Source organism: Actinoallomurus sp. NPDC052308, from assembly GCF_040679195.1.
Classification (GTDB): Bacteria; Actinomycetota; Actinomycetes; order Streptosporangiales; family Streptosporangiaceae; genus Actinoallomurus; species Actinoallomurus liliacearum.
Genome location: NZ_JBFAUM010000044.1, coordinates 1 through 44,649, shown reverse-complemented (window position 1 = coordinate 44,649; position 44,649 = coordinate 1). Strand labels below are relative to the sequence as shown.

Annotated in this window: 37 protein-coding genes and 1 riboswitch; of the genes, 19 read left to right on the top strand and 18 right to left on the bottom strand. The window is 71.4% G+C overall.

The window, feature by feature from the left end:
* Window positions 1–98: 98 nt before the first annotated feature.
* The 5 genes from AB0L00_RS43565 to AB0L00_RS43545 form a co-directional block, all read right to left on the bottom strand.
* Complete coding sequence (locus AB0L00_RS43565; protein WP_364443715.1) at window positions 99–980, bottom strand: carbohydrate ABC transporter permease; 882 nt, start codon at window positions 978–980, stop codon at window positions 99–101.
* A gap of 1 nt (window position 981) precedes the next feature.
* Window positions 982–1,941, bottom strand: a complete 960-nt coding sequence (locus AB0L00_RS43560) for a sugar ABC transporter permease (RefSeq protein WP_345362729.1) — start codon at window positions 1,939–1,941, stop codon at window positions 982–984.
* Window positions 1,941–3,245: an ABC transporter substrate-binding protein gene (locus tag AB0L00_RS43555; protein WP_364443713.1), complete on the bottom strand. Its 1,305-nt coding sequence runs from the start codon at window positions 3,243–3,245 to the stop codon at window positions 1,941–1,943. The genes AB0L00_RS43560 and AB0L00_RS43555 overlap by 1 nt, the downstream gene beginning before the upstream one ends.
* Before the next feature lie 246 nt (window positions 3,246–3,491).
* Window positions 3,492–7,130: a cobaltochelatase subunit CobN gene (gene cobN / locus AB0L00_RS43550; RefSeq protein WP_364443711.1), complete on the bottom strand. Its 3,639-nt coding sequence runs from the start codon at window positions 7,128–7,130 to the stop codon at window positions 3,492–3,494.
* Between the two features lie 62 nt (window positions 7,131–7,192).
* Window positions 7,193–7,315: riboswitch (cobalamin riboswitch) on the bottom strand.
* Between the two features lie 163 nt (window positions 7,316–7,478).
* Complete coding sequence (locus AB0L00_RS43545; RefSeq protein WP_364443710.1) at window positions 7,479–8,681, bottom strand: MFS transporter; 1,203 nt, start codon at window positions 8,679–8,681, stop codon at window positions 7,479–7,481.
* 135 nt (window positions 8,682–8,816) lie between these two features.
* Here AB0L00_RS43545 and AB0L00_RS43540 point away from each other — a divergent pair, with 135 nt between their 5' ends.
* From AB0L00_RS43540 to AB0L00_RS43530, 3 genes are all read left to right on the top strand, one after another.
* Window positions 8,817–9,275, top strand: a complete 459-nt coding sequence (locus AB0L00_RS43540) for a MarR family transcriptional regulator (RefSeq protein ID WP_364443709.1) — start codon at window positions 8,817–8,819, stop codon at window positions 9,273–9,275.
* A gap of 200 nt (window positions 9,276–9,475) precedes the next feature.
* The gene (locus tag AB0L00_RS43535; protein WP_364443707.1) at window positions 9,476–10,321 is read left to right on the top strand and encodes a helix-turn-helix domain-containing protein; all 846 of its coding nucleotides are present in this window, start codon (window positions 9,476–9,478) and stop codon (window positions 10,319–10,321) included.
* 4 nt (window positions 10,322–10,325) lie between these two features.
* Window positions 10,326–10,718, top strand: a complete 393-nt coding sequence (locus AB0L00_RS43530; protein ID WP_364443706.1) for a VOC family protein — start codon at window positions 10,326–10,328, stop codon at window positions 10,716–10,718.
* On the opposite strand, the gene AB0L00_RS43525 is transcribed toward AB0L00_RS43530, so the two are convergent.
* Entirely contained in the window at window positions 10,697–11,524 is an 828-nt protein-coding gene (locus tag AB0L00_RS43525; protein ID WP_364443705.1) for an AMP-binding protein, read from the bottom strand. The two genes, AB0L00_RS43530 and AB0L00_RS43525, sit on opposite strands and share 22 nt — an antisense overlap.
* 103 nt (window positions 11,525–11,627) lie before the next feature.
* Here AB0L00_RS43525 and AB0L00_RS43520 point away from each other — a divergent pair, with 103 nt between their 5' ends.
* Window positions 11,628–12,635 carry a Gfo/Idh/MocA family oxidoreductase gene (locus AB0L00_RS43520; RefSeq protein ID WP_364443704.1) on the top strand — a complete coding sequence of 336 codons (1,008 nt, stop codon included), beginning with the start codon at window positions 11,628–11,630 and terminating at the stop codon, window positions 12,633–12,635.
* 158 nt (window positions 12,636–12,793) lie between these two features.
* Window positions 12,794–13,156: a hypothetical protein gene (locus AB0L00_RS43515; RefSeq protein WP_364443702.1), complete on the top strand. Its 363-nt coding sequence runs from the start codon at window positions 12,794–12,796 to the stop codon at window positions 13,154–13,156.
* Between the two features lie 187 nt (window positions 13,157–13,343).
* Here AB0L00_RS43515 and AB0L00_RS43510 read toward each other — a convergent pair whose 3' ends face one another.
* The 4 genes from AB0L00_RS43510 to AB0L00_RS43495 all read right to left on the bottom strand — a co-directional run bounded on the left by AB0L00_RS43510 (window position 13,344) and on the right by AB0L00_RS43495 (window position 16,807).
* A complete protein-coding gene (locus AB0L00_RS43510) occupies window positions 13,344–13,529 on the bottom strand; it encodes a hypothetical protein (protein WP_364443701.1) in 186 nt (61 codons plus the stop codon).
* 72 nt (window positions 13,530–13,601) lie between these two features.
* Window positions 13,602–14,195 (bottom strand): class I SAM-dependent methyltransferase, encoded by a 594-nt coding sequence (locus AB0L00_RS43505; protein WP_364443699.1) that lies wholly within the window; start codon window positions 14,193–14,195, stop codon window positions 13,602–13,604.
* On the bottom strand, window positions 14,192–15,694 hold the full coding sequence (locus AB0L00_RS43500) for a cobyric acid synthase (RefSeq protein WP_364443718.1): 1,503 nt from the start codon (window positions 15,692–15,694) through the stop codon (window positions 14,192–14,194). The genes AB0L00_RS43505 and AB0L00_RS43500 overlap by 4 nt, the downstream gene beginning before the upstream one ends.
* 105 nt (window positions 15,695–15,799) lie before the next feature.
* A complete protein-coding gene (locus AB0L00_RS43495) occupies window positions 15,800–16,807 on the bottom strand; it encodes a cobalamin biosynthesis protein (RefSeq protein WP_364443698.1) in 1,008 nt (335 codons plus the stop codon).
* A gap of 92 nt (window positions 16,808–16,899) precedes the next feature.
* Here AB0L00_RS43495 and AB0L00_RS43490 point away from each other — a divergent pair, with 92 nt between their 5' ends.
* Window positions 16,900–17,769 carry an SMP-30/gluconolactonase/LRE family protein gene (locus AB0L00_RS43490; RefSeq protein WP_364443697.1) on the top strand — a complete coding sequence of 290 codons (870 nt, stop codon included), beginning with the start codon at window positions 16,900–16,902 and terminating at the stop codon, window positions 17,767–17,769.
* Between the two features lie 195 nt (window positions 17,770–17,964).
* Window positions 17,965–18,471 (top strand): DinB family protein, encoded by a 507-nt coding sequence (locus AB0L00_RS43485; protein WP_364443696.1) that lies wholly within the window; start codon window positions 17,965–17,967, stop codon window positions 18,469–18,471.
* A 186-nt stretch (window positions 18,472–18,657) separates the two neighbouring features.
* Here the strand turns inward: AB0L00_RS43485 and htpG are convergent, their stop codons facing one another.
* From htpG to AB0L00_RS43470, 3 genes are all read right to left on the bottom strand, one after another.
* Complete coding sequence (gene htpG, locus AB0L00_RS43480) at window positions 18,658–20,568, bottom strand: molecular chaperone HtpG (protein WP_364443695.1); 1,911 nt, start codon at window positions 20,566–20,568, stop codon at window positions 18,658–18,660.
* A gap of 185 nt (window positions 20,569–20,753) precedes the next feature.
* Window positions 20,754–21,026 carry a hypothetical protein gene (locus tag AB0L00_RS43475; RefSeq protein ID WP_364443693.1) on the bottom strand — a complete coding sequence of 91 codons (273 nt, stop codon included), beginning with the start codon at window positions 21,024–21,026 and terminating at the stop codon, window positions 20,754–20,756.
* A gap of 129 nt (window positions 21,027–21,155) precedes the next feature.
* Window positions 21,156–22,223 carry an FAD-dependent oxidoreductase gene (locus AB0L00_RS43470; RefSeq protein WP_364443692.1) on the bottom strand — a complete coding sequence of 356 codons (1,068 nt, stop codon included), beginning with the start codon at window positions 22,221–22,223 and terminating at the stop codon, window positions 21,156–21,158.
* Window positions 22,224–22,356: 133 nt separating this feature from the next.
* On the opposite strand from AB0L00_RS43470, the gene AB0L00_RS43465 reads away from it, so the two are divergent.
* Window positions 22,357–22,890, top strand: coding sequence for a hypothetical protein (locus AB0L00_RS43465; protein WP_364443691.1), 534 nt, complete (start codon window positions 22,357–22,359; stop codon window positions 22,888–22,890).
* A 97-nt stretch (window positions 22,891–22,987) separates the two neighbouring features.
* Here the strand turns inward: AB0L00_RS43465 and AB0L00_RS43460 are convergent, their stop codons facing one another.
* Genes AB0L00_RS43460 through AB0L00_RS43450 form a run of 3 tightly spaced genes read right to left on the bottom strand, consistent with a single transcriptional unit; the run spans window position 22,988 to window position 24,855 of the window.
* Window positions 22,988–23,488 (bottom strand): GNAT family N-acetyltransferase, encoded by a 501-nt coding sequence (locus AB0L00_RS43460; protein ID WP_364443690.1) that lies wholly within the window; start codon window positions 23,486–23,488, stop codon window positions 22,988–22,990.
* Between the two features lie 9 nt (window positions 23,489–23,497).
* Window positions 23,498–24,067 (bottom strand): GyrI-like domain-containing protein, encoded by a 570-nt coding sequence (locus AB0L00_RS43455; protein ID WP_364443689.1) that lies wholly within the window; start codon window positions 24,065–24,067, stop codon window positions 23,498–23,500.
* Complete coding sequence (locus tag AB0L00_RS43450) at window positions 24,064–24,855, bottom strand: MerR family transcriptional regulator (RefSeq protein WP_364443688.1); 792 nt, start codon at window positions 24,853–24,855, stop codon at window positions 24,064–24,066. The genes AB0L00_RS43455 and AB0L00_RS43450 overlap by 4 nt, the downstream gene beginning before the upstream one ends.
* Before the next feature lie 67 nt (window positions 24,856–24,922).
* Here AB0L00_RS43450 and AB0L00_RS43445 point away from each other — a divergent pair, with 67 nt between their 5' ends.
* Both AB0L00_RS43445 and AB0L00_RS43440 read left to right on the top strand, forming a co-directional pair.
* Window positions 24,923–26,041, top strand: a complete 1,119-nt coding sequence (locus AB0L00_RS43445; protein WP_364443686.1) for a DUF5931 domain-containing protein — start codon at window positions 24,923–24,925, stop codon at window positions 26,039–26,041.
* Entirely contained in the window at window positions 26,031–26,681 is a 651-nt protein-coding gene (locus tag AB0L00_RS43440; protein WP_364443685.1) for a response regulator transcription factor, read from the top strand. Before AB0L00_RS43445 ends, AB0L00_RS43440 begins: the two co-directional genes overlap by 11 nt.
* 33 nt (window positions 26,682–26,714) lie before the next feature.
* Here the strand turns inward: AB0L00_RS43440 and AB0L00_RS43435 are convergent, their stop codons facing one another.
* Window positions 26,715–27,728, bottom strand: a complete 1,014-nt coding sequence (locus AB0L00_RS43435) for a LacI family DNA-binding transcriptional regulator (protein ID WP_364443717.1) — start codon at window positions 27,726–27,728, stop codon at window positions 26,715–26,717.
* A gap of 192 nt (window positions 27,729–27,920) precedes the next feature.
* Between AB0L00_RS43435 and AB0L00_RS43430 the strand changes: the two genes are divergently transcribed.
* Complete coding sequence (locus AB0L00_RS43430; protein WP_364443684.1) at window positions 27,921–29,663, top strand: carbohydrate-binding module family 20 domain-containing protein; 1,743 nt, start codon at window positions 27,921–27,923, stop codon at window positions 29,661–29,663.
* Window positions 29,664–29,708: 45 nt separating this feature from the next.
* Here the strand turns inward: AB0L00_RS43430 and AB0L00_RS43425 are convergent, their stop codons facing one another.
* Window positions 29,709–30,125, bottom strand: coding sequence for a DUF6010 family protein (locus AB0L00_RS43425; protein WP_364443683.1), 417 nt, complete (start codon window positions 30,123–30,125; stop codon window positions 29,709–29,711).
* Window positions 30,126–30,362: 237 nt separating this feature from the next.
* Between AB0L00_RS43425 and AB0L00_RS43420 the strand changes: the two genes are divergently transcribed.
* The 8 genes from AB0L00_RS43420 (at window position 30,363) to AB0L00_RS43385 (ending at window position 44,545) form a co-directional block, all read left to right on the top strand.
* Entirely contained in the window at window positions 30,363–31,352 is a 990-nt protein-coding gene (locus tag AB0L00_RS43420; RefSeq protein ID WP_364443682.1) for a LacI family DNA-binding transcriptional regulator, read from the top strand.
* 73 nt (window positions 31,353–31,425) lie between these two features.
* Entirely contained in the window at window positions 31,426–32,721 is a 1,296-nt protein-coding gene (locus AB0L00_RS43415; RefSeq protein ID WP_364443681.1) for an extracellular solute-binding protein, read from the top strand.
* 84 nt (window positions 32,722–32,805) lie between these two features.
* Window positions 32,806–33,753 (top strand): sugar ABC transporter permease, encoded by a 948-nt coding sequence (locus tag AB0L00_RS43410; protein WP_364443680.1) that lies wholly within the window; start codon window positions 32,806–32,808, stop codon window positions 33,751–33,753.
* Window positions 33,754–33,817: 64 nt separating this feature from the next.
* Complete coding sequence (locus AB0L00_RS43405) at window positions 33,818–34,690, top strand: carbohydrate ABC transporter permease (RefSeq protein WP_364443678.1); 873 nt, start codon at window positions 33,818–33,820, stop codon at window positions 34,688–34,690.
* Between the two features lie 14 nt (window positions 34,691–34,704).
* On the top strand, window positions 34,705–37,017 hold the full coding sequence (gene yicI, locus AB0L00_RS43400) for an alpha-xylosidase (protein ID WP_364443677.1): 2,313 nt from the start codon (window positions 34,705–34,707) through the stop codon (window positions 37,015–37,017).
* Window positions 37,014–38,384, top strand: a complete 1,371-nt coding sequence (locus AB0L00_RS43395) for a GH1 family beta-glucosidase (protein WP_364443676.1) — start codon at window positions 37,014–37,016, stop codon at window positions 38,382–38,384. Before yicI ends, AB0L00_RS43395 begins: the two co-directional genes overlap by 4 nt.
* A 13-nt stretch (window positions 38,385–38,397) precedes the next feature.
* Entirely contained in the window at window positions 38,398–41,394 is a 2,997-nt protein-coding gene (locus AB0L00_RS43390; protein WP_364443675.1) for a glycoside hydrolase family 3 C-terminal domain-containing protein, read from the top strand.
* Between the two features lie 172 nt (window positions 41,395–41,566).
* Window positions 41,567–44,545 (top strand): beta-galactosidase, encoded by a 2,979-nt coding sequence (locus AB0L00_RS43385; RefSeq protein WP_364443673.1) that lies wholly within the window; start codon window positions 41,567–41,569, stop codon window positions 44,543–44,545.
* Window positions 44,546–44,649 lie beyond the last annotated feature (104 nt).

The window sequence follows — 44,649 nt, the reverse complement described above, 5'->3', positions numbered from 1 at the left end:
GAGCGGACCGTCGTGCTCGTCGAACGCGGCGGCGCGTCGGCGGGCACGCCCGACCTGGCGGCGCCGGCGTCACTCCGGCCCGGACGAGGCGGTCCGGGTCACTTGAGCCCGGACGACGCGATGGAGCGGACGAAGAAGCGCTGCGCGAAGACGAAGAGGACGAGCACCGGAATCTGGCTGGTCACGGTACCGGCCATCAGCACGGGCCAGTTCGTGAAGTGCTGCCCCTGGAAGTTCTGCAAGCCGAGCTGGATCGTCATGTTCCCGGGGCTCTGCACGGCGATGAGCGGCCACAGGAAGTCGTTCCAGACGTTGAGGAAGGTCAGGACCGACAGTGTGGCGAGCGTCGGGCCCATGAGCGGCAGCAGGACGCTCGCGAGCGTCCGCAGCCGTCCGGCGCCGTCGATGCGGGCCGCCTCCTCCAGTTCCTTCGGCACGGTGGTGAAGAACTGCCGCATCAGGAAAACGCCGAAGGGCGTGGCGAGGTTCGGGGCGATCAGCGCCCCGAGCGTGTCGGTCAGGTGCAGGTGCTGCATCACGATGAGGGTGGGCAGCATGACGATCTGGAACGGCACCATCAGCGTGGCGAGGACCACGACGAACAGCACCCGGTTGCCGAGGAACGGGATCCGGGCGAAGGCGTAGCCGGCCAGCGAGCACAGCACCAGGTTGCCGATGACACAGCTGACCGACACGATCGCGCTGTTCAGCAGCCAGTGCCCGAACGGACCCTGGTGCCAGGCGTCGAGGTAGTTCTGCCAGTGGACGCCGCTCGGCAGCCCCGGGGGGAACCGCCGCGTCTCCGCCTCCGTGGAGATCGACAGCAGCACCATCCAGATGAGCGGGGCGAGCATCACCGCCGAGAGCGGGATGAGGATCAGGTGCAGGGGGCTGGGCCGGCGGGACCGCCGGCGAGGCGGACGCCCCTGCTCCGCCGCGCGGACGTGTCCCCGCGATCGGGCGAGCGCGGTGTCGGCCATCTCAGTTCACCTCGTAGTGGGAGGCCCGGCGGCTCAGCCAGAGCTGGACCATGGTCACGGCCAGGATCACCACGAACAGCGCGCTGCCGATCGCGGCGGCGTAGCCGCCGTCGAAGTCCACGAACGCCTGCTGGTACAGGTAGTAGACCAGGACCGTGCTGGCGTGCAGGGGGCCGCCCTTCGTGGTCACGTAGACCTCGTCGAACAGCTGCAGCGCGTTGATCGTCAGCCAGACCAGGAGGAAGGACGAGGCCGGCGCGAGCAGCGGCAGTTCGACCTTCCAGAACGCCTTCACCCGTCCGCAGCCGTCCAGGGCCGCGGCCTCCATGAGCTCACGCGGGACGTTCTGCAGGGCCGAGAGATAGATGATCACCGCGAAGCCGAGCCAGCCCCAGACGGTCATCCCCACGACCGCGGGCAGCGCCTCGCCCGTGCTCTGGAAGAACCCCTGTTGCGGCAGGCCCACCTTCCCGAGGGCGGCGTTCACCAGGCCGAACTGCGGGTTGAGGAGCCAGCTGAAGATCACGCCGGTGGCGACCGTCGAGGTGACCAGCGGGACGTAGACCGCCATCCGGTAGAACGTCATGCCGCGCACCTTCTGGTTGAGCAGCACGGCGATGGGGATGGCCAGCAGCATCGTGATCGGCACGAACAGCACGCAGTAGACCAGGGTCTGCCGGGCCGCCTGCCAGAAGACGGGGTCGTGCACCATCTTCTGGTAGTTGGCGGCTCCGGTCCACGTGCCCGGCGACGTCAGGTCCGTCTCCTGGAAGGACAGCAGCAGCGACCAGACGACCGGGACCAGGCCGAACAGCCCGATGAGGAGCACGGCCGGGGACACGAAGGCCCAGCCGGCGAAGTGGTCGGCCCGGCGCATCCGCGGGCCGGGCCCGCGAACCCGGCGGCCGCGCGGGGCTGACCGGCGTTCGCGCGCGGCCGGATCGGCCGCCGCGACCGCCATTACGCGCCCGCCATGACGCTGTTGACCTGGTCACGCGCCTGATCCAGCGCGGCCTGGGGCTGCGCCTTGCCGAGCAGCACCGCCTGGACCGCCAGGCCGAGGGCCTGGGAGATCTTGGAGTACTCGGGGATGTTCGGCCGCGACTTCGTGGCGTTCTTCTCCAGGTTGTCGACGAAGACCTTGTTGCCGGGGTACTTCTTCAGGAACTGCTGGTAGCCCGGCAGCTGCGTCTCCGACTGCCGCAGCGGCAGGTCGCCGGTCGCGGTGGAGAAGCGCAGGTGGACCTCAGGAGAGGTCAGCCACTGCAGGAAGGCCCACGCGGTCTTGCGGTCGGACTTGTTGAACAGCATGTAGTTGTCCGGCCCGGCGATCGTGGCGTGGGTGACCTTGCCGGGCAGGATCTGGACGCCGTACGACACGTCCTTGGTGATGGAGCCCAGGTCCCACGGCCCCGTCCACAGCATCCCGATCTTCCCGGAGTTGAACAGGTTGAGGTACTGCTGGTCACCGCCGTCGAGGTAGACCGAGTGGTCGGTCACGGACATGTCGTGCAGCAGCTGCATGGCGGACAGGCCGGCCGGCGAATCGAAGGCGGCCTTCTTGCCGTCCGGGGTGAGCAGGTCGCCGCCCGCCTGCCACAGCAGCGCGAGGAACCGCCAGACGGTGTCCTCGGTGCCGTCGTTGACGTAGGCCCAGCCGTACTGCTTCTTGCCCGCGTCGGTCAGCTTGCGCGCGGCGTTCTGGAAGTCGGTCCAGGTCCAAGCCGGCGTCGGATACGAGAGCCCGGCCGCGTCGAACAGCTTCTTGTTGTAGACCAGCCCCAGGTTGTCCACCAGCGCGGGAACGCCGTAGATCTTGCCGTCCGGGGTGGTGGCCGCCTGCCGGGCGGCCGGGAAGAAGTCGTCCCACTTGAAATCGGGGGAGCCCTTCACCAGCGAGGTGATGTCCTGCGTCTGGTGGCGCTTGGCCAGCGTGGTGATCGACGAGCCGAACTCGTAGGCCATCCCGGGCGTCTTGCCGGACACGAACGCGCCGAGCGTCTTCTTCAGGGCGTCGTCGTTGCTGCCGGCGAAGGTGACGTTCACCTTCTCGTCGGGATGGGCCTGGTTCCACTCCTGGCCGAGTGCGGCGATCTCCTTCGCCTCCGGCCCGGTGTAGCCGTGCCAGAAGATGGCCGCGCCGTGGGAGGATCCGGATCCTCCTCCGGAGCAGGCCGCCACGGCCCCGAGAGCGAGCGTGGTGGCCATCGCCATGAGCCGCGTACCGGCCGTACGGCCGAGCAGACGAGTTCTTGCGCGCGTCATTGATAACTCCCTGGGCAGGCCGCCCGCGCATGCGCTTCAGTCAGATTCGGTGCTCGTTTGCGAGCAATGCATGGGACTTTAGATCAGAATCAATCACGTGTACAAGGCGTTCTGCGAACAACACGGTCACATTGCCGCAACCGATCAGCGGTCGATCATCGACGTTCGCGCACGACGGAGCCCCGGGCCGCGCCTGCGAACCCGGGGCTCCGTCTCGTCGTCGGGCGGCCGTCGGCCGCCTCTCGGCTACTCGTCGGCCTCCAGGTCGCCTTCCAGGTCGAGGTAGGTCCGGCGCAGCCGGTCCAGCGTCTCCGGGTCGGGTTCGGCCCACAGGCGGCGGTCGGCGGCCTCCAGGAGGCGTTCGGTGATGCCGCGCAGCGCCCAGGGGTTCGACTGCTCCATGAACGCGCGGTTCTCGGCGTCGAAGACGTACTCCTGGGCGAGCTTCTCGTACATCCAGTCGTCCACCACCCCGGCCGTCGCGTCGTACCCGAACAGGTAGTCGACGGTGGCCGCGAGCTCGAACGCGCCCTTGTAGCCGTGCCGGCGCATCGCGGCGATCCAGCGCGGGTTCACGACGCGCGCCCGGAACACCCGGTGCGTCTCCTCCCCGAGCGTCCGCGTCCTCACCTGGTCCGGCAGCGCGGAGTCGCCGACGTACGCGGCCGGGTTCCGCCCGGTCAGCGCCCGGACCATGGCGACCATGCCGCCGTGGTACTGGAAGTAGTCGTCGGAGTCCATGATGTCGTGCTCGCGGGTGTCCTGGTTCTTGGCCGCGACCGAGATGCGGCGGAACGCCGCCTCCATGTCGCCGCGCGCCTCCCGCCCGTCCAGGCCGCGTCCGTACACGTAGCCGCCCCACACGGCGTACACCTCGGCGAGGTCCCGGTCGTCCCGCCAGTTGCGGGCGTCGATCAGCGGCAGCAGGCCCGCGCCGTACGCCCCCGGCTTGGAACCGAAGATGCGGCTGGTCGCGCGCCGCCAGTCGCCGTGCCCGGCCAGGTCCTCCAACGCGTGGGCGCGCACGTGGTTGTCCGGCTCGTCGAGCTGCGCGACCGCGCCGATCGCGTCGTCCATCAGCGCGATGACGTGCGGGAACGCGTCGCGGAAGAAGCCGGAGATGCGCAGCGTGACGTCGACACGGGGCCGGCCCAGCTCCTCGCGCGGGATGACCTCGAAGCCCGTGACGCGACGGGACGCCTCGTCCCAGACCGGGCGGACGCCGATCAGCGCGAGCACCTCGGCGATGTCGTCGCCCTGCGTCCGCATCGCGGACGTGCCCCACACCGTGAGCCCGACGCTGCGCGGGTACTCGCCGGTGTCGTCCAGGTGCCGCCGGATCAGCGACTCGGCGAGGGACACCCCCACGTCCCACGACGTGCGGGACGGGATGGCCTTCGGGTCGACGGAGTAGAAGTTGCGGCCGGTCGGCAGCACGTTGACCAGCCCGCGGGTCGGCGACCCGGACGGCCCGGCGGGGACGTACCCGCCGTCGAGCGCGTGCAGGACCGCGTCGAGCTCCCCGGACGTCGCGTCCAGCCGAGGCACGACCTCCCGTGCCCCGAACTCCAGCAGCGCCACGACCTCGGGCACCTCACGGCCGAGCACCTCGGCGCAGACCGCCGCCGCCCGGGAGGCGTCCCAGCCGAGCGTCTCCATCCCGACGACGAGCCGGCGCGCGGCCGCCTCCAGCAGGTCGACCACGTCCGACGCGGTACGGGCGGGGCCGTCCACCACCTCGGTCAGCGCCGTCGCCTCGACCCGCGCGCCGGGCACCGCGAGCAGTTCCCGCTCGTCCAGCCCGTACGCCGCCGCGATCGCCGCGCGCAGCCCGGGCAGCGCGCCGGCCCGCCCGGCCCACACCTGCGCGGCGCGCAGCACCGCGAGCACCAGGTTCACCCGCTGCTCCGCCTCCGGCGCCTGCCCGAGGATGTGCAGGCCGTCCCGGATCTGCACGTCCTTGACCTCGCAGAGGTACCCGTCGATGTGCAGGACGAAGTCGTCGAAGTCGGCCTCGCCCGGCTCGTCGGCGACGTGCAGGTCATCGTGCAGTTGGGCGGCCTGCACGAGCGTCCAGATCTGGGCGCGTACGGTCGGCAGCTTCGCCGGGTCGAGCGCCTGCACGGTGGCGTACTCGTCGAGGAGCTGCTCGAGCTTGGCCAGGTCGCCGTACGTCTCCGCGCGCGCCATCGGCGGCACGAGATGGTCGACGATGACGGCGTGACCGCGCCGCTTGGCCTGCGTGCCCTCGCCGGGGTCGTTGACGATGAACGGATAGACCAGCGGCAGGTCGCCGAGGACGGCGTCCGGAGCGCACTCGGCCGCGAGCCCGAGGCCCTTGCCGGGCAGCCACTCGAGCGTGCCGTGCTTGCCGAGGTGGACCACGGCGTCCGCGCCGAACACCTCGTCCAGCCAGCGGTAGGCCGCCAGGTAGTGGTGCGAGGGCGGCAGGTCGGGGTCGTGGTAGATCGCCACCGGGTTCTCCCCGAACCCGCGCGGCGGCTGGATCATCAGCACGACGTTCCCGAACCGCAGCGACGCGAGGACGACATCGTCTCCGTCGGTGTACAGCTCTCCCGGCGGCTCGCCCCAGTGCTCCCGCATCCGCTCGCGCAGCGGCTCCGGCAGCGCGGTGAACCACCGCTCGTAGTCCTTCAGCGTGACCCGGGCGGGCGCGGCACGGAGCTGCTCCTCGGTCAGCCACTCGACGTCGTGCCCACCCGCCGCGATCAGTGAGTGGATGAGCTCGTCCCCGTCCTCGGGGTACTCGCCGACGTCGTAGCCCGCCGCGCGCAGCGCCCCGAGCAGGCGGACCGCCGAGGCGGGGGTGTCCAGGCCGACGGCGTTGCCGACCCGGGAGTGCTTGGTCGGGTACGACGACAGCACGATCGCCAGCCGGCGCTCGGCGACCGGCGTGTGCCGGAGCCGGGCCTGGCGGACGGCGATGCCGGCGACCCGCGCGGCGCGCTCCGGGTCGGCGGCGTAGACCGGGATGCCGTCCGGCCCGTCCTCCTTGAAGGAGAACGGCACCGAGATCACCCGGCCGTCGAACTCGGGGATCGCGACCTGCATCGCGGCGTCCATCGGGGACAGCGCGGCGTCCGACGCCGCCCAGGTCGCGCGGGACGTCGTCAGGCACAGGCCCTGGACGACGGGCACGTCCAGCGCGGCCAGCGCCCCGGCGTCCCAGGCGTCCTCGTCGCCCCCGGCCGACGCGTCCGCCGCCACCGCTCCCCCGGCGGCCAGCACGGTCACGACCAGCGAGTCCGCCCGTCCGAGCAGCTCCAGCAGCCCTTCGTCGGCGGAGCGCAGCGAGCCGCAGAAGACGGGCAGCGCGTTCGCGCCCAGCTCCTCGATCCGCGCGCACAGCGTGTCCACGAACGCGGTGTTGCCGGAGAGTTCGTGCGCCCGGTAGAAGACGACGCCGACGGTCGGCCCGCCGTCCTTCGGCGCGCCGCCCGTACGGTGCAGGCCGTACGCGGGCATCTCCCGTGGCGCCTCGAACCCCTCACCGGTGAGCAGCAGCGTGTCGGAGAGGAAGCGGGCCAGCTCCCGCAGGTTGTCCACGCCGCCCTCGCGCAGGTACGCCAGCGCCTCCGCGGCGACTCCGGCGGGCACCGTCGACAGCGCCATCAGCTCCGCGTCGGGCGCGGCCTCGCCGCCGAGCGCGATGAGCGGCACGTCCCTGCGACGCAGGTCCTCGACGCCCTCCCGCCAGGTCTTCAGCCCGCCGAGCAGCCGGACGACGACGACGTCGACGCCCTCGCACAGGGCGTCCAGGTCGGCGACGCCCAGGCGGGACGGATTGCCCGTCACATACCCGGCGTCCGCGGAACGCGCGGACAGGAGTTCGGTGTCGGCGGTGGAGAGCAGCAGGACACGCACGTGTCGGTTCCTTCCCTCGGGGGTCCTCGCCCCGGCTCGGGTGAAAGGTCGTCGACGGCGGGAAGTCTCCTGACTTCCAGGTCACCGCTCCCCCGCGGCCTTCCAGCTCATCGCCGTGGCCGTACGTGCGGGCTCGCTACCTGGTCACAGTTGCGGGACAGCCCCGGACTCGCACCGGGTTCCTTCCCTCGCCGTCGCGCGCCCAGTCTACGAGCGCGCCCTCACCGGCGCACCGCCCCGGGACCCCACGATCCGGCGCGTTCCGCGCTCACGTCTTCGGGCGGGCACGACGGAGCCCGCCTCGCGAAGGTGCGAGGCGGGCTCCCTCGATGCCGGCGAAGGCGGTGTTCAGAGGCTGCGGGCTCCGGTCGGCAGCGCGGGCTCGGCCGGCCGGGGCGACACGGGGGCGCGGCGGTCGAGGGCGCCGGAGACGAGCGCCACCGCGAGGCCCGCCACGCCGAGGAGGGCGGCGATCCAGGTCGTCGAGGCGTAGCCGAGACCGGCGTCGATGGCGAGGCCGCCGAGGAACGGCCCGACCGTGTTGCCGAGGTTGAACGCCGCGATGTTGGCCGCGGACGCCATCGTCGGCGCGCCCGCCGCCTTGTCCAGCACGCGGGTCTGCAGCGGCGCGATCGTGGCGCTGCCGACCACGCCGAGCAGCAGCATCACGACGACCACCGCGACCTTGCTGTGGACGACGAGGAGCAGGAGGACCGACACGGCGATCACGGCGGCGAGGATCGCGTACAGGCTGGGCATGAGAGCGCGGTCGGCGAGCCTGCCGCCGAGCGCGTTGCCGGCCACCATGCCGAGGCCGAACAGCACCATGAGGATCGGCACCGCCCCCGAGGAGAACCCGGTGACGCGGGTCGCGATCGGCGCGACGTAGGTGATGACGGTGAAGACCGGGGCCCAGCCGAGGGCCGTCATGGCCAGCGCGAGCCAGACCTGGCCGTGCCGGAAGACCGACAGCTCACGGCGGAGGCCGGTGTCGGCGGACGGCCGTGGCTGTCCCGGGACCAGGGTGGCGATGCCCGCGAGCGCGACCAGTCCGATCGCGGTGACGACCCAGAACGTGGACCGCCAGCCGAGGGCCTGGCCGAGCGCGGTGCCGCCCGGTACGCCGAGAACGTTGGCCACGGTCAGGCCGGTGAACATCATCGCGATCGCGCCGGCCCGCTTCTCGGGGCGGACGAGGTCGGCGGCGACGACGGAGCCGATGCCGAAGTAGGCGCCGTGGGCGAAGGCGGTCACCAGGCGGGCGACCATGAGCACGCCGTACGTGGGGGCGAGCGCGCACAGGAGGTTGCCCGCGGTGAACAGCGCCATCAGCGCCACGAGCATGGTCTTACGGGAGATCCGCGATCCGAGCGCGGTCAGCAGCGGGGCTCCGACGACGACGCCGAAGGCGTATCCCGACACCAGGAGCCCGGCGGTGGGGATGGAGACGTGGAGGTCGGTGGACAGGTCGGGAAGCAGGCCACTGATGACGAACTCGGTGGTGCCGATGCCGAAGCCGCCGATCGCCAGGGCGAGCAGCGCGATGGGCATGGAGTCTCCTCCGGATAGACTGGGCGGCGTGAGCAATAACCAGCACACACAATAGTTGCACACGCCTGATACTTGCAGACGCCGACTATCTCACCACGCAATCGGTGAGATGCCAAACGAGAAGAGGGGTGACCCATGCCACTGCCCGATGACGCGGCCGAGGCTCGCGCCCAGGGCTGGCGTACCCTCGCCGCCCTGCACGCCCGGATCGAGGACAGGGTCGAGCGGGCCCTGCAGGCCGAGCACGACCTGAGCGTGAACGAGTACTGCACCCTCCACCTGCTGTCCCGCCAGGAGGACTGGCACATGCGGATGCAGCAGCTCGCGAACGCCCTGGTCCTGAGCCAGAGCGCCACGACCCGCCTCGTCACCCGCCTGGAGAAGCGCGGCCTGCTCCGCCGCTACCTGTGCGAGGACGATCGGCGGGGCATCTACACGGAGGTCACCGAGGCGGGCGGGGAGCTCCTCGCCAAGGCCACCCCGACCCACAACGCGGCCTTGGAGGCGGCACTCGCCGACGCCGCCGCACTCCCGGAACTGGCCCCACTGGTCGGAGCCCTGGAGACCCTCCCCGACCTCACCCCGAGCGGCTGAGGCCGCCGCGCTCCGCGGCTACCGCGGAACGCGACCTTCCGCCTCGGTCACCGGGGACCCCACTCAGCCGAGCCACGTCACCGCCGCCAGGACCAGGAGTCCGGGTCCCAGTCCGCACCCACGACCTCGCCGACCAGCACCGGATCGGCGAACGCGCACCCGACAGGTCGGTGCTGCGAGAGCGGGATACGGTTCGACGCATGGACGGGGCTGGGCGGGTCGGTCAGAGCGTTCGGGTTCGGCCGCCGGCGCGGCTGGCGGCGGTGGTGGCGCGGTGTGTCGGGTATCGATACGAGGGCTTCCCGCCGGGCACGCATCTGGGGCTGCCGTCCCGCCACCTGACCGTGGTCCTCAGCCTGGGCGCCCCGACCCGTACGAGCGGCCCGTCCGGCCGGGCGCCGACCGCCTTCACCGCCCTCGCCGGGGGGCTGCACACCCGGCCGGTGCGGATCTCGCACGACGGCGACCTCGCGGGCGTGCAGCTCGACCTCACGCCGGAGGGGGCCCGTTCGCTGTTCGGGCTGCCCGCGGCCGAGCTCGGCTCGGCGGTCCTGTCCCTCGACGACCTGATCGGCACCCGCGCCCGGGAGCTCGTCGAACGGCTGGCCGAGGCTCCGACCTGGCCGGCGCGCTTCGCCGCGGTCGACGACGTGCTGTCGCGGGGCGTCGGCCGGCTGCCGGCCCCGGCGCCCGAGGTCGGGTACGCCTGGCGGCGGCTCGCCGACACGGACGGCGCCGTGCGGATCGGCGACCTCGCGCGCGAGGTCGGGTGGAGCCGGCGGCACCTGGGCGAGCGGTTCGCGGCGGAGTACGGCCTGCGGCCGAAGGAGGCGGCCCGCGTCATGCGGTTCGAGCGGTCCAAGCGGCTCCTCAAGGAGCCCGGCCGGCCGTCACTGGCGGCCGCGGCGGCGGCGTGCGGCTATTACGACCAGGCGCATCTCGCCCGCGAGTGGAACGAGCTCGCCGGCTGTCCCCCGTCCGCGTGGCTGGCCGGCGAGGAGCTCCCATTCGTCCAAGACGGTGACGGCACCGGCGGGAAACGATGAGGCCATGAGCGAAACACGAGTCTGGCCCGCACTCCGCTACAAGGACGCCCGCGCCGCCATCCGGTTCCTCGTCGACGCCTTCGGGTTCGAGGAGATCGCGGTCTACGAGGACGACGGCCGGGTCGCCCACGCCGAGCTGCGCGCCCCCGGAGGAGGCGGCGTCATGCTGGGCGGCGCCGACCGGGCCGACAGCCCGATCGCCGGTCTGCCCCCGGGCATGGGGTCGGTGTACGTCGTCACCGACGCGCCCGACGCGCTGTACGAGCGGGCGGTGGCGGCGGGCGCGACCGTCGTCCAGGGCCTGACCGACCAGGACTACGGCTCCCGCGACTTCACCGTACGGGACCCCGAGGGCGTGTTCTGGAGCTTCGGCACCTACGCCGGCGCCGGGTCCTGAACCGGAGCCAGGATCGGGCAGCCGAGCCACTCCTCGGCGTGCACCGGCGGCGGGGCGCCCTGCGACACGGCGATGCGCAGGGGCCAGAACGGCTCGCGGGGCGCCTCGGCCGCCAGCCTCGTCAAGAACGCGGACGTCGAGAGCAGCACGCTCGCCCGGTGCCGGCGCACCCGCTCGGCGACCGCGGCGATCGACCGCCGGCCGGAGTCCAGCACCGCGCTGGCCCCGGAGTACAGCGGGAGGAAGACGGTGTTGCGCAGCCCCGCCGGGTCGTAGGTCTTGGGAACGGAGAACAGCACGTCGTTCTCCCGCAGCCCGAACGGCTCCATCGCCAGGAAGGACGCCTCCGGATCGCCGTGCGTGTACACCTCGCCGTACTGCGCGAACGCCGGCGTTCCCGAATGCACCGGGTACGCCGGCGGCGCGGTCGCCCGCGCCATGCCGGTGACGAGCTCACCGGGGGTGATGACCTTCTCGTGCCGTCCGGGCGTGCACACCGCGACCTCGCCCGGGGGGAGCATGGACGCCTCCGGGTCGGCGATCAGCGCGATCGCCCCGATCCGTACGGCGCCGAGGAACGCCCACACGAACTCGATCGACGCCGGCAGCCCGATCACCACCCGGTCGCCCGGCCGTACCCCGTGCGCCCACAGGAACCCGGCCGCACGCCCCGCCCCCCGGTGGACCTCGCCCTGCGTGAAGACGTCCTCACCGCACAGGAACGCCGCCCGGTCACGCCAGCCGAACGCCCGCGTCCACTCGCTCAGCGACTCGGCCAGGTTCGCATCTGGCGACGGGTCGGGCATGCGTGCTCCTTCACCGATCGATGGCCCCCATGGGAGATTAGGCCGATCCCTCGTGCCGGGACAGACCCACAGCGTGATCAAATGGCCATTAAGGAGGCCATCTGTGGACAACCTGCGCGTCGCTCTGATCGGGTATGGGACCGGAGGCGCGGTCTTTCACGCCCCGCTCATCTCCGCCGCTCCCGGTCTGGAGCTGGCCGCCGTCGTGACCCGGGACCCGGCGCGGCGGGCCGCCGTCCGTGACCGGTACGCCGGCGCGGAGCTGCTCGACACACCCGACGATGTCTGGTCCGGTGGGTACGACCTGGTCGTCGTGACGACGCCGAACCGCACGCACGCGCCGCTCGCCCGCGCGGCGCTAGACGCGGGCCTCCCCGTCGTCGTCGACAAGCCGATCGCGGTGACCGCCGCCGAGGCCCGGTCGCTGGCCGGCGGCCCGCTGGTCGTGCCGTTCCACAACCGCCGCTGGGACGGCGACTTCCGGACCGCCGCCCGGCTCATCGGCGAAGGAACGCTCGGGCGGGTGCTGCGGTTCGAGTCGCGGTTCACGCGCTGGCGCCCGCAGATCAAGCCGGGCTGGAAGGAGACGGCCGACCCGGCCGCCGCCGGCGGCGCCCTGTACGACCTCGGCGCGCACCTCATCGACCAGGCGATCACGCTGTTCGGCCCGCCGGTGGCCGTCCACGCCGAGCTGGACGTACGGCGGCCCGGCGCCGAGGCGGTCGACGACGCGTTCGTCGCCCTGACCCACGCGAACGGCGTCCGGTCCCACCTGTGGATGGGCGCGATCAGCGCGGACCTCGGCCCGCGCTTCCGGGTGCTGGGGGACCATGCCGCGTACGTCACCTACGGCCTGGACGTCCAGGAGGACCAGCTCCGCGCCGGCCGCACACCGGAGGACCCGCAGTACGGCGTGACGCCGCCCGAGGCGTACGGGCGGGTCGGCACCCCCGGCGACACCCACCCGGAACCGACCGACCCGGGCAGCTACCAGGACTTCTACCCGGCCGTCGCGGCGGCCGTCCGCGGCGACGGCCCGCCCCCGGTCACGCTCGAGGATGCCGTGGTCGGCCTGGAGATCATCGAGACCGCGACCCGCCAGACCGGCTGACGCCTCCGGGCGGCGCCGTGGCACGGCCCGCCCGGGAGCGCGTCCGGCGAGTCACGCGACGGTCGAGGAATTCACGAGCCGTGTGGCCGTTCTCCCGGCGCACGGACAGTACGAGGACGAAGGCTAAAGCGATCCTTCGCCATGGAGGTACAACGAAAATGCGAAGCGAAAAGATGCGGTGGGCCCTCCTGCCCGCCGCCGTGGCCGTGGCCGTGCTGGGCCTGTCCGGGTGCGCCGGCGGTAACGCCGACCACGTGGACTACTGCACGACGCCCACGCCGCGTCGCACTGCGCCCACGAGTACGCCGGCCACCAGCACGCCGTGCTACACCACTCCGGCTGCCCACAGGACGCCGTCGCTCCACAAGGCGCCGTCGGTCCACACCACGCCGCCGGTCCACAATGTGCCGGTCCGCAAGGTGCCGGTCCACAAGGCGCCGTCGCTCCACAAGGCGCCGCCCGTCCGCAAGGCGCCGTCGGTCCGCAAGGCGCCGTCGGTCCGGAGCGGGCGGCACCGCTGAGGCACCGGCGGGCACCGCGCTGAGTCGCGGAATCGCCACCGAGCGCCTGCGCGAGCAGCAGGCGCTCGTCAGGTGACACCTGACGCCATGTGATGTCCCGGCGGGTCGGGGTGGGGATCGGCTCAATGCCGCAGCCTCTCCCACCGCCGGGACATTCTTCTCTTCCGCGGCTATCCCGGCCGAGTGGTCATCGTTCCGGGTGCCGCCGAGCGATGACGTGGAGGAGGGCGGCCACGGCCCGGTACGGGTCGGTGCGGCCGGCGCGTTCCTCGCAGGACAGGAGCGCAGCCAGTCGCTCGGGCGCGGGAACGGGCGCGTCGTCGGCGGCGGTGTCGGTGAAGACCCGGACGCCGTACCAGGCGAGCCGGGTCATGCGGCGCTCGTCCAGCGCCGCTGTCAGGTCGGCGAGCCGGTCGGCTCGGGCGTCGACGCCGATCCGGTTGCGTTAGGCGGTGCCGTCGAAGGCGTCCGCGGTGGCCGCCCAGTCGCCCCGCAGTCCCGGCCGCATGGCGAGGGCGTCACCGTTCCGTACGAGGAGGGACACGAGCCCGCCCGGCGCGGTGACCTGGGCCACGGCGTCGAGGACCGGACCGGGGTCGGCGAAGTACATGAGGACGCCGTGGCACAGCACGAGGTCGAACCGGGACGGTGCCGTCAGCGCCGCCGCCTCCCGCGCGTCCCCCGCGACGAGGCGGACCCGCTTCCGTACCTCCGGCGGCTCGGCCGCCAGCGCGGTCCGCAGATCCCCGAGCAGCGCGGGCGAGGCGTCCAGTCCCGTCACCCGGTGACCTCTCCGAGCCAGCGCCAGGACCTGCGTGCCCTGGCCGCATCCGATGTCCAGGACGTCGCCCGGCTCGGAGTCCGGGAGGTGGTGGGCGAGCTGCCGGATCACGAGTTCCTGGCGGACGACCTGCCGCAGCGTCCCGAGCCCCGCTCGCCAGCGGTCCTCGCCCGGCGTGAAGGTGCTCGTGCGGCCTCCTTCGTCGGAGGGGCGACCCGAGGCGCTGCGCTCATCGCTTCGCTCGCTCCGCTTGCTCATGGGGTCGCCCCGGCCGGCGGGACGATGGGGAGGTCCGCTGGGGCGCCGGTGTCGATGAGGCGCCACAGGGCGTCGGTGTCGAGGTGCCGCTCGACCAGGTCGCCGAGGGCGTCGAGCTGGGCCTCCCGCAGCGCGGCGAAGTCGGTGTCCGGCGCCGGAGTGAAGTCGCGTCCCGCCACCTGCGCGACCTCGCGGAGGAACGCGCGGCGGAAGCCGTCGTTCTCCAGCGCGCCGTGCCAGGTCGTGCCCCAGACCGCCCCGTCGCGGCACCCGTCGAGGAACGGCTCCCCGCCCTCCACCGCCGCCACGCCGTGGTGGATCTCGTACGCGCGCACCGGCTCGCCGTACGCCGTGCCGCCGGGCCGGCCGAGGATCTTCTCCGGCCCGAACTCAACGCGGACCGGCAGCAGCCCGAGGCCCGGCACGGGCCCGGCCATCGACTCGATGTCGTCGAGGATCTCGCGGGCCAGCATCTGGTAGCCGCCGCAGATTCCGAGCACCGGCCGGCCCGCCCGCGCCCGGCGTACGACCTCGGCGGCCAGTCCGCGCTCGTGCAGCCAGGCCAGGTCGGAGACGGTGGCCCGGGAGCCGGGCAGCACGACCAGGTCGGCGTCGGCCAGCTCGCCGGGTGTGGTCGCGAACCGTACGCTGACGCCGGGCTCGGCGGCCAGGGCGTCAAGGTCGGTGAAGTTCGAGATCCGGGGCAGGCGGGCGACTGCGACCCGCAACGTCTCCCCCGCGACCGCCGGGCGCGTCTCGGGGCGCGCGTCCAGGGCGAGGGAGTCCTCGACGTCCAGCCAGAGGCCGCCGAGCCAGGGCAGCACGCCGTACACCGGCCGGCCGGTCAGCGCGGTGATCTGCCCCAGGCCGGGGGCCAGCAGCTCCGGCGCGCCACGGAACTTGTTGATGACGAACCCGGCGATGAGCCGCTGGTCCGCGGGCTCCAGCAGGCCGACCGTCCCGTACAGCGCGGCGAACACCCCGCCCCGGTCGATGTCGCCGACCACGATCACCGGCATGCCGGGCCCGTCCGGGGAACCGGCGGCGCGCGCCAGTCCCATGTTCGCCAGGTCGCCGGCGCGCAGGTTGATCTCGGCGGGGCTGCCCGCGCCCTCGCAGATGACGACGTCGTACTGGGCGCGCAGCTCGGCGAGGCTGCCGAGGACCACCCGGCGCAGCCGCTCCTTGTACGCGGCGTACCCCATCGCATCGACCTCGGCGATCGGGTGGCCGAGCACGACCACCTGGCTGCGCCGGTCGCTGCCGGGTTTGAGGAGGACCGGGTTCATGTGCGCGGTCGGCTCGATCCGCGCGGCGGCGGCCTGCATGGCCTGCGCCCGCCCGATCTCCGCGCCGTCGGCGGTGACCATGGAGTTCAGCGACATGTTCTGCGCCTTGAACGGCGCGACCTTGACGCCCTGGCGGGCGAGCCACCGGCAGATTCCCGCCGTGAGGATGCTCTTGCCCGCATCCGAGGTCGTACCGGCGACCAGCAACATCCCGTTCCGCGTGTCCACGGACGCCGAAGCTAGCAGCCGCACCGCCGGTCGCGGTCGGTCAGGAGGCGCCGAGGCCCCGGTGCGCCGGCTCGAGGACGGCGGCGGTCACCTCCGCGACGTCGATCGGCGTGTCCGCGGCGATGAGGTCGTCGAGCAGACCGTCGGCCGCGTGGTAGGACTCCGCGACCAGGCCCTGACTGCGGCGCGCGCTCCGATCGCGACGGCGGCCGAGGCCACCGTGACCGTACGGGACAGGCGAACGGCGCGCCGGATGTCCGCGGGCTCGGCGGCACGGCCGTCGCCGAGTTCGGGCCGGTACTCGACGCGATTCCCGTACACGTTGACGCCACCGAGCCGGACGCCGAGCGCCCCGGCGAACGCAGCCTCGCACTGCCCGGCGTTCGGGCTCGGGTGCGCCGCGCCGTCACGGCGGAGGATCGCGTACGAGGCGCGCGGCGAGCCGCCGACGAGCGGGGCGCAGGCCGCCGTGAGCAGCCCGGTCAGGCGGGCGGGAACCCAGTTAGCCACGTCGTCCAGCCGCGCGGCGACCCGCCCGAACCTGAGGTACCGGGCGCTGCGGTGCCCCACCATCGCGTCCAGCGTGTTGACCGCCCGGTACGCGAGCAGCCCCGGCACGCCGAGGGCCGCGCCCCAGAACAGCGGCGCGACGGCAGCGTCGGAGGTGTTCTCGGCGATCGACTCGACCGTGGCCCGCGCGAGCTCCTTGGCGTCGAGTTCACTCGGATCCCGCCCGCACAGGTGCGGCAACCGGCGCCGCGCCGCCTCGACGTCCCCGGCCTCCAGAGCGGCCGCCATCACCAGGCCCTCACGCCCGAGCGACGTCCCGCCGAGCACCGCCCACGTCGCGCAGGCGGTGAGCATCGTTCGCCCGGCCGCCCGACGGCCGACGGCGTCCACGACAACACCGGCACCGGCCGCCCCGACCACGCACACGGCCGTGAAGACCGCACCGCGCGCCACCGAGTTCCGGTACAGGCGCCGCTCCAGCGCGCTCGCCGCCCGTCCGAACGCCGCCACTGGATGCCCTCGCCGTGGATCCCCGGCCAGCGCGTCCAGCACCAGCCCCGCCCACAGCCCCTTCTCCACCGTCACGAACGAAGACGATAGGCCCCGGACGGTCTCCGGCTCCGGAGCGGGTAGTGGAAGGATGACGCTGATCACCGCATCACGGTTGGAGCCGACGCATGGAACTCACCGCGGAACCCTGTTCGCCGGTCAAGGTCGAGCACGCCGAGGGGCCGTTCTGGTACGGAGACCGGCTCGGCTGGGTGGACATCATGGCCGGGCAACTGTGGCTGGCCGGCTACGACGGCAAGACGCTGACCGACCCGCGATCGCTGCAGGTCGACCGGCCGATCGGCGCCGCCGTGCCCCGGGTGCTCGGCGGGTGGATCATCGCCGCCGGCACCTGCTTCATGGAGCTGGACGAGGACGGCAGGGCGACGGCCCTGACCGGGGACCTGGCCGACTCCGCCACGATCCGGATGAACGACGGCAAGTGCGATCCGGCGGGACGATTCTGGGCCGGCACGATGGCGTTCGACGAGACGCCCGGCGCGGGCTCGCTCTTCGTCTTCGACGGCTCGATCCGCACGGTGGTCGAAGGGGTCGCCATCTCCAATGGGCTCGGCTGGAGCCCTGACCACCGCACCATGTACTACATCGACACCCCGACGGATCGGGTGGACGCCTTCGACTACGACCTGGAGACCGGCGCGGTGACGAACCGGCGGCCGTTCACCGAGGTCGAGGGCGGTCATCCCGATGGCATGACCGTGGACGACGAGGGCTTCCTGTGGGTGGCTCTGTGGGGCGGCGGCGCCGTGCACCGCTACGCCCCGTCCGGGGAGTTGGTCGCGACGGTCCGCCTCCCGGTGACGAACGTCTCGAGCTGCTGCTTCGGCGGCACCGACCGCTCGACGCTGTTCATCACCACGTCGCAGCAGGACCTGTCTCTGGAGCAGCGGGAGGCCGAGCCGGACGCCGGCCGGATCTTCCGCGTCGACCCGGACGTCACCGGCCCCGTGGCGACGCCGTTCACCGGCGCCCGCTGAGCCGCCGGCGCGGGCGCCCGGCGGCCGGGCGCCCGCGCCGGAGCGGTGCCGGGGCTTGTCCGGCGGATCATGCCGGGCGGCCCGCCGGCGCTGAATCGCTGTAGCGTCCCGCTGGAGAAGGCGCTGGGCGGAGCAGGTGGGGTCCGTCGGTAAATACCTCGACAGCGGGCGCGGTGATCGGAGACGCTTCGCGCGATGACCAGAATCGATGACACGCCGCCCGCATGGGACGAGCGCACCCAGCTCACCACGTTCCTCGACTACGCACGGGACACCGCCCGCGCCAAGTGCGAGGGCGTCTCCGCGGAGAACGCCCGCAAGGCGCTCCTGCCGGGCTCACCGCTGATGACCATGAGCGGACTGATCAACCACCTTCGCTGGGTCGAGTACTACTGGTTCCAGGTGGTCTTCCTCGGCGAGGAGGACCGGGCCCCCATGACGGATGAGGACCCCGACCGCGAGATGCGTATCGCCGTCGACTTCCCGCTCACGCAGTTGCTCGACGAGTACGCCGAACAGAGCGCCCGCTACCGCGAACTGGTCGCCGGGAACGACCTGGACAAGCAGGCCGTGGGAACCATCCGCAACGGCCTTCACCCCGACCTGCGCTGGATCCTCCTCCACCTCACCGAGGAGACAGCCCGCCACAACGGCCACCTGGACATCCTGCGCGAGATGCTCGACGGCACGACCGGCGACTAGATCCGGCGGAGATCACGGGCAAGCATGGGACGGGGGGATTCGCCCTGGCCTGGTTGCTGCACCGGTCGCCGAACATCCTGCTGCCCGGCACCTCTGAGCGCTTTCACTGGTGTCCGCTGCCGTTAGAGCGCAGCGGACACCAGTGATCAGCCCGCGGACCCGCCGTAGGGAACGCCGTGCCCTCGGTCAGGAGTCGTCGCCGGCCGTCGTTTCCCGTTCCCCCGTCAGCGTGACGAGGAGGTCGTTGAGGCGGGCGGCGAATTCGGCCGGTTCGTCGACGCGCGCGCCGAGGGTGAGGACGGACTGGCCGTAGAGGACGTGCGCCCAGTCCGCGAGGCGTTCGTCGGCTTCGGCGTCGAGCCGTCGGATGAGCGGGTGCTCGGGGTTGATCTCCAGGATGGGCTCGCTCGGCATCCCCGAGCCCTGCATCCGGCGGATGAGGTTCATCTCGAGGTCCGGCTCGCCCGCGACGATGCAGGCCGGTGACGTGGTGAGGCGATTGGTGGTCCGGACATCGCGCACGCGGTCGCCGAGGGCCTTCTTGAGACGCTCCACCAGGGCGGCGAACTGCGTGCCGGCCTTCTCGTTCGCCTCCTTCTCGGCGGCGTCCTCCAGCGCGCCGAGGTCGGACGCGCCCTGCGCGACGGACTGCAGACGCTTGCCGTCGAAGTCGGGCAGGCTGGTCACCACCCAGTTGTCGACGGGATCGCTCAGCAACAGCACCTCGATGCCCTTCTCGCGGAAGATCTCCAGGTGCGGGCTGGTCTTGGCGGCGGCGAGCGTGGGGGCGAGCAGGTAGTAGATCTTCTCCTGGCCCTCCTTCATGCGGGACACATAGTCGGTGAGGGAGGTGTCCGGCGTGTCGGTGCCCGACCTCGTCGTGGTGAAGCGCAGCAGGCGGGCGATGTCGTCCCGGTTGGAGTAGTCCTCGGCGATTCCCTCCTTGAGGACGGCGCCGAACTCACGCCAGAAGGTGGCGTACTTCTCCGGTTCCTTCTCGGCCAGGTCCTTCAGCAGTTTCAGCACCCGCTTGACCGCGCTGGAGCGGATCGAGTCGACGACGCGGCTGCTCTGCAGGATCTCCCGGGAGACGTTCAGCGGCAGGTCGCTGGAGTCGATCACCCCTCGGACGAAGCGCAGGTAGTTCGGCATGAGCTGCCCGGTGTCGTCCATGATGAAGACCCGCTGGACGTGCAGCCGCACGCCGTGACGCGACTCGGGCATCCACAGGTCGAACGGGGCGTGTGCCGGGATGAACAGCAGAAGCGTGTACTCGTAGGTCCCCTCCATCTTGGCGTGCAGATGGGCGAGGGGACCTGCGTAGTCGTGCGCGACGTGCTTGTAGAACTCGTCGTACTCCTGCTCACTGATCTCACTCTTCGAGCGGGCCCACAACGCGGACGCCCGGTTGACGGCCGTCTCGGCCGGAGCGTCGCCGGACTCGGCGTCCTCGCCCGCCATGAGGATCGGCAGGCTGATGTGGTCGGAGTACTTGCGGATGATCGTGCGCAGGCGATGGTCGTTGAGGAACTCGTCCTCGCCCTCGCGGAGGTGCAGCACGACCTCGGTGCCCCGGGCGGGACGCTCGACCGTCTCCAGGGCGTACTCGCCCCGGCCATCGGACTCCCACCGGACTCCTTCCGCCGCGGGCAGTCCGGCCCGGCGCGTGGTCAGCGTCACCCGGTCGGCGACGATGAACGCCGAGTAGAAGCCGACGCCGAACTGGCCGATGAGCGTCGCGTCCTTCCGCTGGTCCCCGCTCAGGGCCTGGAGGAATTCGCGGGTGCCGGACTTGGCGATGGTGCCGATGTTGTCCATCACCTCTTGCCGGCTCATTCCGAGGCCATTGTCGGAGATCGTGACCGTGCGAGCGTCCTTGTCATAGGAGACCCGGATCTGCAGCGGCTCATCGGCCTCATCGAGTCCGGGGTCGGTGAGCTTGGCGAACCGCAGGCGGTCGATGGCGTCCGAGGCGTTGGAGATCAGCTCCCGCAGGAAGATCTCCTTGTTGCTGTAAAGCGAATGAATCATCAGGTCGAGAAGCTGGACGACCTCGGCCTGGAAACTGAACCTCTCCTGCTGCGTCGGTGTGCTCATCGGATGAACACTTCTCCTTGCGATCGTCGCTTTCCGGCATTCCTCCGCCGGCCGATCCTCGGCCCCGGATCGGCCAAATCGTACCGAGGCTTCACACCTTCGGGCGGCGCGCTCTATCGCCGATCACGGTCGCCCCGCCCGTACAGCGTGGATGGAACGGGTGGAAGTCTCGGGGAAGGGGCCGTCTACCGCGGGCGCGTCCCCAGGTGCTGGGACAGGCGCAACAGATAGCCGTCCGGATCCTGCACGGCGAACTGCCGCACACCCACGGCATCGGCGGCTCGCTCGTACCAACGCTCTTCCAAGGGCAGGAACAACGTGCGGCCGGCGGCCAGCACAGCGGCATGTATCTGCTCGACGTCCTCCACCTCGATGGTGAGATTGAGGCCCCGCCCATAGGGGGGGTCGAGCTCCGCACGAGGATAGAGCCGATCGCGACTCAATGGCTGCTCAAGCATGAGCTCTGCCCCACCTCGCTCCAGGTAGGCGAAGCGCCGGCCATACTGGCAAATCATCCTTCTGGCGCCTGGCGGCTTCACCGGGGACTGCGCCCGGCTCCCACATGAATCGCGCTTCGAAGCGGCGCCTCACCGTAGGGCGAACCTGGCGATCGGCGGGTGGCCGTCGACGAGGTCGGCGGCGAGTTCGCCGAGCAGTGGGGTGAACTTCGCGCCGTGCCCGGAGCAGGCGGAGCAGACCACGAACGGCCCCCTCCGGTCCAGCACGAAGTCCTCGTCGGGCGTCGAGGTGTAGAGGCAGGTCAGCTCCGAGCGCGGCTCCGGGTCCACGCCCGGTAGCCACGTCCGGGCGTACTCGATCGCGCGGTCGCGGGCGGCCGGGTCCACGACGAAGTCCCGGCCGTCCGCTGTCGTCACCGCGCCGCCCACGTGCTCGCCGAACTTGACGTACGGGCCCTCCGGCAGCGCGTACACGTCGAGCGACGTCTCGCCGTGCACGATGGTCGGCCAGGGGCCGGGGTCCTTCGTCTCGAAGAAGAAGACCTGCTGCTGGGTCACGGTCAGCGGCGGGAGCGGGACCAGGCCGTCGAGCAGCGGACCGGCCCAGCCGCCCGCCGCGACCACGACCGTACGGGCGTGCCAGGTGGCCTGGTCGGTGTGGAGGAGGACGCCGGTGGAGTCCGGCTCCAGGGCCCGGATCGGGGTGTCGTACGCGAGGTGCGCGCCGGCCTCGGCGGCGAGCCGGGCCATGGCGGTCATCGACGCCTCCGGGTCGAGGACCCCGCCCTCCGGGTCGAAGACGACGGGGCCGGTGAAGCGGATGCCGGGCCAGCGGCCGGCGGCCTCCGCGGGATCGAGCAGCTCGGCGGCGACGCCGTGCCCCCGGAGCAGGTCGACCATGTGCGACGGCTCCCGGCCGGGACCGTGGTCGACGCCGCCGGTGCGGGTCAGGAGAGGTTCCCCCGCCTCGTCGCTCAGCTCGTCCCAGAGCCGCCCGGCCCGGCCGGTCAGCTCGACGTACAGCGGGTCCAGGTAAGCGCGGCGGAAGATCCGGGCGCGACCGTGTGAGCTGCCGCGCCGGTGGCCCGGCCCGTACGCCTCGAAGGCGGCCACGCTCCGGCCCCGCCGGCTCAGCGCCCAGGCGGTGGCGGATCCCGCCAGCCCGAGCCCCACGATCGCTACGTCGATGTCGTTCATGCCCCGAATAATGCCTGGTTATAGGGGTAGGTTACGATAACTGCAGAATACAGATAAACCGTGGGAGGACTTCGGTGACCCAGCCCCGCCCCACCGCGTCCGCAGTCGCGGGCACCGGCCGAACGGCGCCCCGATGAGCACGCCGACCTCCGCCGCCTGCGGCCACGCCCCGCTCGACGACGCGGCCCTCGGGGCGCTCCTCGCCGGGGCGGCCGCGCGGCGCACCGCGCCGGTACGGCTCGTCGGGCCCGGCCTGCACGACCTGGCCGCCCGGCTGATCGCCGACGGGGTGCCGGTCGAGGTGTCCGTGCCGCGCCGACGCGACGCCCGCGCCCTGCGGCGGGCCGCGCGCCGCGCGGGCGGGAGCGTCCCGCCGGTCGGCGTCGGTGAGATCGACATCGACCTGCCCTTCTCCGCCGCGAGCCTCCCCGTGGTGGCCTGCCGCCTCGATCCGAAGACCTTCGCGTTCCCGCGGCACACCGTCCGCGAACTCGGCCGGGCGATGGCGCCCGGCGGCGTGGTCGTCGTCCTCCCCGGCGAGCGCGCGTCCTGGCCGGCCGGTCTGGTCGACGCGTGGGCCGCGGCCGCCGGGCTCACGCCGCCCGACGAGCGGGAGACCGGCGGCGCGCTGCCGTTCGCCGGCGCGGTGTACCGGGCCCGCGACTGACCGTCGAGCAGCCGGCCGAACGTCCGGGCCCCGACCGGACGTTCAGCCGGCCCGGACGGCCTCGTCGTCGCCCGAGGTCCTGGTCGCGTACCGGGTCTCAGGCGGGGACCTGGACGAATCCCATCGACTCGTAGAGGGCGCGGGCGCGGGCGTTGTCCTCGGTCACGGCGAGCGAGAGCCGGTCGTACCCGAGCTGCGCCAGCGCCCCCATCGTCGCGCGGATGAGCCGCCGGGCCAGGCCGCGGCCGGTGTGCGACGAGGCGGTGAACACGAACGCCAGCAGCGGTGTCCCCCGCCACACCGTCACCAGCGTGGCCGCGACGGGGCGGCCGTCCTCCTCGGCGACGAACGACGCCTCCGGCAGGAACGGGCCGTACTCCCCGTCGAAGGTCAGCCGGATCTCCGCCACGGCCGACGCGACGCCGTCGCCGGCGTCCCGCTCGTCCGGAGTGCCGCGGTAGGCGTCCCACATGAGGACGCCGAGAAGCGGCAGGTCCTCCCGCGTCGGCGTACGGAAGGACCCGTCCACCGGCGTCGGCGGCCCGGACAGCATCGCGTCGAGTCGGTAGCGCCGGGGCTCGGCCGGAGTCTGCGTCACACCGCGAGACTAGACGGCCGGACGGACCGGCATCCGCAGGATCGTGCGCATCTTCGCCGGGTCGCTCTCCTGGAGGTCGGACAGGTACACCTCGTGGTGCAGGCCGTTCGGCACCATCCCCGTCTCCCTCATGGAGGCGTCCATCCGCGCGAGGGTGCTTGGCTCGTCGGCGTACGCCCCCCGGTGCAGCACCTGGACGCAGCGTCCCTCGGTGTAGGTGACGAGTTGCACCCGCGCGGCGGCCGGGTGCGGCGCGGCCTCTCGTGCCTCGTCGTACCAGGCGTCCTCCACCGTGTCGGGCAGCCGGAGGAACAGCTGCCAGTGCCACTCCTCCCGTGGCACGTCGAACGGCGACCGCTCGTCCTCGACCCACCACCGGCCCTCGAGCGGCGGCAGGTCGAACGCCCGCCCGTTCCGGGCGGCCACGCCGCACAGGCCGCCCGCGACGGCGTACAGCGCTCCGACACACGTGCCGTACGCGGCGCCGCCGGGCTCGCCCTGGCCGACGACGCCCAGGCCACGGGCCGGGCCGAACTCGACGAGCTCGGGCTCGTCGGCGGCGGAGTAGAGGTTCTTCATTCGGACTCCTTCACTTCGATCATCAGGTGGGTCACGAGCCGCTCGGGCGGCGTGCTCGCGGGATCGGAGACGTAGACCTCGCGCAGCGGGCCGGCCGGGGTGTGCCCCCGGTCGCCCGCCCAGGCCAGCAACGCGTGCGCGGTCAGACCGATCTGGTCGTACGGCCCGACGTGGGTCGCGGACGCGAACAGCCCGCCGCGCAGGACGTCCGGCGCGGTGCCCGGCACGGCCGTGTCCGTCTCGACGCCGACCGTGACCAGGACCTCCGAGGTCAGGTCCAGCGGGAACAGCCCGATCGGCGCCCGGACGACCCCGGCCGCCGCGCACGCGTCCATGAGGCGCGCGACGCACGCCGACGTCACGGCGCCGATCCCGTCCGGCGGCGCGACGTCGCGGACGGCCGCGACGCGGCGGGCCGGTTCGCGGACCAGGCTCACGTCGGGGCGGGGCAGCCCGTCGGCGAGGATGCGCTCCAGCGCCGCGAGGTTGCGCCGCCGGCGCGCCAGGTCGGCCTCCATCGCGTCCCGTACGCCGCCCAGCGCGCCGGTCCCGGCGGTCAGCACCCGGCCGATCGCCGGGAGCGGCACGTCGAGGGAGCGCAGCAGGCCGATGACGAGGGCGTCCCGGGACTGGCCCGGCCGGTAGTACCGGTATCCGGTGTCCGGGTCGACGTGGGCCGGGACCAGCAGTCCCAGATCGTCGTAGTTCCGCAGTTGCTTGACGCTCAGCCGGCACAGCCGGGCGAATCGCCCGATGGGCAGGTATCCCTCGTTCACCCGCATCAGCATGGGCTCTCCCACAGTGGGAGAGTCCAGCCAGGGGCGATTCAGGCCGTTTACCCGTAATGTCGCAGTCGTGGTCGAGCAGATGTGGCGGGCGGTCGGGGTCTACCGGTTCATCGCCCTCCTCTATGCCGCGGTCATCATCGTGCGCGACCACCCGCGGTACGCGCATCCCACCGGCGGCCTGGCCGTGCTCGCCGTGATGGCGGCATGGTCCGTGCTGGCCACGGCGGCGTACTCCCGGGCGTCGGCACGCCGGCCCTGGCTCGTCGGCGCCGACGTCGCGGTCGCCGCGGCCCTGGTCCTCGCCACCCGGCTGGTCGACACGGCCGCCCGCATCGACCACGGCGCCGGGACGCTGCCCCTGTGCTGGGCCGCGGGCTCCGTGCTGGCCTGCGCCGTCGCCGGCGGACCGTGGGCGGGGGTCGCCGGGGCGGCCGTCCTGTCCGCCGCCGACGTGCTCGAGCGCCAAGCGCTGCCGCGCAACACCTTCAACGGCATCGTGCTGCTGCTCATCGCCGGCGCCGTCGGCGGTCACGTCGTACGGCTCGTGCTGCGCGCGGAGGCCGCCCTCGACCGCGCGGCCCGGCGGGAGGCGGCCACGGCCGAGCGGCAGCGCATCGCGCGGGACATCCACGACTCGGTGCTGCAGGTCCTGGCGCTGGTCAGCACACGCGGCCGGGAGCTCGGGGGTGAGGCCGCCGAGCTGGGCCGGCTCGCCGGCGAGCAGGAGACGGCGCTCCGGTCGCTGATCGCCCTTCCGCCGACACCGGCCCCGGACGGCCGGCTCGACGTACGGACGCTGCTGGAACCCCTGGCCGGTCACCGGGTCACCGTCTCCTGCCCCGCGCAGGAGGTGCTGCTGCCCGAGGCGGCGGCCCGGGCCCTGGCCGCCGCGACCGGCGAGGCGCTCGACAACGTCCGCCGCCACGCGGGGCCGGACGCGCGGGCCTGGGTGCTGCTCGACGACGAGGGCGAGGCCGTCGCGGTGAGCGTCCGGGACGACGGGCTGGGATTCGCGGCCGGCCGCCTGACACAGGCGGCCGAGGCCGGGCGGCTCGGCATCGCGCAGTCGATCGTCGGCCGCATCGGCGAACTCGGCGGGGAGGCGGCCGTGACGTCGGCGCCCGGCCGGGGAACCGAGGTCGAGCTACGGGTACCGAGGAACGAGGTCGCACGCCATGAACGCTGACGGTCCGCCACCCCGCCTGCTGGTGGTCGACGACCATCCGATCTGGCGCGACGGCATCGCGGAACGGCTGACGGCGGCCGGCCTCCCGGTCGTGGGCACGGCCGGCGACGGCGCGCAGGCGCTGCGGGTCGCGAAGGCCACCCGGCCGCACGTCGTCCTGCTCGACCTGCACCTGCCGGACCTCGCGGGCGCGGAGGTGACCCGGCGGCTGCTGGCGGCGGACCCGTCCGTCCGCGTGCTGGTCCTGTCGGCGAGCGGGGAGCGCCAGGACGTCCTCGACGCGGTCACGGCGGGCGCCACCGGTTACCTGACCAAGTCGGCGTCCCTCGACGAGGTCGTCGCGGCGGTGCGCGCGGCGGCGGTCGGCCAGGCGGTGTTCACCCCCGGACTGGCCGGCCTCGTCCTCGGGGAGTACCGCAGGCTGGTCGCCGCGCCGGAGAAGGCGACGCCCCGGCTGACGAACCGGGAGACCGAGGTGCTGCGGCTCGTCGCCAAGGGCCTGACCTACCGCGAGATCGCCGAACGGCTCGTGCTGTCGCACCGCACGGTGCAGAACCACGTGCAGAACACCCTGACCAAGCTGCAACTGCACAACAAGGCCCAGCTCGTGCGCTACGCGCTCGAACAGGGCCTGGACTGACCCGGCGCGGTTTCTTGCGGAAAGTTGCCGCAATCACTGGCCGGCCGCGCCGAGCGGTCCGGTGGAGCTGCGGACGACCAGCTCGGGCCGGAAGACCAGCTCGGTGTGCGGCGCGCCGACGCCCTGGATCTCGTCGAGGAGGCTGCGCACCGCGACCAGGGCCATCTCGCGGACCGGCTGGCGGACCGTGGTCAGCGGCGGGTCGACGTAGGCCATCAGCGGGGAGTCGTCGAAGCCGATGACGGAGACGTCCTCCGGCACCCGCAGGCCGCGCTGCCGGACCGCCCGGATCGCGCCGATCGCCATCATGTCGCTGCCGCAGCAGATCGCCGTGCACCCCTGGTCGAGCAGCCGCTTCGCCGCGGCCTCGCCGCCCTCGACGGTGAAGATGGTGTTGACGATCCAGTCGTCCACCTCGGCGACTCCGAGATGCTCGGCCATCCCCCTCCGGTAGCCCTCGGTCTTGCGGATGACCGGCACGAACCGCTCCTGGCCGACGGCCAGCCCGATGCGCCGGTGTCCCAGGTGCGCCAGGTGGGCCACGGCCAGTTCCATCGCGCCGACCTCGTCGCTGGAGACGAACGTCGCGTCGACCCCCTCGGCGTAGCCGTTGATCAGCACGATCGGCAGCCCGCGGTCCGTGAGGCGCTTGTAGCGGCCGTGGTCGGCCTGCGAGTCGGCGTGCAGCCCGGAGACGAAGACGATCCCGGAGACCCCGCGTTCGAGCAGGAGGTCGGTGTAGTCGTCCTCGTTGATGCCGCCGGGCGCCAGCGCGCCCAGCACCGCGGTGTAGCCGTGCACGGCCAGGGTGTTCTCGATGACCTGCGCGAACGCGGGGAAGATGGGGTTGTCCAGCTCGGCGACGATCAGGCCGATCAGCCCGCTGCGCGGCGGCCGGAGGCGGACGGGGCGTTCGTACCCGAGGACGTCGAGCGCGTCGATGACCGCCTGCCGCGTGGCCGGCGCGACGCCCTGCCTGCCGTTGAGCACCCGGCTCACGGTCGCCTCGCTCACTCCGGCTTGGGCGGCGATGTCCGCCAGGCGCATGCTCACATGCACGAATGTACCGCCGGACGGAACGGACCGGACCCGGCTCGTTACCGCGTTCTTTCGCAAGCTTGCAGCAAAGTCTTGCCAGCAACCGGCGCACGGGTTACCGTCGCGGCAACACAGCGGAAACACAGCGGCCGCCAGACCCTCGGGGGACCCCGCCCACTCTCCTCACCCAGGAGGCCCCGCATGTTCAAACGCCTGCTGCCCGCGCTGGCCGTCGCGCTGGCGGCCACGATCACACCCCTGGCCGGCGCCGCGCCCGCCGGGGCGTCGCCCGCCGGCGACCACGACGTCATCGCCAACCTCTTCGAGTGGAACTGGAACTCCGTCGCCTCCGAGTGCACGAACGTGCTCGGCCCGCAGGGGTACGGCGCCGTCCAGGTCGCCCCGCCCGAGGACTCCCTCACCCGCAGCGGCCACCCGTGGTGGGAGGTCTACCAGCCCGCCGACTACGACGTGAACAGCCGCATGGGCACCCGGTCGCAGTTCGCCGCCATGGTGTCGGCCTGCCACACCGCGGGCGTCAAGGTGTACGCCGACGCGGTCATCAACCACATGACCGGCCAGGGCAGCACGAGCTACGGCGGCAAGAGCTTCACCAAGTACGCCTACCCGGGCATCTACTCCTCGGCCGACTTCCACAACTACCCATCGGACTGCCCGGAGTCCGACGACCAGATCCACAACTGGAACGACTTCACCGAGGTCACCAAGTGCGAGCTGAGCAGCCTGTCGGACCTGCGCACCGAGTCCGACTACGTGCGCGGCAAGATCGCCGGCTACCTCAATGACCTGCTGTCCCTCGGCGTGGACGGGTTCCGGGTCGACGCGGCCAAGCACATCGGCGCGACCGACCTGGCGGCCATCGAGGCGAAACTGACCAGGTCCGCGTACATCTACCAGGAGGTCATGCCCGGCAGCGGCGGCAGCCTCGCGCCCAGCGCCTTCGAGGGCACCGGCGACCTGCTGGAGTTCATCTACGGACAGAAGCTCAAGGAGCAGTTCAACGGCAGCATCGCCAACCTGCAGAGCCTCGGGCAGTCGTGGGGCATGGAGCCGAGCGACAAGTCGGTCGTCTTCGTCGCCAACCACGACACCGAGCGGAACGGCAGCACGCTGTCCTACAAGGACGGCACCAAGTACCGGCTGGCCACGATCTTCTCGCTGGCCTGGAACTTCGGCACCCCGCAGGTCTACTCCGGGTTCGACTTCAGCGGCACCGACGACTCCCCGCCCGCGGACGGCAACGGGTACGTGACGAACACCAACTGCGCGAGCGGCTGGCAGGGCTGCCTCGACCGCGCGTTGGGCGGCATGGTCGGCTGGCACAACGCCGTGAAGGGCACGTCCGTCGCGAACTGGTGGTCCGACGGTTCCAACCAGATCGCCTTCGGCCGCGGCACGAAGGGCTACGTCGCGATCAACAACTCCGGCGGCACGCTGAGCCGTACGTTCGCCACCGGCCTGCCCGCCGGGACGTACTGCGACATCATCGGCGGCGGCGTGTCCGCCGGGAAGTGCACGGGCACGGCCGTCACGGTCGACGGCTCCGGCAACGCGACGTTCTCGGTAAGTCCGGGCAGCGCCGTGGCGATCGACGTCGCGGCCACCGGAACCGGCGGCGGTGGCGGCACCGGCGTCGTCCAGGTGACGTTCAACGAGTACGCGACGACCTACTACGGGCAGAACGTCTTCGTCGTCGGCTCGATCCCCGCGCTGGGGAACTGGGCGCCGGGCAGCGCCGTCGCGCTGTCGTCCGCGGGCTACCCGACCTGGTCCGCCGCCGTCTCCCTGCCGGCGAACACCACCTTCCAGTACAAGTACATCAAGAAGAACCCGGACGGCTCGGTCACCTGGGAGTCCGATCCCAACCGGTCGTACACCACCGGGTCCGGCGGCACCGCCACGATCAACGACAGCTGGCGCTGACCCACGCGGGCGCCCGGGACGCGTGACGTCCCGGGCGTCCGCGCGTCAGGCCGTCTGCTCCCGAAGCCTCGTACGGCGGAACAGCTCGCGCGGCGACCGGCCACCGCCGAAGCACCACAGGGCGATGACGGGGTCGCAGATGGCGCATCCCATGGACGAACTGTGGGCGAAGGGGATGATGGGATGGCCCTTGAGATGGTGGACGACGTCCCAGGCGGTGTGCAGCAGCCAGCCGACGCCGATCCACCGCCACGAGTCCAGGCCGCGGAAGGCGACGTAGGTGACCAGCCCGGTGAAGGCGAACTCCCAGCCGCCCATGCCGCCACCGCTGAGGTAGGCGGCGCCGGCGCCGGCGATCATGAGGGCGTTGACGCGCCGCCGGTGCGGTTCACGGATGAGGGACATGAGCAGCGCGTAGGCGAGGCCGACGCCGATCGGCGCGATGTAGGGCAGAAACTCCATGCTCCATGGGTACGCGGACGGCGCGGCGGCTCCCAGTGGCGTGAGTGACAGGTTCCAACGGGAACTCGCCAACCGGCGCCGAACAGGCCGCTGACCGGCCACTTCGATCGGATCGACGACGACGTGGAGTGTGGGAGCGCTCCCAGATTCCGGTTGCGTTCTCGTAACGCCCCATTGCGTCACCTAAGCGACAGGCTTAACATTCCGGCAATCGAAGCGCTTCGACAGGAGCGGACCTTGGTAAAGATCTCTGACGTGGCCAGCCACGCCGGCGTCTCCCCCAGCACGGTGTCCTACGTGCTGAGCGGCAAGCGGTCCATCTCGGACCAGACGCGCCGCCGGGTCATGGACAGTATCCGGGCCCTGGGCTACCGCCCGCACGCGGGGGCCCGCGCGCTGGCCAGCAACCGTTCCAACGTCATCGCGCTCGTCGTCCCGCTCCGCTCCGGCATCCACGTGCCGATCGTGATGCAGATGGTCATCGGGGCCGTGACCAGCGCCCGCGCGTACGATCACGACGTCCTGCTGCTGACCCAGGACGAGGGCGTCGACGGCCTCGAGCGGGTGGCCGGCTCCGCCCTCGTCGACGCGATCCTCGTGATGGACGTCGAACTGCACGACGTACGGCTGCCGGTGCTGCGCTCCCTGGACCGGCCGTCGGTGCTGATCGGTTTCCCCGCGGACCCGACCGGACTGACCTGCATCGACTGGGACTTCGAGGCGGCCGGCGCGGCGTGCGCCGAGTACCTGGCCGACCTCGGGCACCGCGAGATCGCGCTGATCGGCGCGCCGCCCGCGGTGTACGAACGCGGCACCGGCTTCGCCGAGCGCACGAAGGCCGGCTTCCAGCGGGCCGCCGCCGAACGCGGCGTCCACGCGGTCGTCCGGCCCTGTGACCCGGACCACGCCCGGGAGGCCGCCGACGACCTGCTGCGGGACCACCCGGGCCTGACCGGCATCGCGGTCCACAATGAGCCCGCGGTCGAACCGCTGCTCGCGGCGTTCCGTGCGACCGGGCGCCACGTCCCCGACGACCTCTCGTTCATCGCCATCGCTCCCGACGACCTCGCGGAGCGGCTCGACCTCACCTCGATCTCCATCCCCGCCGAGGAACTCGGCCGCCAGTCGGTCGCCCTGCTCATGGAGAAGCTGGACGGCCACCAGCCGCCCGGCGCCACCCTGCTCCCCTCCCGCCTCGTCGTCCGGTCCAGCACACCGGCGGCCTGACGAATTCCACGACTCCTTTTTTCGGCACTCGTCGAAGCGCTTCGACAGTTTTTCACCCCCTGGAGGATCCCCGATGTTCAAGGCGACAAAGGCGCTCGCGGCCCTGGCCGTGGGAGCGCTGGCCCTGTCCGCGTGCGGCGGCGGTGGCGGTGGCGGCGGCTCTTCGTCGAAAGAGCTGAAACTGTGGCACTACGAGACCCAGGACAGCGCCATGGGGATCGCGTGGAACCAGGCGATCAAGGAGTTCGAGGCCGCCCACCCGGGCGTCAAGGTGAAGTTCGAGGAGAAGGGCTTCGAACAGATCCAGAAGACCGCGCCGATGGTGCTGAACTCCAAGGACGCCCCGGACATCCTGGAGTACAACAAGGGCAACGCGACCGCCGGTCTGCTGTCCAAGCAGGGTCTGCTCACCGACATGACCGCCGAGGTCACCAAGCGCGGCTGGGACAAACTGCTCCCGCCGAGCGTCGCCGAGACCGCGAAGTACGACGCCAAGGGCGTCATGGGCGGCGACAAGTGGTACGGCGTCCCGAACTACGCCGAGTACCTGCAGGTTTATTACAACAAGGCGATGTTCGACAAGTACGGCATCAAGGTGCCCACGAACTTCGCCGAGTTCACCAAGGCGATGGACACGTTCGTGAGCAAGGGCGTCACGCCGCTGTCCAACGCGGGCGCGGAGTACCCGGCGCAGCAGTACCTCTACCAGCTCGCGCTGAGCAAGGCGGACCGGCCGTGGGTCGACCGGTTCGAGCGCTACACCGGCAAGGTCGACTTCCACGACCAGGCGTGGACGTACGCCGCGAACACCTTCTCCGACTGGGTGAAGAAGGGCTACATCGCCAAGAACTCCTCCGGCGTCAAGGCCGAGGACGCCGGCACGTCCTTCATGAGCGGCAAGTTCCCGATGTTCTTCTCCGGCAGCTGGTGGTACGGCCGCTTCGAGAAGGAGATCAAGAACTTCCAGTGGGACACGTTCCTCTGGCCGGACACCAAGATGACGCTCGGGTCGAGCGGCAACCTGTGGGTCGTCCCGAAGGGGTCCAAGAACAAGGACCTCGCCTATGACTTCATCAACATCACGATGCAGAAGGAGATCCAGAACCTCCTCGCCGACAACGGCGGCGTGCCGGTCGCGGGCGACCCCTCCGGTGTGAAGGACCCGAAGAACAAGAAACTCATCGAGAACTACCAGACCCTGGCGAACAACGACGCGCTGGGCTTCTACCCGGACTGGCCGGCGCCGGCCTACTACGACGTGCTCGTGGCCGGGACGCAGAAGCTGATCACCGGCTCCGCCTCGCCGAGCTCGGTCCTGGACGGCTTCGCCAAGCCGTACAACGAGAACCTCTCGAACATCGGCCACTAGCGACACCGCCGACCGCGGGGAGCGGGCCGGCCCGGCCGCCCCAGGGCAGGCCCGGCCGCCCGCCCCTCGCACCGGAGACACACGATGACTCAAACCCTGAGCGCGCCGCCCGCGAAGGCGGTGTCCAAGCCCGCCGGCCGGCCGCGCCGCGGCCTGTCCTACTCCGTCTACCTGATCCCCAGCACGGTGCTGTTCGTCGCCGTCATCCTGGTGCCGTTCGTGATGAACATCGGCTTCAGCCTGACGAAGTGGGACGGCATCGGCTCGCCGGAGTGGGTCGGGCTGGACAACTACACCAAGCTGCTGTCCGACGGCGCCTTCTGGGCCTCCTTCGGGCACAACGTCGCGCTCGTCATCGCCATGGCGATCATTCCGTTGTTCATCGGCCTGGTCCTGGCGGCCGCGCTGTTCGACTTCATCGCCAAGCGGTTCGGCCCGCGCACGGCCGCGATCCTGCGTGCCTGCATCTACCTGCCGCAGGTCCTGCCGTTCGCGGTGGCCGGGATCGTGTGGGCCTGGATCCTCGCACCCGACAACGGCGCCCTCAACGCGGTCCTCAAGGCGATCGGGCTGAAGTCGCTCCAGGAGGACTGGCTGGGCGACCCGAAGCTCGCGCTCTACACCGTGATGGGGGTGATGGTCTGGGTGCAGGTCGGCTTCCCGCTCGTCGTGTTCATGGCGGGCCTGCAGCGGGTCGACCCCTCCCTGTACGAGGCGGCGGAGATCGACGGCGCGTCGTGGTGGCGGAGGTTCTGGCACATCACGATCCCGCAGATCCGTCCGGAGATCTACGTGGTGCTGCTGACCTGCACGGTCGCCGCGATCAAGAGCTTCGACAAGATCTACATCCTGACGAAGGGCGGCCCGGGCGGCGCGACGAACGTCCCCGCCTACTACTCGTACCAGAACTTCTTCGAGAAGACCCAGGTCGGCTACGGCGCCGCGATCGCGACCGTGCTGACGCTCATCATCATCGTGGTCATGGCGGTGCTGATCAGCCGCCAGAACAAGGCCGAGGGGGCGGATACGTGACCGAGCGAAGCGAGGGAGCCGGTAGGCAGAGCACCTTGGTCATGAGGCCGACGAAGGAGGACTCATGACTACCCTCAGCGCCAGGCGTGGGGGCGCACCGCGCGGAGCCGCGCACCGGCGTACCCCGGGAGCCTGGGCGGTGCTCGCGTCGCTCGCCGTGCTCGCGGTGGTGATGCTGCTGCCGTTCGTCATCATCACGTTCAACGCGTTCAAGACCCCGGCGGAGTACTCCAGCAACGGCCCGCTCGCCATGCCCAAGGGCTTCTACCTGCAGGGCATCAAGGACTTCTGGGAGCGCGTCGACTTCGGCACCAAGCTCGTCAACAGCCTGATCATCAGCGGCTCGGTCGCGATCCTCGCGGTGATCCTCGCGGTGCTGAACTCCTACGCGCTCGGCATCGGCCGGATCAAGGGCCGGGTGTGGATCCTCGTGCTGTTCCTGCTGGCCAACACGATGCCGCAGGAGGTGCTGGTCTACCCGCTGTACTTCCTGTCGAAGAAGGTCGGCCTGTACGACACGCGACTCAGCGTGATCATCATCCTCACCGCGATCCAGACGGCGTTCGGCACCTACCTGCTGTCGTCGGTGCTGTCGACGTTCCCGCGCGAGATCCTCGAGGCGGCGCGGATGGACGGCGCGGGCCGGTTCCGCATCCTGTGGCGCGTCGTCGTCCCGATCAGCCGGCCGACCCTCGGCGTGCTGTTCGTCTTCTTCTTCATCTGGACGTGGAACGAGTTCTTCCTCCCGATGATCTTCCTGATCTCGAACGAGAACCAGACGGTGCCGGTCGCGCTCGGCGTGCTCCAGGGCCAGAAGATGATGGACGCCACCATGACGAGCGCGTCGGCCCTGCTCGGCATCATCCCGGCGGTCGTCTTCTTCCTGATCTTCCAGCGCACTCTCAGCCGCGGCATCACCGTCGGTGCCGTCAAGTAAGAGAAGGACCACCTTTGAGATTCACCAACGGCTACTGGATGCTGCAGGACGGCGTGCAGGCCTCGTACCCCGTCGAGGTGCTCGACGTGCAGGCCGCGCCCGACTCGCTCAGCGTCTACGCGCCGACCCAGCACATCCGGCACCGGGGCGACCTGCTCAAGGGCCCGCAGCTCACCCTGACCTACACCTCTCCCATGCCGGACGTCATCGGGGTGACGGTCACCCACTTCGACGGTGAGGTGCCCCGCGACCCGCGGTTCCGGCTGAACGCGGAGCAGGTCGACGTCGAGGTCACCGTGGACGACGAGGCCGCCGTCCTGACCTCGGGCGCGCTGTCCGTACGGGTCGCCCGGCAGGGTCCGTGGCGCGTCGACTTCTCCGCCGGCGGCCGGGTCATCACCGGCGGCGGCGCCAAGACCACCGCCATGGTGGAGACCGGCGACGGGAAGCACTACATCCGCGAGCAGCTCGACCTCGGCGTCGGCCACCACGTGTACGGCCTCGGCGAGCGGTTCGGCCCGCTGGTGAAGAACGGCCAGACCGTCGACGTCTGGAACGCCGACGGCGGCACCGCCAGCGAGCAGGCGTACAAGAACGTCCCGTTCTACCTGACCGACGCGGGCTACGGCGTCTTCGTCGACCACCCCGGGCACGTGTCGTACGAGGTGGCCTCCGAGGTCGTCACCCGCGCGCAGTTCAGCGTCGAGGGCCAGTCGCTGCGCTACTTCGTCATCTACGGCCCGACCCCGAAGGACGTCCTGCGCAAGTACACCGCGCTGACCGGCCGCCCGACCCGGGTGCCCGCCTGGTCGTACGGCCTCTGGCTGTCCACCTCGTTCACCACCTCCTACGACGAGGAGACGGTGTCGAGCTTCATCGACGGCATGGCGGAGCGGGACCTGCCGCTGTCGGTGTTCCACTTCGACTGCTTCTGGATGCGCGAGTTCCACTGGTGCGACTTCGAGTGGGACCCGCGCACGTTCCCCGACCCGGAGGGCATGCTGCGCCGCCTCAAGGCGCGCGGCCTGAAGATCTGCGTCTGGATCAACCCGTACATCGCACAGCGCTCGAAGCTGTTCGAGGAGGGGAAGGCGCGCGGCTTCCTGGTCAAGAAGCCGAACGGCGACGTCTGGCAGTGGGACAAGTGGCAGCCCGGCATGGGCCTGGTGGACTTCACCAACCCCGAGGCCCGGGAGTGGTACGCCGCGAAGCTGGACGCCCTGCTCGACATGGGCGTGGACTGCTTCAAGACCGACTTCGGCGAGCGCATCCCCACGGACGTCGTCTACTTCGACGGCTCCGACCCGGAGCGGATGCACAACTACTACACGTACCTGTACAACGAAACCGTCTTCGAGCTGCTGCGCAAGCGCCGGGGCGAGGGCGAGGCCGTGGTGTTCGCCCGGTCCGCCACGGCGGGAACGCAGGCGTTCCCGGTGCACTGGGGCGGCGACTGCGAGTCGACGTTCGAGGCGATGGCCGAGGACCTGCGCGGCGGGCTGTCGCTGAGCATGTCGGGGTTCGGCTACTGGAGCCATGACATCGGCGGCTTCGAGGGCACGCCCGACCCCGCGCTGTTCAAGCGGTGGATCGCGTTCGGCCTGCTGTCCTCGCACAGCCGGCTGCACGGCAGCCACTCCTACCGGGTGCCGTGGCTGTTCGACGAGGAGGCCGTCGACGTCCTGCGCCTGTTCACGAGGCTGAAGGCGCGGCTGATGCCGTACATCCTGGGCACGGCGCGGGAGACGTACGGCGAGGGCATCCCGATGATGCGCTCGATGGTCGTGGAGTTCCCCGACGATCCGGCCGTCAGCCACCTCGACCGGCAGTACATGCTCGGCGGCGACCTGCTGGTCGCGCCGGTCTTCTCGGCCGACGGCGAGACCGCGTACTACGTGCCCGAGGGCACCTGGACGCACGTGCTGACCGGCGAGCCGGTGACCGGCGGGCGCTGGGTGCGGGAGCGGCACGACTTCCTGTCCGTCCCGCTGCTGGCCCGGCCGGGCTCGGTGATCCCGATGGGCGCGGTCGAGGACCGCCCCGACTACGACTACGCCGACGGCGTCACGCTGCACGCGTACGCCCTGGCCGACGGCGCGCGGGTCACCACCGAGGTCCCGGACGTCTCGGGCGAGGTGGCGGCGACGTTCACGACGGCGCGCGACGGCGACGTGGTCACGGTGACCACGGCGAACGCCGAGAACTGGCGGGTGCTCCTCGTCGGCGTGCGGTCCGGCGACGTGGAGGGTGGCACGATCGTCCAGCACGATCACGGCCTCCTCGTCGAGGCCGCCGGCCCGACCGTCACGATCCGAGGTATCTCATGACCGATTTTCTGTGGGGAGCAGCGACCGCCGCGTACCAGATCGAGGGTGCGGCCAACGAGGACGGCCGGGTGCCGTCCATCTGGGACACCTACAGTCACACGCCCGGCCTGGTGCTGAACGGCGACACCGGTGACGTGGCCGCCGACCACTACCACCGGTGGCCGGAGGACGTCGAGCTCATGCGGGAGCTGGGCCTGGGGGCGTACCGCTTCTCCATCGCCTGGCCGCGCGTTTCCGACCAGCGCGGGATCGACTTCTACTCCCGGCTCGTCGACGCGCTGCTCGAGTACGACATCAAGCCGGTCGCGACCCTCTACCACTGGGACCTGCCGCAGGAGCTGGAGGACGCCGGCGGGTGGACGGCGCGCGACACCGCCTACCGGTTCGCCGAGTACGCCGAGCGGATCGGCGCGGCGCTCGGGGACCGGGTGCACCTGTGGACGACGCTGAACGAGCCGTGGTGCTCGGCGTTCCTCGGTTACGGCTCGGGCGTGCACGCGCCCGGCCGGACCGACCCGGTCGCCGCCCTCACCGCCGCCCACCACCTCAACCTCGCGCACGGCCTGGCCGCGCAGGCGCTGCCCGGCCCGGTGTCGGTCACCCTCAACCTGCACCACGTACGGGGAGAGGACGCCGACGCGGTCCGCCAGGTCGACGCGGTCGCCAACCGGGTCTTCCTCGGGCCCATGCTCGACGGCGCCTACCCCGCCGACCTGCTCGAGGACACCCGGGGCCTCACCGACTGGTCGTTCGTACGGGACGGCGACGAGGCGACCTGCAAGGCGCCGCTGGAACTGCTCGGCGTGAACTACTACGCCCCGACGCTCGTCCGGCGCTGGGACGGCGTGTCGCCGCGCGCCACCGCGGACGGGCACGGGGACGGGACGGCGTCGCCCTGGGTGGGCTGCGACGACATCGACTTCCTTCCACAGCCGGGCCCGTACACGGAGATGGGCTGGCCGATCGACGCGACCGGCCTGACCGAGCTGCTGCTGCGCCTGCACCGCGAGTACCCGGGTCTTCCGCTCGCCATCACGGAGAACGGCGCGGCGTTCGACGACCGCGTCGACCCGGACGGCCGAGTGCGCGACCAGCGCCGGATCGAGTACCTGCGCGACCACCTCACGGCGGTCGAGCGGGCGCGCGAGGCCGGGGCGGACGTGCGCGGCTACTTCGTCTGGTCACTGCTGGACAACTTCGAGTGGGCGTACGGCTACTCGAAGCGGTTCGGCATCGTCCACGTGGACTACGCGACCCAGAAGCGCACCTGGAAGGACAGTGCGCACTGGTACCAGGACATCGTCGCGCGATTCCCACAGGGACCCAAGTTCTCGGGGGCCAAACGTCGAAGCGCTTCGACTGACTAGGAGGTCGTAGCAAGTGAAATTCCGACCCCGCATTCCCCGACCAACCGGCCGCGGCCGACCTCCCGTGGTCGCCGCGACGCTCGGCGTGGCCGTACTGGCCACGCTCGGGCTGAGCGGTCCGGCCCACGCCAAAGAGACCTATCCCTTCCAGAATCCCCGCCTCCCCCTCAAGACCCGTGTCGACGACCTGCTCAAGCGGCTGACCGTCGACGAGAAGATCTCCCTCCTCCACCAGTACGAGCCGGCCATCCCACGGCTCGGGATCAAGGCGTTCAAGACCGGCACCGAGGGTCTGCACGGCGTCGCCTGGTCCACGGACATCCACAACAACGGCGCCGTCGTCACCGCGAACGGCACCGTCTTCCCGCAGGCCGTCGGCCTGGCCTCCACCTGGAACCCGGCGCTGATCCAGAAGGTCGGCTCGGCCGTCGGCGACGAGGCGCGCGGCTTCAACTCCGAGAACCCGGACGTGTGGGGCCTGCAGCTGTGGGCACCGGTCGTCAACCTGCTGCGCGACCCGCGCTGGGGCCGCAACGAGGAGGGCTACTCCGAGGACCCGTACCTCACCGGCGCCATCTCCACGGCGTACGGCTCCGGCATCGAGGGACCCGACAAGGACCACCTCAAGGCCGCGCCCGTCCTCAAGCACTACCTGGCCAACAACAACGAGGTGAACCGCGACACCACCTCGTCGGACCTGCGGCCGCGCGTGAAGAAGGAGTACGACGAGAAGGCGTTCTCCCCGGCGATCTCCGCCGACGCGGCGACCGGCGTGATGGCGTCGTACAACCTGGTCAACGGGCGGCCCAACACCGTCAGCCCCGACCTGAACGACGTCGTGCGCTCGTGGACCAAACGTGATCTGCTGAACGTCACCGACGCGGGCGCGCCGAACAACCTGACCGGCAGCGAGCACTACTACGCCACCCAGCCCGAGGCGGACGCCGCGCTGATCAAGGCCGGTCTGGACAGCTTCACGGTCGACGACACCAACGGCGGGCCCACCACCGCCGCGGTGAAGTCGGCGCTGGACCAGGGCCTGCTCAAGCAGTCCGACCTGGACACCGCCGTGTCGCACATCCTGAGCCTGCGGGTCCGGCTCGGCGACTTCGACCCGGACGGCGGCCCGTACGCCAAGATCGACAAGTCGGTCATCGACAGCGCGGCCAACCAGGCGCTGGCCCGGCAGACCGCCGACCAGGCGGCCGTGCTGCTGAAGAACGCCGGCAACGCCCTCCCCCTGGACGCTTCCAAGACCAAGAAGCTCGCGGTGGTCGGCCCGCTGGAGAAGACCCTCTACACCGACTGGTACTCCGGCTCCCTGCCGTACAAGGTGACCCCGCTGGACGGTCTCAAGGAGAAGCTCGGCAGCGGCGGCACCGTGTCCGACAGTGAGGGCGCCGACCGGATCGCCCTCAAGGACGTCAAGACCGGCAAGTACATCACCGCCGGGACCGGGGCGTCCGGGGCGGCGCTGAAGGAGAGCGCCACCAGCGCCGACACCACCGCCCAGTTCGACGCGTTCGACTGGGGCCAGGGCAAGCTGACCCTGCGCAGCGTCGCCAACGGCAAGTACGCCGGCCGGTACAACTGGGGCGACACGGTCGTCAACGACCAGGACCAGCCGAACGGCTGGTTCGTCCAGCAGATGTTCTCGCTGGAGCAGCAGAGCGACGGCAGCTACCTGCTGCGGTACGCCGGCTACGAGACCGACGAGTCCTGGTACGGCGACAACAAGTACCTCAAGGCCGGCTCCGACGGCACGCTCACGCTCACCACCAAGTCCGGGGCGTCCCACTTCAGCAAGGACGTGATCAGCAGCGGTGCGGACGAGGCGGTCAAGGCCGCCAAGGGCGCGGACGCGGCGGTCGTGGTCGTCGGCAGCATGCCGTTCATCAACGGCCGCGAGGCGCACGACCGTACGACGATGGCCCTCGCCGAGAGCCAGGAGAACCTGATCAAGGCGGTGCGGGCGGCCAACCCGAACACGATCGTGGTGGTGGAGAACAGCTACCCGACCACGCTCAACTGGGAGCAGCAGAACGTCCCGGCGATCCTGTGGACGACGCACGCCGGCGCGGAGACCGGGCACGCCCTCGCCGACACGCTGTTCGGCGACAGCGACCCGGCCGGGCGGCTCACCCAGACCTGGTACCGCTCGGACGGCGACCTGCCCGACATCCTCGACTACGACATCATCAAGTCGAACCGCACGTACCTCTACTACCAGGGCCAGACGCTCTACCCGTTCGGCTACGGCCTGTCGTACACGACCTTCAAGTACGACCGGCTGAACGTCAGCCAGTCGAGCGGCAAGGTCACCGCGACCGTCCACGTGACCAACACCGGCAAGCGCGCCGGTGACGAGGTCGTCCAGCTCTACACCCACCAGCGGACCTCGCGCGACAAGCAGCCGGTCAAGCAGCTCCGCGCGTTCCAGCGGGTGCACCTGGCGGCCGGTCAGACCAAGACCATGCACCTGACGTTCAAGGTGTCCGACCTGGCGCACTGGGACGTCACCCGGGACAAGGACGTCGTGGAGTCCGGCGCCTACGACGTGCTCGTGGGCGCGTCCTCGGCCGACATCCGGCAGCGCGGCGCGCTGCAGGTGCACGGCGAGACCATCCCGGCGCGGAACCTCGCCGCCCCGACCCGCGCGGTGGACTTCGACGACTACCAGGGCGTCCACCTCGTCGACGAGACCAAGGTGCGCGGTGACGCGGTCGGCGCGACCGACGGGAACTGGGTCAAGTTCGCCGACGCGTCGCTCGGCTCCGGCGCGGCGACCTTCACCGCCTCGGCCGCCAAGGCGGGCGCGGGCGACGGCTCGATCGAGATTCGCCTCGACTCGCCGACCGGCCCGCTCGCGGGCACGGCGACGGTCTCGAGCACCGGTGACGTCTACAAGTACGCGACCACGACCGCCGCTCTGCAGGGCGCGAAGGGCCGCCACGACGTCTACCTGGTGTTCCACGGTGACCTTCGGGTCAGCACCTTCTCGCTGAAGTAGCGGGACCGGCCGCCGCCCCCACCGGGCGGCGGCCGCCTATGAGCAGGGGCGCCCCGTCCATGCCCCAGGACGCGAGGGCGGGGCGTCCCGAACCACCCGGGGACCGACGTCCCCGGATCCATCGGGGGATCCGACCGTTCCGACTCCACGACCGCCATCGGAGGCCCGGCTCGTGAACGTCAGACCCGTCCGCCGCCTGAAACTCAGGCTTCTCGCCCTCCTCACCGCCGTGACCGCGACGCTCGCGCTCGCGGTGTCCCCGCTCTCCCCGCCGACCACCGCCGTCGCCGCCGCCACGCCAAGGCACCGGGTGACGTACGACCACTACTCCGTCTCGATCGACGGGCAGCGGGTGCTGCTGCGGTCGGCGGAGTTCCACTACTTCCGGCTGCCCAGCCCCGACCTGTGGCGCGACGTGCTGGAGAAGTACCGGTCCGCCGGGTTCAACACCGTCTCGATCTACTTCGACTGGGCCTACCACTCCCCCAAGGCCGGGGTGTACGACTTCACCGGCGTACGCGACGTGGACCGCCTGCTCACCATCGCCCAGCAGGCCGGTCTGTACGTCATCGCGCGGCCGGGCCCGTACATCAACGCCGAGACCACCGGCGGCGGCTTCCCCGCCTGGCTGAAGAACGTGCCGGGCCGGGCCCGCACCAGCGCGCCCGGCTACACGGCCGCGTACCGCGACTGGCTCGGCCACATCGACCCGATCCTCGCCCGCCACCAGATCACCCGCGGCGGCTCGGTCATCCTCTACAACGTCGAGAACGAGTACGCCGAGGCGACCGACGCGGCGTACATGGAGGACATCCAGAACAAGGCGCGCGCCGACGGCATCGACGTGCCGACGATGACCAACGACTGCTGCGACGCGGCGTCCTGGACCTCCACGTGGGCGTCCGGGCAGGGCGCGGTGCAGATCCCGGGCGTCGACGACTACCCGCAGGGCTTCGACTGCGCCAACGCGGACACGAGCTGGGGGCCATGGGGCGCGGGCCTGACCGAGCGGCTGCGCGACGACACGCCCGTGTTCGCCGCGGAGTACCAGGGCGGGTCGATCGACCAGCAGAACGCCGGCTTCGACAAGTGCCGGGAGCTGACCGGCCCGAAGTACATGAAGTTCTTCTACAAGTCGAACCTCATCGAGTCCGGAGCGACCGCCTTCAACTACTACATGGGCTTCGGCGGCACCAACTGGGGCTGGCTGGCCCAGCCGAACGACGTCTACACCTCCTACGACTACGGCTCGGCGATCACCGAGAACCGCCTGCTGAGCGACAAGTACGACGAGTTCAAGCGGCAGAACCTCTTCCTGGCCTCGGTCGCGCCGCTGACCAGGACCGACCCGGCGACCGCGCCGGCGTCCTCGGACAAGGCGATCGAGACCGTGGCGCGCGCCAACACCGGCACCCGCACACAGTTCGTACTGGTCCGGCACAGCGACCACACCGCGACCACCGACGACTCGGCCACGCTCGACTGGACCACCCCGGACGGCCGCTACCAGGTGCCCGTACGGGTCAAGGGCCGCGACGCCAAGGTCCTCATCGCCGGCTACGACCTGGGCGGCCAGCGGCTCGTCTGGTCGAACTCCGAACTGATGACGCATACCTATCTTCCCCGACCAACCGGCCCCGACCTACCTCCCGGCACGGGCGGCCGGGACGTCGCGGTGCTGTACGGCACGGACGGCACGCAGGGCTCGACCGTGCTGCGCTACTCCTCGCAGCCGACCGTGAAGGTGCTGCAGGGGTCGGTGAAGTCGTCGTATTCCCCCCGACCAACCGACCCCGGCCTACCTCCCGGTTCCTCCGGTGACCTGCGGCTCGACTACACCCACTCCGGCCTGGCCCGAGTGCTGATCAGCGGCGGCGGGCGGCGCCCACTGCTGCTCCTGCTCGGCACCGACGCCGAGGCCGCGAAGTTCTGGCAGGCGGGCCCGCTGCTCGTGCGCGGCACGTCGCTCGTCCGCTCCGCCACCGTGAGCGGGCGGACCGCGTACGTCCGCGCCGACACGGCCAAGGCCGAGGACGTCGAGGTGTTCGGCGACGCCCGCCGCCTGGTCGTGAACGGCTCGCCGGTACGGACGCGGCCGACCGCGAGCGGGTCGCTGCTCGGCACGCTGCCCGGTCCGAAGGCCGTCCGCCTGCCGACGCTCACCGGCTGGCGGTCGAAGGCGGAGTCCCCCGAGACGCAGCCCGCCTTCGACGACTCCGGCTGGACGGCCGCGACGAAGACCACGACCGAGAGCCCGCTCAAGCCCAAGACGCCGACCGTGCTGTACGCCGACGACTACGGCTACCACTACGGCGACGTCTGGTATCGGGGCCGGTTCACCGGCACCGGCGCGGAGACGAAGGTGTCGCTGAACGCCTTCACCGGCAAGCGCGGCTCGTACCTCGTCTGGCTGAACGGCCGGTACCTCGGCTCGGCGGCCGGCGGCGTCGAGGCCGACGCGGACGCCCCGGTCAACCCCGATCCCGGACGCGGCGACTTCACGATCCCGGCGGGCCTGGTGAAGGCGGGGCAGCAGGCCGTGCTGTCCGTCCTCGTGGAGAACCAGGGCCACAACGACGACTGGATCGCCGACGACAACCGGTTCAAGCAGCCACGCGGCCTGTACGCGGTCTCCGTCGCCGGCTCGGACGCCCCGATCTCCTGGCGGATCCAGGGCGCCAAGGGCGGCGAGAACCTCACCGACCCGACGCGCGGCCCGCTGAACAACGGCGGCCTGTACGGCGAGCGGGCGGGCTGGCACCTGCCCGCGTACCCGGACGGCTCGTGGCGGACGGGCGCCGCGACCGAGGTCACGCCCGGCGTGACGTGGCAGCGCACGTCCTTCCGGCTCGACCTGCCCAAGGGCCAGGACGTGCCGATCGCGCTCCGCTTCGGCGGGCCGGTCGGCCAGGGCTACCGCGTGCAGATCTTCCTCAACGGCTGGAACCTCGGTCAGTACGGCGGGGACATCGGCCCGCAGACGGACTTCACGCTGCCCGCGGGTCTGCTGCGGCAGCACGGAGGCAACACCCTCGCCCTCGCGATCGTCGCCCGCGCGGACGCGACGCCCGCGCCGGTGAGCCTGGTCGCGCTCGACAACGAGCGCGGCGGCGTGCCCGTGTCCGACGTCCCCTCCCCCTCCTTCCGCTGACCTCCACGGGTCCGTGGCCGGGCGCCTTCGGGGTGGAGATGGTCGGCAGGACCGACCTGCCCAATGCGATCGTGCTGGGCGGCGCCTGCTTCAACATCGGCCGG

Coding starts and splice junctions, on each gene's coding strand:
- AB0L00_RS43565 (WP_364443715.1), bottom strand. CDS start 980: ATGGCCGACACCGCGCTCGCCCGATCGCGGGGACACGTCCGCGCGGCG.
- AB0L00_RS43560 (WP_345362729.1), bottom strand. CDS start 1,941: ATGGCGGTCGCGGCGGCCGATCCGGCCGCGCGCGAACGCCGGTCAGCC.
- AB0L00_RS43555 (WP_364443713.1), bottom strand. CDS start 3,245: ATGACGCGCGCAAGAACTCGTCTGCTCGGCCGTACGGCCGGTACGCGG.
- AB0L00_RS43545 (WP_364443710.1), bottom strand. CDS start 8,681: ATGCCCATCGCGCTGCTCGCCCTGGCGATCGGCGGCTTCGGCATCGGC.
- AB0L00_RS43540 (WP_364443709.1), top strand. CDS start 8,817: ATGCCACTGCCCGATGACGCGGCCGAGGCTCGCGCCCAGGGCTGGCGT.
- AB0L00_RS43535 (WP_364443707.1), top strand. CDS start 9,476: ATGGACGGGGCTGGGCGGGTCGGTCAGAGCGTTCGGGTTCGGCCGCCG.
- AB0L00_RS43530 (WP_364443706.1), top strand. CDS start 10,326: ATGAGCGAAACACGAGTCTGGCCCGCACTCCGCTACAAGGACGCCCGC.
- AB0L00_RS43525 (WP_364443705.1), bottom strand. CDS start 11,524: ATGCCCGACCCGTCGCCAGATGCGAACCTGGCCGAGTCGCTGAGCGAG.
- AB0L00_RS43515 (WP_364443702.1), top strand. CDS start 12,794: ATGCGAAGCGAAAAGATGCGGTGGGCCCTCCTGCCCGCCGCCGTGGCC.
- AB0L00_RS43510 (WP_364443701.1), bottom strand. CDS start 13,529: ATGACCCGGCTCGCCTGGTACGGCGTCCGGGTCTTCACCGACACCGCC.
- AB0L00_RS43505 (WP_364443699.1), bottom strand. CDS start 14,195: ATGAGCAAGCGGAGCGAGCGAAGCGATGAGCGCAGCGCCTCGGGTCGC.
- AB0L00_RS43500 (WP_364443718.1), bottom strand. CDS start 15,694: ATGTTGCTGGTCGCCGGTACGACCTCGGATGCGGGCAAGAGCATCCTC.
- AB0L00_RS43490 (WP_364443697.1), top strand. CDS start 16,900: ATGGAACTCACCGCGGAACCCTGTTCGCCGGTCAAGGTCGAGCACGCC.
- AB0L00_RS43485 (WP_364443696.1), top strand. CDS start 17,965: ATGACCAGAATCGATGACACGCCGCCCGCATGGGACGAGCGCACCCAG.
- htpG (WP_364443695.1), bottom strand. CDS start 20,568: ATGAGCACACCGACGCAGCAGGAGAGGTTCAGTTTCCAGGCCGAGGTC.
- AB0L00_RS43475 (WP_364443693.1), bottom strand. CDS start 21,026: ATGCTTGAGCAGCCATTGAGTCGCGATCGGCTCTATCCTCGTGCGGAG.
- AB0L00_RS43470 (WP_364443692.1), bottom strand. CDS start 22,223: ATGAACGACATCGACGTAGCGATCGTGGGGCTCGGGCTGGCGGGATCC.
- AB0L00_RS43465 (WP_364443691.1), top strand. CDS start 22,357: ATGAGCACGCCGACCTCCGCCGCCTGCGGCCACGCCCCGCTCGACGAC.
- AB0L00_RS43455 (WP_364443689.1), bottom strand. CDS start 24,067: ATGAAGAACCTCTACTCCGCCGCCGACGAGCCCGAGCTCGTCGAGTTC.
- AB0L00_RS43450 (WP_364443688.1), bottom strand. CDS start 24,855: ATGCTGATGCGGGTGAACGAGGGATACCTGCCCATCGGGCGATTCGCC.
- AB0L00_RS43440 (WP_364443685.1), top strand. CDS start 26,031: ATGAACGCTGACGGTCCGCCACCCCGCCTGCTGGTGGTCGACGACCAT.
- AB0L00_RS43435 (WP_364443717.1), bottom strand. CDS start 27,728: ATGCGCCTGGCGGACATCGCCGCCCAAGCCGGAGTGAGCGAGGCGACC.
- AB0L00_RS43430 (WP_364443684.1), top strand. CDS start 27,921: ATGTTCAAACGCCTGCTGCCCGCGCTGGCCGTCGCGCTGGCGGCCACG.
- AB0L00_RS43425 (WP_364443683.1), bottom strand. CDS start 30,125: ATGGAGTTTCTGCCCTACATCGCGCCGATCGGCGTCGGCCTCGCCTAC.
- AB0L00_RS43415 (WP_364443681.1), top strand. CDS start 31,426: ATGTTCAAGGCGACAAAGGCGCTCGCGGCCCTGGCCGTGGGAGCGCTG.
- AB0L00_RS43410 (WP_364443680.1), top strand. CDS start 32,806: ATGACTCAAACCCTGAGCGCGCCGCCCGCGAAGGCGGTGTCCAAGCCC.
- AB0L00_RS43405 (WP_364443678.1), top strand. CDS start 33,818: ATGACTACCCTCAGCGCCAGGCGTGGGGGCGCACCGCGCGGAGCCGCG.
- AB0L00_RS43395 (WP_364443676.1), top strand. CDS start 37,014: ATGACCGATTTTCTGTGGGGAGCAGCGACCGCCGCGTACCAGATCGAG.